Source organism: Streptomyces griseus subsp. griseus, assembly GCF_000720255.1.
GTDB lineage: Bacteria > Actinomycetota > Actinomycetes > Streptomycetales > Streptomycetaceae > Streptomyces > Streptomyces griseus_I.
Genome location: NZ_JOJE01000006.1, coordinates 112,078 through 167,876, shown reverse-complemented (window position 1 = coordinate 167,876; position 55,799 = coordinate 112,078). Strand labels below are relative to the sequence as shown.

At 70.8% G+C, this 55,799-nt stretch carries 55 protein-coding genes, 2 pseudogenes and 1 riboswitch (2 of these 58 only partly in view); of the genes and pseudogenes, 33 read left to right on the top strand and 24 right to left on the bottom strand.

All coding sequences use genetic code 11. The features are described 5' to 3' along the window. From IG99_RS11735 to IG99_RS11725, 3 genes are all read left to right on the top strand, one after another. Nucleotides 1-425: the 3' portion of an ester cyclase gene (locus tag IG99_RS11735; RefSeq protein ID WP_037672615.1), read on the top strand. The gene continues 16 nt to the left of window position 1, outside the view; only the last 425 of its 441 coding nucleotides appear in the window; its start codon lies off the left edge, out of view; the stop codon is at nt 423-425. Continuing rightward, on the top strand, nt 422-976 hold the full coding sequence (locus IG99_RS11730; RefSeq protein WP_234311814.1) for a TetR/AcrR family transcriptional regulator: 555 nt from the start codon (nt 422-424) through the stop codon (nt 974-976). Before IG99_RS11735 ends, IG99_RS11730 begins: the two co-directional genes overlap by 4 nt. Before the next feature lie 231 nt (nt 977-1,207). Continuing rightward, complete coding sequence (locus tag IG99_RS11725; protein ID WP_037672613.1) at nt 1,208-2,038, top strand: alpha/beta fold hydrolase; 831 nt, start codon at nt 1,208-1,210, stop codon at nt 2,036-2,038. A 152-nt stretch (nt 2,039-2,190) separates the two neighbouring features. On the opposite strand, the gene IG99_RS11720 is transcribed toward IG99_RS11725, so the two are convergent. The 3 genes from IG99_RS11720 to IG99_RS11710 form a co-directional block, all read right to left on the bottom strand. Next, complete coding sequence (locus IG99_RS11720; RefSeq protein ID WP_078947659.1) at nt 2,191-3,492, bottom strand: sensor histidine kinase; 1,302 nt, start codon at nt 3,490-3,492, stop codon at nt 2,191-2,193. Nucleotides 3,493-3,603: 111 nt separating this feature from the next. Beyond that, complete coding sequence (locus IG99_RS11715) at nt 3,604-5,661, bottom strand: RICIN domain-containing protein (protein ID WP_037672611.1); 2,058 nt, start codon at nt 5,659-5,661, stop codon at nt 3,604-3,606. A 225-nt stretch (nt 5,662-5,886) separates the two neighbouring features. Next, complete coding sequence (locus IG99_RS11710) at nt 5,887-6,951, bottom strand: LacI family DNA-binding transcriptional regulator (protein WP_051865214.1); 1,065 nt, start codon at nt 6,949-6,951, stop codon at nt 5,887-5,889. A gap of 496 nt (nt 6,952-7,447) precedes the next feature. Between IG99_RS11710 and IG99_RS11705 the strand changes: the two genes are divergently transcribed. From IG99_RS11705 to IG99_RS11685, 5 genes and pseudogenes are all read left to right on the top strand, one after another. After that, a complete protein-coding gene (locus IG99_RS11705) occupies nt 7,448-8,758 on the top strand; it encodes an ABC transporter substrate-binding protein (RefSeq protein ID WP_037672607.1) in 1,311 nt (436 codons plus the stop codon). Beyond that, complete coding sequence (locus IG99_RS11700; RefSeq protein ID WP_037672606.1) at nt 8,755-9,561, top strand: carbohydrate ABC transporter permease; 807 nt, start codon at nt 8,755-8,757, stop codon at nt 9,559-9,561. The genes IG99_RS11705 and IG99_RS11700 overlap by 4 nt, the downstream gene beginning before the upstream one ends. Beyond that, nucleotides 9,558-10,219, top strand: a pseudogene (locus IG99_RS11695) (carbohydrate ABC transporter permease). Before IG99_RS11700 ends, IG99_RS11695 begins: the two are co-directional and overlap by 4 nt. Nucleotides 10,220-10,263: 44 nt before the next feature. After that, nucleotides 10,264-12,300, top strand: coding sequence for a beta-galactosidase (locus tag IG99_RS11690; protein WP_037672604.1), 2,037 nt, complete (start codon nt 10,264-10,266; stop codon nt 12,298-12,300). Nucleotides 12,301-12,720: 420 nt separating this feature from the next. Further along, a complete protein-coding gene (locus tag IG99_RS11685) occupies nt 12,721-14,847 on the top strand; it encodes a glycoside hydrolase family 2 protein (protein ID WP_199815493.1) in 2,127 nt (708 codons plus the stop codon). A gap of 73 nt (nt 14,848-14,920) precedes the next feature. Here the strand turns inward: IG99_RS11685 and IG99_RS11680 are convergent, their stop codons facing one another. From IG99_RS11680 to IG99_RS11665, 4 genes are all read right to left on the bottom strand, one after another. Then, the gene (locus IG99_RS11680; RefSeq protein ID WP_037672602.1) at nt 14,921-16,000 is read right to left on the bottom strand and encodes an LLM class flavin-dependent oxidoreductase; all 1,080 of its coding nucleotides are present in this window, start codon (nt 15,998-16,000) and stop codon (nt 14,921-14,923) included. Then, nucleotides 16,000-16,524: an SRPBCC family protein gene (locus IG99_RS11675; protein WP_037672601.1), complete on the bottom strand. Its 525-nt coding sequence runs from the start codon at nt 16,522-16,524 to the stop codon at nt 16,000-16,002. Before IG99_RS11675 ends, IG99_RS11680 begins: the two co-directional genes overlap by 1 nt. A gap of 108 nt (nt 16,525-16,632) precedes the next feature. Beyond that, on the bottom strand, nt 16,633-17,130 hold the full coding sequence (locus tag IG99_RS11670; RefSeq protein WP_037672599.1) for a winged helix-turn-helix transcriptional regulator: 498 nt from the start codon (nt 17,128-17,130) through the stop codon (nt 16,633-16,635). Nucleotides 17,131-17,351: 221 nt separating this feature from the next. After that, the gene (locus IG99_RS11665; protein WP_037672598.1) at nt 17,352-17,684 is read right to left on the bottom strand and encodes a hypothetical protein; all 333 of its coding nucleotides are present in this window, start codon (nt 17,682-17,684) and stop codon (nt 17,352-17,354) included. Nucleotides 17,685-17,708: 24 nt separating this feature from the next. Here IG99_RS11665 and IG99_RS49560 point away from each other — a divergent pair, with 24 nt between their 5' ends. After that, nucleotides 17,709-18,017, top strand: coding sequence for an SDR family oxidoreductase (locus IG99_RS49560; protein ID WP_037672597.1), 309 nt, complete (start codon nt 17,709-17,711; stop codon nt 18,015-18,017). Between the two features lie 381 nt (nt 18,018-18,398). After that, nucleotides 18,399-19,121, top strand: coding sequence for a lysophospholipid acyltransferase family protein (locus tag IG99_RS11655; protein ID WP_037672596.1), 723 nt, complete (start codon nt 18,399-18,401; stop codon nt 19,119-19,121). A gap of 82 nt (nt 19,122-19,203) precedes the next feature. Here the strand turns inward: IG99_RS11655 and IG99_RS11650 are convergent, their stop codons facing one another. From IG99_RS11650 to IG99_RS11615, 8 genes are all read right to left on the bottom strand, one after another. Further along, on the bottom strand, nt 19,204-20,799 hold the full coding sequence (locus tag IG99_RS11650) for an alpha/beta hydrolase (protein ID WP_037672595.1): 1,596 nt from the start codon (nt 20,797-20,799) through the stop codon (nt 19,204-19,206). A gap of 141 nt (nt 20,800-20,940) precedes the next feature. Beyond that, nucleotides 20,941-21,708 carry an urease accessory protein UreD gene (locus IG99_RS11645; RefSeq protein WP_037672969.1) on the bottom strand — a complete coding sequence of 256 codons (768 nt, stop codon included), beginning with the start codon at nt 21,706-21,708 and terminating at the stop codon, nt 20,941-20,943. Next, nucleotides 21,696-22,373: an urease accessory protein UreG gene (gene ureG / locus IG99_RS11640; protein ID WP_037672594.1), complete on the bottom strand. Its 678-nt coding sequence runs from the start codon at nt 22,371-22,373 to the stop codon at nt 21,696-21,698. Before ureG ends, IG99_RS11645 begins: the two co-directional genes overlap by 13 nt. Before the next feature lie 52 nt (nt 22,374-22,425). Further along, a complete protein-coding gene (locus IG99_RS11635; protein ID WP_037672593.1) occupies nt 22,426-23,100 on the bottom strand; it encodes an urease accessory protein UreF in 675 nt (224 codons plus the stop codon). A gap of 83 nt (nt 23,101-23,183) precedes the next feature. After that, the gene (locus tag IG99_RS11630; protein ID WP_037672591.1) at nt 23,184-24,905 is read right to left on the bottom strand and encodes an urease subunit alpha; all 1,722 of its coding nucleotides are present in this window, start codon (nt 24,903-24,905) and stop codon (nt 23,184-23,186) included. Beyond that, nucleotides 24,898-25,209, bottom strand: a complete 312-nt coding sequence (locus tag IG99_RS11625) for an urease subunit beta (RefSeq protein WP_037672589.1) — start codon at nt 25,207-25,209, stop codon at nt 24,898-24,900. The genes IG99_RS11630 and IG99_RS11625 overlap by 8 nt, the downstream gene beginning before the upstream one ends. Before the next feature lie 13 nt (nt 25,210-25,222). Beyond that, complete coding sequence (locus IG99_RS11620) at nt 25,223-25,525, bottom strand: urease subunit gamma (protein ID WP_037672587.1); 303 nt, start codon at nt 25,523-25,525, stop codon at nt 25,223-25,225. Between the two features lie 112 nt (nt 25,526-25,637). After that, entirely contained in the window at nt 25,638-26,285 is a 648-nt protein-coding gene (locus IG99_RS11615; RefSeq protein WP_037672585.1) for a TetR/AcrR family transcriptional regulator, read from the bottom strand. A 177-nt stretch (nt 26,286-26,462) separates the two neighbouring features. Here IG99_RS11615 and IG99_RS11610 point away from each other — a divergent pair, with 177 nt between their 5' ends. Continuing rightward, nucleotides 26,463-27,485: a membrane protein gene (locus IG99_RS11610; RefSeq protein WP_037672583.1), complete on the top strand. Its 1,023-nt coding sequence runs from the start codon at nt 26,463-26,465 to the stop codon at nt 27,483-27,485. 127 nt (nt 27,486-27,612) lie between these two features. Here IG99_RS11610 and IG99_RS11605 read toward each other — a convergent pair whose 3' ends face one another. Then, nucleotides 27,613-27,900: a type II toxin-antitoxin system Phd/YefM family antitoxin gene (locus IG99_RS11605; RefSeq protein WP_037672581.1), complete on the bottom strand. Its 288-nt coding sequence runs from the start codon at nt 27,898-27,900 to the stop codon at nt 27,613-27,615. A 78-nt stretch (nt 27,901-27,978) separates the two neighbouring features. On the opposite strand from IG99_RS11605, the gene IG99_RS11600 reads away from it, so the two are divergent. From IG99_RS11600 to IG99_RS11590, 3 genes are all read left to right on the top strand, one after another. Next, nucleotides 27,979-28,614 carry an ATP-dependent Clp protease proteolytic subunit gene (locus IG99_RS11600; RefSeq protein ID WP_037672967.1) on the top strand — a complete coding sequence of 212 codons (636 nt, stop codon included), beginning with the start codon at nt 27,979-27,981 and terminating at the stop codon, nt 28,612-28,614. 7 nt (nt 28,615-28,621) lie between these two features. Next, complete coding sequence (locus tag IG99_RS11595; RefSeq protein ID WP_037672579.1) at nt 28,622-28,930, top strand: hypothetical protein; 309 nt, start codon at nt 28,622-28,624, stop codon at nt 28,928-28,930. Nucleotides 28,931-29,346: 416 nt separating this feature from the next. Beyond that, nucleotides 29,347-29,482, top strand: a riboswitch (cyclic di-AMP (ydaO/yuaA leader). Nucleotides 29,483-29,485: 3 nt separating this feature from the next. Further along, complete coding sequence (locus IG99_RS11590) at nt 29,486-29,968, top strand: C40 family peptidase (RefSeq protein WP_037672577.1); 483 nt, start codon at nt 29,486-29,488, stop codon at nt 29,966-29,968. Between the two features lie 100 nt (nt 29,969-30,068). Here IG99_RS11590 and IG99_RS11585 read toward each other — a convergent pair whose 3' ends face one another. Further along, entirely contained in the window at nt 30,069-30,539 is a 471-nt protein-coding gene (locus IG99_RS11585) for an ATP-binding protein (RefSeq protein WP_037672575.1), read from the bottom strand. A 213-nt stretch (nt 30,540-30,752) separates the two neighbouring features. Between IG99_RS11585 and IG99_RS11580 the strand changes: the two genes are divergently transcribed. After that, on the top strand, nt 30,753-31,610 hold the full coding sequence (locus IG99_RS11580) for a helix-turn-helix domain-containing protein (RefSeq protein ID WP_037672573.1): 858 nt from the start codon (nt 30,753-30,755) through the stop codon (nt 31,608-31,610). Nucleotides 31,611-31,619: 9 nt separating this feature from the next. Continuing rightward, complete coding sequence (locus IG99_RS11575) at nt 31,620-31,844, top strand: DUF397 domain-containing protein (protein WP_037672571.1); 225 nt, start codon at nt 31,620-31,622, stop codon at nt 31,842-31,844. A 48-nt stretch (nt 31,845-31,892) separates the two neighbouring features. Here IG99_RS11575 and IG99_RS11570 read toward each other — a convergent pair whose 3' ends face one another. Continuing rightward, nucleotides 31,893-33,020, bottom strand: coding sequence for an 8-amino-7-oxononanoate synthase (locus IG99_RS11570; protein ID WP_037672569.1), 1,128 nt, complete (start codon nt 33,018-33,020; stop codon nt 31,893-31,895). Between the two features lie 147 nt (nt 33,021-33,167). On the opposite strand from IG99_RS11570, the gene bioB reads away from it, so the two are divergent. From bioB to bioD, 3 genes are read left to right on the top strand one after another with little or no spacing between them, the layout of a single operon-like run. Continuing rightward, the gene (gene bioB / locus IG99_RS11565; RefSeq protein ID WP_037672567.1) at nt 33,168-34,418 is read left to right on the top strand and encodes a biotin synthase BioB; all 1,251 of its coding nucleotides are present in this window, start codon (nt 33,168-33,170) and stop codon (nt 34,416-34,418) included. Beyond that, nucleotides 34,411-35,691 (top strand): adenosylmethionine--8-amino-7-oxononanoate transaminase, encoded by a 1,281-nt coding sequence (locus IG99_RS11560; RefSeq protein WP_037672565.1) that lies wholly within the window; start codon nt 34,411-34,413, stop codon nt 35,689-35,691. Before bioB ends, IG99_RS11560 begins: the two co-directional genes overlap by 8 nt. 1 nt (nt 35,692) lies before the next feature. Further along, the gene (gene bioD / locus IG99_RS11555; RefSeq protein WP_037672563.1) at nt 35,693-36,409 is read left to right on the top strand and encodes a dethiobiotin synthase; all 717 of its coding nucleotides are present in this window, start codon (nt 35,693-35,695) and stop codon (nt 36,407-36,409) included. 41 nt (nt 36,410-36,450) lie between these two features. Here the strand turns inward: bioD and IG99_RS11550 are convergent, their stop codons facing one another. Beyond that, nucleotides 36,451-38,697, bottom strand: a complete 2,247-nt coding sequence (locus IG99_RS11550; RefSeq protein ID WP_234311828.1) for a helix-turn-helix domain-containing protein — start codon at nt 38,695-38,697, stop codon at nt 36,451-36,453. A 116-nt stretch (nt 38,698-38,813) separates the two neighbouring features. Between IG99_RS11550 and IG99_RS11545 the strand changes: the two genes are divergently transcribed. Together IG99_RS11545 and IG99_RS11540 are read left to right on the top strand one after the other, a co-directional pair. Beyond that, entirely contained in the window at nt 38,814-39,500 is a 687-nt protein-coding gene (locus IG99_RS11545; protein ID WP_037672561.1) for an esterase/lipase family protein, read from the top strand. A gap of 81 nt (nt 39,501-39,581) precedes the next feature. Then, nucleotides 39,582-40,265, top strand: a complete 684-nt coding sequence (locus tag IG99_RS11540) for a class I SAM-dependent methyltransferase (RefSeq protein ID WP_037672557.1) — start codon at nt 39,582-39,584, stop codon at nt 40,263-40,265. 1 nt (nt 40,266) lies between these two features. Here the strand turns inward: IG99_RS11540 and IG99_RS11535 are convergent, their stop codons facing one another. Together IG99_RS11535 and IG99_RS11530 are read right to left on the bottom strand one after the other, a co-directional pair. After that, nucleotides 40,267-40,641, bottom strand: coding sequence for a hypothetical protein (locus IG99_RS11535; protein WP_037672556.1), 375 nt, complete (start codon nt 40,639-40,641; stop codon nt 40,267-40,269). A gap of 4 nt (nt 40,642-40,645) precedes the next feature. Continuing rightward, the gene (locus IG99_RS11530; protein ID WP_037672554.1) at nt 40,646-40,873 is read right to left on the bottom strand and encodes a hypothetical protein; all 228 of its coding nucleotides are present in this window, start codon (nt 40,871-40,873) and stop codon (nt 40,646-40,648) included. A gap of 143 nt (nt 40,874-41,016) precedes the next feature. Between IG99_RS11530 and IG99_RS11525 the strand changes: the two genes are divergently transcribed. The 9 genes and pseudogenes from IG99_RS11525 (at nt 41,017) to mug (ending at nt 50,995) form a co-directional block, all read left to right on the top strand. Continuing rightward, nucleotides 41,017-41,883, top strand: coding sequence for an ABC transporter ATP-binding protein (locus tag IG99_RS11525; protein ID WP_234311812.1), 867 nt, complete (start codon nt 41,017-41,019; stop codon nt 41,881-41,883). Between the two features lie 4 nt (nt 41,884-41,887). Beyond that, nucleotides 41,888-44,464 carry an ABC transporter permease gene (locus IG99_RS11520; RefSeq protein ID WP_037672551.1) on the top strand — a complete coding sequence of 859 codons (2,577 nt, stop codon included), beginning with the start codon at nt 41,888-41,890 and terminating at the stop codon, nt 44,462-44,464. Nucleotides 44,465-44,558: 94 nt separating this feature from the next. Beyond that, nucleotides 44,559-44,984, top strand: coding sequence for a GNAT family N-acetyltransferase (locus IG99_RS11515; protein WP_037672959.1), 426 nt, complete (start codon nt 44,559-44,561; stop codon nt 44,982-44,984). Nucleotides 44,985-45,182: 198 nt separating this feature from the next. Beyond that, a complete protein-coding gene (locus IG99_RS11510) occupies nt 45,183-46,727 on the top strand; it encodes a hemolysin family protein (RefSeq protein ID WP_234311811.1) in 1,545 nt (514 codons plus the stop codon). Continuing rightward, nucleotides 46,724-47,737 (top strand): hemolysin family protein, encoded by a 1,014-nt coding sequence (locus IG99_RS11505; RefSeq protein ID WP_037672549.1) that lies wholly within the window; start codon nt 46,724-46,726, stop codon nt 47,735-47,737. Before IG99_RS11510 ends, IG99_RS11505 begins: the two co-directional genes overlap by 4 nt. A gap of 85 nt (nt 47,738-47,822) precedes the next feature. Next, complete coding sequence (locus IG99_RS11500; protein ID WP_037672547.1) at nt 47,823-48,605, top strand: SGNH/GDSL hydrolase family protein; 783 nt, start codon at nt 47,823-47,825, stop codon at nt 48,603-48,605. A gap of 6 nt (nt 48,606-48,611) precedes the next feature. Further along, nucleotides 48,612-48,952, top strand: a pseudogene (locus IG99_RS45265) (DUF4326 domain-containing protein). A gap of 58 nt (nt 48,953-49,010) precedes the next feature. After that, a complete protein-coding gene (gene purB / locus IG99_RS11495; protein ID WP_037672545.1) occupies nt 49,011-50,453 on the top strand; it encodes an adenylosuccinate lyase in 1,443 nt (480 codons plus the stop codon). After that, nucleotides 50,450-50,995: a G/U mismatch-specific DNA glycosylase gene (gene mug / locus IG99_RS11490; RefSeq protein WP_078947656.1), complete on the top strand. Its 546-nt coding sequence runs from the start codon at nt 50,450-50,452 to the stop codon at nt 50,993-50,995. The genes purB and mug overlap by 4 nt, the downstream gene beginning before the upstream one ends. A 7-nt stretch (nt 50,996-51,002) precedes the next feature. Here the strand turns inward: mug and IG99_RS11485 are convergent, their stop codons facing one another. Genes IG99_RS11485 through IG99_RS11475 form a run of 3 tightly spaced genes read right to left on the bottom strand, consistent with a single transcriptional unit; the run spans nt 51,003 to nt 53,119 of the window. Beyond that, a complete protein-coding gene (locus IG99_RS11485; RefSeq protein WP_037672537.1) occupies nt 51,003-51,413 on the bottom strand; it encodes a hypothetical protein in 411 nt (136 codons plus the stop codon). 57 nt (nt 51,414-51,470) lie between these two features. Continuing rightward, nucleotides 51,471-52,196, bottom strand: coding sequence for an ABC transporter permease (locus tag IG99_RS11480; RefSeq protein ID WP_037672534.1), 726 nt, complete (start codon nt 52,194-52,196; stop codon nt 51,471-51,473). Next, complete coding sequence (locus IG99_RS11475; protein WP_037672531.1) at nt 52,193-53,119, bottom strand: ABC transporter ATP-binding protein; 927 nt, start codon at nt 53,117-53,119, stop codon at nt 52,193-52,195. The genes IG99_RS11480 and IG99_RS11475 overlap by 4 nt, the downstream gene beginning before the upstream one ends. A 108-nt stretch (nt 53,120-53,227) precedes the next feature. Here IG99_RS11475 and IG99_RS11470 point away from each other — a divergent pair, with 108 nt between their 5' ends. The 3 genes from IG99_RS11470 to IG99_RS11460 form a co-directional block, all read left to right on the top strand. Beyond that, nucleotides 53,228-54,391, top strand: coding sequence for a sensor histidine kinase (locus IG99_RS11470; RefSeq protein WP_037672528.1), 1,164 nt, complete (start codon nt 53,228-53,230; stop codon nt 54,389-54,391). A 14-nt stretch (nt 54,392-54,405) separates the two neighbouring features. Next, nucleotides 54,406-55,068: a response regulator transcription factor gene (locus tag IG99_RS11465; RefSeq protein WP_037672526.1), complete on the top strand. Its 663-nt coding sequence runs from the start codon at nt 54,406-54,408 to the stop codon at nt 55,066-55,068. A gap of 139 nt (nt 55,069-55,207) precedes the next feature. Further along, nucleotides 55,208-55,799: the 5' portion of an ROK family transcriptional regulator gene (locus IG99_RS11460; RefSeq protein ID WP_037672524.1), read on the top strand. Its footprint extends 566 nt past the window's final position; only the first 592 of its 1,158 coding nucleotides appear in the window; it begins with the start codon at nt 55,208-55,210; its stop codon lies off the right edge, out of view.

Sequence of the window (55,799 nt, the reverse complement as noted above, 5' to 3'; positions counted from 1 at the left end):
CCGAAGCGGCCGCAACAGACATCGACGCCCTCGAGGCGTTCTGCGATCGATGGGAGAGTGCCTGGAACGAGCACGACGGCGACGCCGTGGCGGCGCTGTGCGCCGAGGGCCTGGTGTATGACGAGCCGGCACTGGGTGAGACAGCGCACGGCCGTGACAGCATCCGCGGCTTCGTTAGGCAGATGGCACACGCCTTTCCCGACTACTCGTTCACGCGTATGGGGTTGTACGGGGAGGTGAGTCGGCGGGCCGTACTGGTGGCGTGGCACTTCTCGGGGACCCTCGCCGGCACGGATCAGCGCGTGGAGTTCCACGGTGACGACCGCCTGGAGCTGGGCGAGGACGGACTGATCCACGCCTACCGATGCCTGTACGACTACCGTTCGGTGCTGAGCCAGCTCAACCGCGCGGAAACCGGGCAGTGACCGAGCCGGGCCGCACGCGTAAACCCGCGGCGGTGCGGCGGGCCGAGATCATGGAAGCGGCTGACGCGGAGTTCGCCCTGAAGGGGCTGTCGGGGGCGGGCATCGAGGCGATCGCCGCCCGTGTCGGGATCTCACACCCCCGCATCGTGCAGATGTTCGGCTCGAAGCGTGATCTGTTCCTTCAGGTCGTACATGCGGCCTACGACAGGATCGAGGCCACGTTCGAGAGTGCCGAACCGTCGCTGAGCGCGCTCGGTGACGCCTATCGGCAGCTGCTGCAGAGCCGGCCCACCGTCGGCCTCGTCCTGTTGCAGGCTTACGCCGCGGCAGGCGACGTGGTGGTCCAGAAGTCGGTACGGCGACGCCAGCTCGACCTCCAGCAGACCATCATCCGCCTGACGGACGCCGACTCCAAGCAGGTGCGATCGTTCTTCGCAACCGGTCTCGTCCTGACGGTCTCCACGGTGCTGGACCTTCCTGGACGGCGCGCCGACGCGGAGTGGTGCGCCTGGATCATCGGCCACACGGATCCACCCGCCGACGAGCCGTGAGCGGCAAGCGGCGACAGCCCCCCTTCGCCCCTCGGAGCGGGCACCCGCAGCGTCGCCACACCGGCGATCGGCGGAACGGCAACGTCGGGTGGGCAGTCGTCGCCGCATCGCCACCCGTTGCCTCGTCCTGACGGGCATTTCCGGCGCGGCGAGGCGCGGGCCCAGGCCGTTCGAACAGCTCGTGGGCATGACGCCCCCCATAGGCGCCCGCCTTCCCGAAAAGGATGCATCATGACAGAACATCTTGAGATCCCGTCGGCTTCAGGCACCTTCGACGCGATCACAGCAGGACCCGCCGACGGCCGCCCGGTCCTGCTCCTGCACGGCTTTCCCCAGACCGCCATCGTCTGGGAGGAGCAGGTGGCCGCGCTGGGTGACCAGGGCTTCCTCGCAGTAGCGCCCGACACCCGCGGCTATTCGCCAGGTGTGCGCCCCACGCAGGCCGAAGCGTACGGGGTGAGCGAACTGGTCGGGGACGTTCTGGCGGTGGCCGACGCACTCGCCTGGGATCGCTTCGACCTCGTCGGGCACGACTGGGGCGGTGCCATCGCCTGGTGGACCGCGGCCCGGCATGCCGAGCGACTGCGCACGCTCACCGCGGTGTCGACACCGCATCCCAGTGCGTTGGGCGAGGCGCACAGCACCGACGACGACCAGCGCCGTCGCTCCCAGTACCAGCGGGACTGGCGGAGCCCCGACACCGAGGCCCGCTTCCTGGCGGACGACGCCACGTTCCTGCGTTCGCTCTATCAGGGCAGAGTTCCCGCCCGTCACGTCGACGCGTACGTACGGCGTCTCTCCGAGCCCGGCGCCCTGAGCGCGGCCCTCAACTACTACCGCGCTGACCGGCCCGACGCCGCGGTCGGGAAGATCCAGGCACCCACGCTCTACGTCTGGGGGACCGAGGACGTCGCGCTCGGATCCACGGCCGCTCATGCCACAGAGAAATGGGTGAGCGGCCCCTACTCGTTCCACGCACTGCAAGGCATCAGCCACTGGGTGCCTGACGAGGCTCCCGAGGCCCTCACCGGCCTGATCATCGACCACCTCGACGACAACTAGCCTGCGCTCCGCCCCGGCGCCCAACTGTCCTTCACCCGACGCCGACGGCATGCGCCTGCCTGCTTCGCCACCCAACGAGGCACTCGCGCGGACGGCGGTCTCCCGGATCCCGGCCTGTCCCCTCGCACACAGCCACAGATCCGGCCGCCGACCTACCCTCCCGGGCGGAATCCCCGTTCGTAGGCCCCGCCTTCGCGATGAGGGTCGTCGGCCAGGCGGCGCGCGGTCGCAGCGCGTCTCACGGTGGGGAGGAGGGCCACGACCTCCCAGCCGTGGTCATTGCGTGGGCCGGTGTGAAGTGTGCCGTCGAGGGCGGTGACACGTTCGGTGAGGCCGACGATGCCGAAGCCTCCGCCGCGGGCGGCGTTCGGCATCGGGGCGCCTCCGCGGCCGTTGTCGCGCACTGTCACGCGCAGGGTGTCGTCGGTGTGCGCGAGGGCCACGGTGACTTCGGTGGCGTCGGCGGCGTGGCGCCGTACGTTCGTGAGGGCTTCCTGGACGACGCGGTAGGCGGCAGCCTGCACCTCGTGGGGCAGGTGCCGGGGCACTGAGGCGTCGCCGTGCAGTTCGGCGTTCGGACCGATCGGACCGCCGAACCCGTCCACCAGTTCCGCAAGGGCTTTCAGGTCCCCTACCGGGCGGTTCTCGCCTGGCTCGAGGCGGGCCGTCTCCTGCGGGCCACTGCGCAGGATGCCGACGGTCACGCGCATGGAGTCGAGCGCCTGGGTCGCGGCCTGTTCGATGCCCGCCAGGACCGGGTCCAGGCGGTCGGGTTCGGTGGCGGCCATCATGCGGGCCATCTGTGTCTGGACCAGGATGCCGGTGACATGGTGGGCGACGAAGTCGTGCAGGTCGGCCGCCATGGCAAGGCGTTCGGAGCGGCGCGTCTCGGCGACCGCGACGCCGCGTCTGTGGTCCAGGGAGCGCAGACAGGCGCCGAGGCCGGCGAATACGCCGGCCAGCAGCGCCAACGGCAGCGCGAACAGCAGCGCGTCTTCCTTGGCGATGACGTCGTGGAAGCGCAGCGGCACCACCACTGTCGCCCCGCCGGTGAGGACGGCACACAGCCACACCCACCGTGGTGAGCAGGTACGGACGGCGATCAACAACAGGCAGAGCAGGACCGTCACTTCACCGGGGCCGAGTGTCCGCACGCGCTCGGCCGTCGCGGCCACGGCGGTCAAGGCCAGGGACACACCTGCTGGCACGGCGGTCCGCAGTTGAGGGGTGAGCCACGCGGGTTGCCGGGCGGAGGGCCAGAGGACGGCCGCGAAGCCGAGCGACAGGAGCAGGAGCACCGGCAAGAGGGTCTTGCCGTTCACGACGGCGATGAGCACGTCCGCGGCGGCCAGCAGGACCAGCGTGGTGATGCCCACCGCACGCAGGCAGCCCTGTCGGCGGGTCCGCGTCATGGTGAGGTCGTCCGGCGCAGGCAGGAGGTTCACATCGGTCACTGTAGAGAGGAGCGGTCGGCTGTGCCCCGGCCGGTCGGCCGGGGCAGACGTCAGGCGCGGGAACCGCTTCGCCGGCGGTTCCCGCGCCTGGTCGTGGCACGGTGGAAGCTGTCAATTGATCCGGACGATCTTCCAGAGCTGGTCGTCGAGGCTGGCGCTGCCCCACTGGATGACGGCTGCCCCGTTCGCGGTGGAGGACTGGGCGACGCCGGCGACGAGGGTGCTGTTCACGTTCCGGAGTTTGTAGTAGCCGCCGCCCGCGTCGGTGAGGGTCCACCTCTGGGAGTCGGCGCTGGAGGCGGTGTTCTGGACGACGGCCGCTCCCGCTGTGGTGGAGGAGCCTTGGATGTCGAGGTTGAGGTTGCTCTTGACGTTCTTGATGGTCCAGGCGCCGCTGCCCGCGGACTGGAAGGTGAAGAGCTGGCAGGCGCAGGCCGTGTTCTGCCACTGCCCGACGGCGGTGCCGGCGGTGGTGGAGCCGTTCGGGATGTCGAGGTACTTGCCGCTGTTCTTGTTCACCAGGACGTACTGGCCGGTGCCCAGGGGCGGCAGGGCGGTCTGGGTGAGGTTCCAGCGCTGGCAGCCGCAGGTGGTGCTGCTCCACTGGACGGCGGTGGTGCCGACGGTGGTGGAGGCGCTGGGTATTTCGAGGAACTTGCCACTGATGCGGTTGGTGATGCTGTACCCGCCGGCCGGGTGGGGCGCGACGGCCCATTCGTGGTCGAGGGTGCCGTTGTCATCCCACTGCAGGACGGTTGCGCCGTCGGCGGTGGACTGGTTCTGGACGCCGAGGACCTTGCCGCTGGCGACGTTGAAGATCTTGAAGTAGCCCGAGGACTGCTGCTCCAAGCGCCACTGCTGGTTGGTGGAGGTGGTGGGGTTCTGCTGGGTGGCGGTGGTGCCGTTGGTGGTGGAGCCGCCGACGATGGTGAGGTTCAGGGCGCTGTTCGCGTTGGTCATGGTGTAAGTGGCGCCGTTGGAGATGCCGCCGCCCAGGTCGATCGTGCTGTATGTGACCGGGTTGGAGAGGTTGCTGCCTCCGCGTCCGGCGCTGAGGATCAGCAGGCTGTGCCCGTCGGGGAGGGCCGTCATGCCGCGGCTGTAGCCGCCGGCCACATTGGCGCTGATGCGCGTCCAGGTGTTCGCGGCGCCGTTCTGCGTGTTGATGAACAGGTCCTCGGCGCTGTTGGCGCTGACGGCGAGGGTTCCGTTGGGGCCTCCGGTGGGCAGCCAGGTCATGTAGGGAGCGCTCTGGGGCACCACGCCGTCCGTCGTCCGCAGCGGGATGCCGGTGACCGAGCCGAATGCCTCCGGGTCGGAGGAGATCTTGTAGTAGACGGAGAAGTTGCCCTCGGGAGCGCCGCCGTACTCGTACGACAGGACGTACTTGCCGTTCGGCAGCTTCGCGACGGTGGGCATGCCCGGCCGGTCGCCGGCGGTGGGCATGGCCACGTCGTCGACGGCGGGGCCCCAGGTGCGGGCGTCCGTGGAGACCTGGTGCACGATCTTCTGGCCGTGGTCGGGGTCGCGCTGGTCGGAGTAGTAGACGATCAGCTTGCCGTCGGAGACCAGGAAGAACGGCTCCCACACGGGAGTCTGGCCGTTGGTGTCGAACGCCGAGCCACCGGTGGCGATGTTGCTGACGAAGCTCCAAGTCTGACCGCGGTCGGTGCTGGCGTACAGGTCGATCTTGGTGGCCGACCGGTCGGAGGGCACCGAGTCACCCGCGGCCAGGATGGTCCCGGCCGGGAAGTCACCTATGGCGGTGGGCAGTTCGAAGAGCTCGGGCTGCCAGCGCATGCCCCAGCCGTTCTGGGTGTCGGCGACGTCGGAGAGCTTGCTCCAGGAGTTGCCGTTGTCGGTGGAGCGGTAGATCGGGAAGACCGGCGTGCCGCTGGTGTACTGCTCGAAGGTGGCGAGCAGGGTGCTGTTGGCTGATCCGTTGTGCTGGAGGCGCAGCACCCGTGGATACAGGGAGCCGGGCGAGGGTGCCCCCGCGGGCGGGGTGTACATCGTCTGCGAGGGACGCGAGAGGGCCTGCGCCCGTCCCGCGGCCGGCAGCATCATCGTCGCCGCGGCGACGATCAGCGCCAGGAACAGGAACAGCAGGGTGGTGGGACGGGAACGCTGAGCGGCGCCGGGTCTGGCGCCCAACAGTGCAGGGGACATGTGCGGCTCTCAGAACAGGGGAGGGATAGGAGGGTCCGGTGCCTGCCGCCCCGGGACCGAACAGGGCAGGAAGCGGCGAGCCCGGAGTGCGCGTCCACCGCGTACGAGGAACTGCGGCGTCGTGCGGCACGGGAGTCGGACCGGTCCGCCTCTCGGAGTGAGACGACCGGTGCGAGTGGCAGAGCTGTACCCGGGGCACGGTGTGTTCCCTGCTGCCGGGGGCTCTCAGGTGGTGCGCCGGCCCGTCTTGTCGGGGTGGGACGGCGGAGGCGCGGTCGAGCCGCGGACGACGAGTTCGACCGGTGGGTCGCTCGCCTGCGGCAGGTCGGTGTCGGGCTTCTCGATCGCGTGCACGAGAAGGCGGACGCCTTCTCGTGCCGCGGCCTCGAAGGGCTGGCGCACGGTGGTCAGGGGAGGGGAGACGTAGGCGAAGACCGGATTGCCGTCGAAGCCGACGACACTGATGTCCTCCGGCACCCGGCGCCCGGCTTCCCGCAGGGCGTGGATGAGGCCCATGGCCATCTCGTCGCCCGCCGCGAAGACAGCGGTCACGGAATGGTCCGGGGCCAGCGCCCGACCCACGGCATGGCCGGAGGCGGCCGACCAGTCACCGTTGAGCAGCGGCGGCTCGTGCGCGCCCCGCGCAGCGAGCGCCGCCTGCCATCCTTCGATGCGGTCCTTGGTGGCGTACCACCGGCGTGGTCCGGCGAGATGATGGACGGTCGGGTGTCCCAGGTCCAGCAGATGCTCGGTGGCCGCCCGCGCCAGCTCGTGTGCGCCCACACCCACGGTCACGGTACGGGTGGCGAGGAAAGCAGGCGGTGCCCCCAGGAAGAGGACGGGGACGTCGACGCGGACGCCGACATCACCCTCCACGATGGGTTCCGAGACGACGACGCCGTCCACCCCTTGCTCGAGCAGTATCTCCACCGCCCCCGCGATACCCGCGGGGGCGCCATCCGGCGTGTTGACCACACGGAGCGCGTAGCCCGCGTCGCGCACGGCCCGCTCGATGTGCACGAGCAGTGAAGCGGTCCCGTACCCGGCGGTGCCCAGGGCGACCACGCCGATGGAGCCGGTACGCCCGGAGGCCAGTGTTCTGGCCGCCTGGTTGAGCCGGTAGCCGAGTTCCTCGGCGGCCGCGAGGACCTTTGTGCGTGCCTCCTCGGAGACATAGGGCTCGTTGTTGAGGACCCGGGACACCGTCTTGCGCGACACCCCGGCCAGGCGGGCGACGTCCGCACTGCGCGGCACAAAGGAGCCCTCGCTCCGTCCCACCACTGCTGCCATGAGGTCTCCCGACGGCCGTGCGTCTGCATTGAAGGAGGTCACACTGTATGACCACGCGGTCTGACCGCGTGGTCATGTCTACGTAGCCGACGGCTGGACGTCAAGGCTTCTCGCAGTATCGATTCCGGTGGGCGGCGACGAATCCGATGGTGGGCGGCTGTCGGCGACGGGGTGCGCGGCCACCTTGAGGGGGTCGCCTCTGGCAGGTATACATGCTGGTCAAACGGTAGAAGTTCAGTCGCAAGTCCGCTCACGGCAAGAGGTTGTGGTTCCCGTCCGACCGTGGGCCGGCCGCCCTGCCGACAGGTTCGGCCGGCCCTGGACTCAGGGTGAAGAGGACTTGACATCACCTCCCCGGAGCATTCAGTCTTCCTCGCAACCGCCGGTCGTATTTGTTCGATCGTGTTGAGTCTTGGTCGCGTGGACGACCGCTTCCCCGTCACATCCCCTGGGTCGACGTGCCGCCTGGGCACGGCCGCCCTGTTCAGGAGCCGAAATGCACTCTTCCTCCCTCGGTCGGCCCGTGCCTGCTGCCAGTCGCCGCACCGTTCTGCGCGGTATTGGTGGCGCAGCCGTCCTCGGTGCCGGCATACCGCTGCTCAGCGCCTGTGGCGGCAGCGGTACGGCTGCCGACCCGAAGACCGTCAGCCTCGGGTCGAACGCGTCGGACGCGGTGCCGAAGAAGGCGTTCGCCGAGATCTACGCGGCGTTCACGAAGCAGTCCGGGATCACGGTCGACGTGAACACCAAGGACCACAACACGTTCCAGGAGCAGATCAACTCCTACCTCCAGGGCACCCCGGACGACGTGTTCAACTGGTTCGCCGGCTACCGCATGCAGTTCTTCGCCGCAAAGGGCCTGGCCTCCCCGATCGACGACGTGTGGCAGAAGATCGGTGGCAACTTCCCCGATGCGATGAAGGCGCTCAGCAAGGGCGCTGACGGCAAGTACTACTTCGTGCCGATCTCCACGTCTCTCTGGGGCGTCTTCTACCGCAAGAGCGTCTTCAAGAAGTACGGCTACGAGGTCCCCACCACGTGGGACCAACTCGTCGCGCTGTGCAAGCAGATGAAGAAGGACGGCCTGGTCCCGTTCGCCTTCGGCGACAAGGACGCCTGGCCCGCGCTCGGCACCTTCGACCAGATCAACTTCCGTACCAACGGCTACGACTTCCACGTCGAACTGATGGCCGGCAAGGCGTCCTGGACGGATGCCAAGGTCCGCACCGCCTTCGACCACTGGGCCGAGATCCTCCCCTACCACCAGGAGGGCGCCGTCGGCCGCACCTGGCAGGACGCGGCCCAGACGCTGATATCGAAGAAGGCGGGCATGTACCTGTTCGGCAGCTTCGTGGCACAGCAGTTCACGAACAAGGCGGACCTGGACGACCTCGACTTCTTCCCCTTCCCGGAGATCAACTCCGCGCACGGGCAGGACACCGTCGAGGCCCCCACCGACGGCTTCATGCTTTCCAAGGCCCCGAAGAACAAGACCGGCGCGCTCAAGCTCCTGGAGTTCCTGGGTACCCCGGAGGCCGAGCAGATCTACCTGAAGTCCGACCCGAGCCTGGTCGCGGCGTCCGACAATGCCGACACCTCCTCGTACACCGCGCTGCAGAAGAAGGCGTACGCGACGATCGCCGGCGCCAAGCACCTCACCCAGTTCATGGACCGCGACAGCCGACCGGACTTCACCTCCACGGTGATGCAGCCCGCCCTGCAGAAATTCGTCCGTGACCCCAGGGGCGTCGACAGCCTGCTGGCGTCGATCGAGCGCCAGAAGAAGACGATCTTCGCGTCCGCATGACCGTCACCACGAACACCGGTACCGGGACCGGCACCACCAGCACCCCGGGGACGGCCGCAGCGCCGCCCCCGGGCACCCCGAAGAATGTGACCAAGAATCAGGCCAAGCGGCCGCGGGCGCCCTTGGGCCACCGACGGCTGCTGACCCGACGGGACCGCCTCACGCTCGGCCTGATGGCCGGCGTACCGACGATCCTGCACGTCATGCTCGTCTGGCTCACGGCGCTCGCCTCGATCGCGCTGGCCTTCACCACCTGGGACGGCATCGGCTTCGACTCCATCAAATGGGTCGGCCTGGACAACTTCCGTGAACTGCTCACCAACAACCCGCAGTTCTGGCCGGCCGTCGAGCACAACGTCGTCTGGTTCGTCGTGCTCATCCTGATACCGACGCCGCTGGGCCTGTTCCTAGCCGTGCAGCTCGACAAGAAGATCCGGTTCAGCAAGGTGTACCAGACCGCGTTCTTCCTGCCGGTCGTGCTGTCGATGGCGGTCATCGGCTTCGTCTGGCAGTTGGTCTACAACCCGGACACGGGCCTGATCAACAACCTGATCGGTGCGAACGAGCCCGGTCACTACATCGACTGGATCATCGAGGCGCTGCGCGCCTTCGACCTGGTCTTCGTCTTCAACAAGGGCGCCCAGGGCACCGAACTGCTGTCGATCCTGGTGACGAACAACATCATCGGTGAGTCGAGCCGGATCGGATACGGCTCCGCCATCGCCGTGGTCCTGCTGGTGATCTCCCTCGCCGTGATCATCCCGTACCTGATCGCGACCTTCCGGAAGGAGCGGCGCGCATGAGCACCGTGAGCGCCCTGGGCAAGCAGCGCACCCCCGTCCGCCCCGCCCGGATCCTGCTGCACGTCTTCCTCGCCGGTGCCGCGCTGGCCTGGTTGGCGCCGCTGCTGTGGGCCCTGTTCGCGGCGATGCGGCCGTACGCAACCTGCTCCCGCAGCAGGTCATCATCACCCCGCTGTACCGCCTCTACCTGCTCATCGACCTGCCCGGCATCACCATGAGCGGCAAGCTGTACGACTCGGCGCTGGGCCTGGTGCTGATCCACGTGGCGTTCCAGTCCGGGTTCTGCGCCTTCGTGCTGAGCAACTACATGCGCTCGCTGCCGCACGAGCTGACCGAGGCCGCGTTGGTCGACGGTGCCTCGGTGTGGCGGCTGTACTGGCAGATCGTGCTGCCGCTGTGCAAGCCGGCGATGGCCGCCCTGGCGACGTTGCTGTCCATCTGGATCTACAACGACTTCTTCTGGGCGATCGTGCTGATCTCCACCGGCGAGAACATGCCGATCACCTCGGCGCTGAACAACCTCTCCGGCCAGTACTTCACCGATCCCAACCTGGTCGCCGCCGGCGCCCTGCTCACCGCGATCCCCACCCTGATCGTCTACTTCGTGCTCCAGCGCCAGTTCGTCAGCGGTCTCACGCTGGGCGCCAACAAGGGCTGAAGCACGCCTCCCACTCGTTACCCACACCTCCCGGAGTACCACCAGTGACCACCGAACGCCGTCTCCGCCTGCCCGGCATCGCCTACGGCGGCGACTACAACCCCGAGCAGTGGCCCGAGGAGGTGTGGGCCGAGGACATGGCCCTGATGCGCGAGGCCGGGGTGACCTTGGTCAGCGTCGGCATCTTCTCGTGGGCTCTGTTGGAGCCCGCGGAGGGCGTCTACGACTTCTCCCGCATGGACAAGATCCTGGATCTCCTGCACGAGAACGGCATCGCCGCCGACCTCGCCACCCCGACGGCCTGCCCGCCCGCCTGGTTCTTCCGGGCCCACCCGGAGGCACTGCCGGTCGACCGCGACGGCCGCACGCTGTCGTACGGCAGCCGCCAGACGTTCTGCCCGTCCAGCCCGGCCTACCGCGCCGCCGCGCTGCGTATCGCGGGTGCGCTGGCCGAGCGGTACGCCGACCACCCGGCCGTCGCGATGTGGCACGTCCACAACGAGTACGGCTGCCACAACGCGGAATGCTTCTGCGACACCAGCGCGGCCGCCTTCCGCACCTGGCTGAAGGCGAAGTACGGCAACGACCTGAAGGCGCTCAACCACGCCTGGGGCACCACCTTCTGGAGCCAGTGGTACTACGACTGGGACGAGATCATCCCGCCCCGCGCCACCGGCGCCGACCCCAACCCGACCCACCGGCTGGACTGGCGCCGTTTCTGCTCGGACGAACTGCTGTCGCTGTTCACGGCCGAACGCGGCGTGCTCCGCCGAGCCGCCCGGGACATCCCCGCCACCACCAACTTCATGGTGATGCACAACTTCGATTCCGTGGACTACTGGCGCTGGGCTCCCGAGCTGGACATCGTCTCCAACGACCACTACCTGCTCGCCACCGACCCGGAGTCGGAGATCGACATCGCGCTCTGCGGCGACCTGGTCCGTTCCCTGGCCGGCGGGCAACCCTGGCTGCTGATGGAACACTCCACGGGAGCCATCAACTGGCAGCCCGTCAACCGGGCCAAGAGGCCCGGCGAGATGCGCCGTAACGCGCTCGCCCATGTCGCGCACGGCGCGGACGGCATCGCCTACTTCCAGTGGCGCGCCGCGAAGGCGGGGGCCGAGCAGTGGCACTCGGCGATGCTGCCGCACGCGGGCACCGACAGCCAGATCTGGCAGGACGTCGTGCAGCTCGGAGCCGATCTGCGGGCCCTCGCCGAAGTAGGCGGCAGCACCAGCCCCGCCAAGGTCGCCATCGTCTGGGACTGGAACGCCCGTTGGGCCATGGAGCTGCCCTCCCAGCCCAGCAGCGAACTCCGCTTCCAGGACCTGGTGAGGGACTGGTACACACCGCTGTGGAAGGCCGGCGTGGCGGTCGACTTCGTACGTCCCGACAGCCCGGAACTCGACCGCTACCAACTCGTCCTCGCCCCCAGTCTGTACCTGGTCGACGACGTGGGCGCGACCAACCTGGCGACGTTCGTCGAGCACGGCGGCACCCTCGCAGTGGGCTTCCACAGCGGTGCGGTGGACGAGAACTGCCATGTCCGCCTGGGCGGTTACCCGGGCGCCTTCCGGAAGGTCCTCGGGGTCCACGGCGACGAGCCGTTCCCCCTGCTGCCCGGACAGTCGGTCGGCCTGCGCGGCCAGGTCCCGCAGGACGCGACCGCCGACCTGTGGACCGAGCGCCTCCGGCTCACCGGAGCGGAAGCCGTCGCCGCGTACGCCGACGGACCGCTGGCCGGCGTCCCGGCCATCACCCGCCACGCGTACGGCAGCGGCACCGCCTGGTACCTCGCCACCCACCCGGACACCACCACCCTGGACGCCGTCCTGGAGCGCATCTGCCTCGAGGCGGGCGTGCGTCCGGAGCGTGAGGTGCCGGCCGGCATCGAGGTGGTCCGGCGGCGGGGCACCGAGGCCGACTACCTCTTCCTGATCGACCACGCCGGCCACGGCGCCGAGATCCCCGCCGAAGGGGTCGAACTCCTCACCGGCAAACCGGTGATGGGCTTTGTCACCGTTTCCGAAGGAGGCGTCGCGGTCGTCCGCGAGGCCACCCCCGGACCGAGTGGCGGGTGAGGTGGACGGGACGGCGCTCTCACCGCGCCGCCCCGCGCGGTACGGACGCGGCCCGTCTCCGGCGGGGACCGGCCGCCACGTGCGCGGTGACTGAAACGACGCGACGGACTCGGGGCCACTCGGCTGTGCCGACGTGCGGGCCCCGCTTTCCCGATGCGACCTCACCCGGCTTCCACATGACCGACGGCGGCACCTGCCGGCGCGCGGCGGGCATGTCCGAGAACCACACATCGCTCGACCGCGGCGCCGAGCCCCAGGAGACCCGCCGGCTGGACGCGAGGTGGGACCGAGGCACTTCTCTCGGTTGCTTGAGGCGGGCCGTCAGCCCGATCCCGGGTTCCGCCCGGCCCGCCGTGGGCGTAGGCACAACGCCGCGCCATGGGAATTTCCTGCTCCGACTCCACGGAAGTGAGTTCTGACATGACAGGTTTGCCCAGCCGCCGACAGGTGCTCGGCGGGGCGGCCGCGGGAGTACTGGCCTCGCTGGCCGGGATTCCGCTCGCCGATTCCGCGTCCGCCGCCACGACGTACACCGCACCTGATCCGCGTGTGTGGATCCACCTCAACAGCGGGTGGCGGTTCATCAGATCGGACGTGACAGGCGCGCAGGCGCCCGGGTTCAATGACTCCGGATGGACGTCGGTCAACACGCCCCACACCTGGAACGCCGTCGACGGTGCCGACGGCGGCAACAACTACTACCGCGGAGTGGGCTGGTACCGCCGCCATTACACCGTGCCGTCCGAACTGGCCGGGAAACGGCTGTACCTGCAGTTCGCCGGGGTCAACCAGGTCGCCGACGTCTGGGTCAACGGCACGTACCTCGGGCAGCACAAGGGCGGGTACTCCCGCTTCAGGTTCGACGCCACGGCCGCGCTCGTTCCGGGCGGTGACAACGTGATCGCGGTGAAGGTGACCAACGCCCGTGACACCGACGTCGCCCCGTTGAGCGCGGACTACACCTTCCAGGGCGGCATCTACCGCAACGTGAGCCTGTGGGCCGTCGACGACCTCCATGTGCGGATGACGGACTACGCGGGCCCCGGCGTGTATCTACGGCAGAGCAATGTCACCTCGGCCTCGGCCACGGTGACCGTCACGACGAAGCTGTGGAACGACAGCACCACCACCAGATCGGTGGTCGTCCGCACGGTCATCGCGGACAAGACCGGGACCATCGTCGCGGAGGCGGGCAGCACCGCGCAGACCGTCCCCGCGGCCACCGGCACGGAGGTTCAGCAGACTCTCCCCATCAGCAACCCGCACCTGTGGAACGGCCTGGCGGATCCCTACCTCCACAACGCCAGCGTCGAGATCCATGACGTCACCGGGGGCGGGGACAAGATCACGGACGTGGTGACAGAACGCCTGGGGCTCCGCTCCATCGCCGTCGACGCCGACACAGGTTTCCGCCTCAACGGCAGCCACGTGCACCTGCACGGCGTCAACCTGCACCAGGACCGGGCCGGCAGGGGCTGGGCGATATCCGACGCCGATCACACCCAGGACTTCGACCTCATCGGCGAGGTCGGCGCCAACGCCATCCGGATGGCGCACTACCAGCACGACCAGAAGGACTACAACCTCGCCGACGAACGCGGAATGATCGTCTGGGCGGAGATCCCCCTGGTCGACCTCGTCACCGACTCGGCCGCCTTCACCACCAGCACCCAGAACCAGCTGCGGGAACTGATCCGGCAGAACTGCAACCACCCCTCGATCGCCTTCTGGGGCATCGGAAACGAGCAGATCGACTACAACGGCACCGCCACGAACAAGCTGCTCGAGTCACTGGCCGACATCGTCGAAGCCGAGGACCCGGACCGCCTCTCCACCTATGCGGTGCGCGGCGAGGACCCCGACAACGCGCAGGCGGGGCTGCACACGCAGACCACGGGGTTCAACAAGTACTACGGCTGGTACTACGGGTCCAAGGACGGTGACCTTGGCGCGTGGGCCGACAATGTGCACGCGAGCTCCCCGTCCCGCAGGATCGCCATGTCGGAGTACGGCGTCGGCGCGAGCACCACCCAGCACGAACTCGACCCGCCGAAGCCGGCTCCGGGCGGATCCTGGCACCCCGAGGAGTACCAGTCGCTGTTCCACGAGGCGGCCTGGAAGCAGCTCGCCGAACGTCCCTTCATCTGGGGCACGTTCGTCTGGGCCATGTTCGACTTCCCCTCCGACGGCCGCAACGAAGGGGGCCAGCCCGGAATCAACGACAAGGGCCTGGTCACCCGCGACCGGCAGACCCGTAAGGACGCCTTCTACTGGTACAAGGCCAACTGGGCCGCCACGCCCACCCTCTACATCACCAGCCGTCGCTGGACCCAGCGCACCGATGCCACGACCGAGCTCAAGGTCTATTCCAACGCGGAGAGAGTCACCGCCACCCTCAACGGCACCTCCCTGGGAACCGTGACCAGCAACGACCACATCTTCCGGTGGACCGGTGTCACCCTGCAGCCGGGGCGGAACACGGTGGTGGTGAGCGCGACCATCAACGGCTCCGCCTACACTGACACCGTCGACTGGACTCTCGGCTGAGGACGGGGGATCCCGCAGGCCCACACTCGCACCGCATCGTCCGCCTGTCCGCTGTACGGAACCTACGCTCGACTCAACGCCGATGCGCGGGCTGCGACCGTGCCGTCTCGTCCTCGATTCCACGGACCAGGTCGATTGCTCTGCCGAGGTTGGTGAGGCGGGCGTCCAGCGTCTCCCCGGCGGGATAGAAGCGGACGATGTCGACCCCGGCGTCGCGCCACACCCTCAGCCGCTCCCGCACCATGTCCTCGGTGCCGATCAGCGTGGTGGCCAGCACCATGTCGTCGGTGACCAGACCGGCCGCGCCGTCGCGGTCCCCTGCCTGCCAGCGCTCCCGGACCTCGGCCGCGACCTCGGCCCAACCCTGGCGGCTGTAGGCGTTGTTGTAGAAGTTCGTCGTCGCGGAGCCCATGCCGCCGAGGCTGAACGCCAGCTCCTTCCTGCGGCCGGCCACCATCGCGCGCAGGGCGTCCTCGTCTTCGGCGAACGCCACCTCGGCGCCCTGGCAGATGCCGAAGTCGGCGCGCGTGCGGCCGGCTGCGGCGAGTCCGGCGTCCAGGTGGTCGAAGTACGCCTCCTTGGCGCCCTCGGGCACGAAGCTGGTGCCCAGCCAGCCGTCGGCGATCTCCCCGGTCAGGTGCAGCATCTTCGGCGAGAGGGTCGCCAGGTAGATCGGGAGGTCGTGCTCCGCACGCATCGACAGCCGCATGGGCTTGGCCTCCCCGCCCGGCAGCGGGAGCTGGAACTCCCTCCCGGAGTAGGAGACTTTGCCGCCCTTGACCGCCTGCCGCACGATGTCGACCGTCTCGCGCATCCGGGACAGCGGCCGGGCGAACGGCACGCCGTGCAGGCCCTCGATCACCTGGGGCCCGGACGGACCCAGTCCCAGCAGAAAGCGTCCCTCGGAGAGGTTCGACAAGGTGATCGCGGCCCGTGCGATGGCCATCGGTGTACGGGTGGCGAGCTGAATGATCGCCGAACCGAGCAGCAGGCGCTCAGTCTTCGCGGCGAGGTAGCCCAGCGGCGACGGCGCTTCGGCGCCCCAGGCTTCCGCGACCCAGCAGATGTTCATGCCGAGTTTCTCCGCCTCCACGACGAAGTCGACTGTCTCCGGCCAGTTGGTGGAGGCCTCGATCGTGGTCGCCGTACGCATCAGACACGCGCCTTTCCGGGCTCTTCGGCCAGCTTCTTGATCGCCTCAAGGGTGGTGGCCATGTTGCTTTCGAACTCCCGCATTCGCACGAAGACGATCTTCTGCTCCTTCTCCGGCATACGGTCGATGGCGAAGGAGAGGCCCGAGCGGCCCGGCCCCATCTGCATCCACTGCCGCAGCAACGTGCCGCCGTTCTGCGGTTCGAGTCTGAACCGCCAGATCGCTGACGGGTACTGCGGATCCCCGACCGCCCAGGCGAATACCCTCAGGGGCTCGTACTCGACGATGTGGGACGTGGTGGCCCAATCGCCGAACGCCTCATGCTCGCTCCGGCCCACGAAGCGTGCCCCCAGCGCGGGTCCCGTGCCTCCGTCCAGCCACTCCACCGCCTGCAACTCGGAGCTCAGGCGCGGCATCAGTTCGATGTCGGACACCAGCTCCCACACCCGATCGGGCAGGGCAGCGATCCAGATCGGCACCTCCACCGTCGGCTTGTCGGCATAGCACGCGCCCGTCCACTCCACGCCCGGCCTCCTCATCAGTACGGCAGACCTAGAACCCAGCCTGACCATTAAAGTTGTGTAGGTAGACTCACTTGTCAAGCGTGTGCGGCGCATCGCCGGGTCCCTCGGTCAGCCGGCGAACCGCTCCTTCACGTCCGGTCGCTCGGCCAGGCGCGGCGGATAGCCCGGCCCCATCCTCGGATGGGTGTTTTCGGCGGTCATCGGCTCGCCGCAGGCGGCGCACACCACCTCGGCGTGACTCTCCCGGCCGCAGACGTCGTGGTAGTTCGTCACGGGCGGACCCGCCTCACCGGCCAGCCAGCGATCCCCCCACCGGTTCATCGCCAGCAGCACGCTGTAGAAGTCGCGCCCCTTCTCGGTGAGGACGTAGTCGTGGCGCACCGGGTCGGTCTGGTAGGGCTGCTTCTCCAGCAGCCCCTCGTCGACGAGCCTCCGCAAGCGGTCGGTCAGTGTGTTGCGTGCGACGCCGAGGGATTCCTGGAACGCGTCGAACCGCGTGATCCCGTAGAAGGCCTCTCGCAGCACCAGCGGTGTCCACCAGTCCCCCAGCAGGTCCATGGTGCGCGCGATCGAGCAGGGCCAGTGTGCGAAGGATGTGCGCCTCATGACGGCAGCATAAGGTTGGTCTCGCAAAGAAACCCAGCAGGCCGCAAGGGGTTCGACAGGACGGCGAAGGCTGGGCATCACCCGCATTGACGCGCCCTCGCGGACCACGCCGAGGATCTCTGCTCGGGAGCGGCGTCCTCGATGGCGTACGCGGGCGTATGGCGTCGCCGTCTTCCCATTCAGGTCCGGCATGGGCTCCCGGTCGGCCGGGCCGGGGCTTCTCACTGCGGACAGTCGCCGGCACCACCTCCCTGAGAGGGATTCCGCTCTCTCGGGGCCTCGATCCCGCATTTCTGGAACAGGTCCGCACGGTAGGCGGTGAACAGCGGCGCCGACCCCATCGGGATGCCGGAGGTGGTGCCACCGGGGCTGACCGCTTTCCACGCGGCGACCGTGTACGCGCCCTTGTACTCGGCCGCGACCTTGCTGATATCGGTCAGCAGTCCATCGGCGGCGAAGTTCGCCAGGTTCATCCCGTCCGTCTTGGACAGACAGAGCGCGTGCCCGCGTTCACCGCGGCCCGCAGCTTCCAAGCGGATACCGGACTTGGACATCGGTCCTCCACGGAGGAATGGGACGTGACGGCGGTGCGCGGCGACCGCTCCCGGGCCGTGGCGCGGGCCGCCCTGGAGTCCGGCCAGGTGCACGTGCCGGCGAGGAACCTGGCCACCGGCAACCCCGGGGAGGCGCTGATGGGGCATCTGGAGCAACTCGGCGTGCACGTCACCAGCGTGATCAACAACGCCGGTTTCGCCGGCTTCGGCCCCTTCCACGGACTCCCGGGGATTCAAGGGTGTGGAAAACCTGTTCCGCGGTTGCCGACACAGTACCCAGTGACTGCCGAGCCAACGGATGTCCGAAGGCGATTTCGCGACCCTTGCTCGTAGCGGCAAGCCAGCCGGTCAGAGGGGGCGGGGAGTACAGACGAGCCAGTACGCTGGTGCTGCACACGGTGAGTCCTGTAGAGGACGCCGAGCCTCGTTGCGTCTGAGCGCGTCAGAACCACTGAGGACGTCCCACGATCGATGGTCATCATGACGAGAAACGAAACACTCTTCTGGTGCACCAGCGCCTGTCGGACTCGACCCACTCGACCACGCACGCCAGGTCCTGACCACCCATCGGCCAACTGGGCAAAGGGTCAGCATGAGACCGCCCGAAGATGGCTACAGATGACGACAGGTGCACATCATCCTATGCCCGCGATACCTGGGTTGCACTGCGAAAATGCCGCTTCCTGGGGGAGCCGGTGGAGTGAGGAGCGAGCCGTGTTCTACTACCTGCTCAAGTACGTCTTTCTGGGCCCGCTGTTGAGACTGGTCTTCCGGCCCCGGATAGAAGGCTTGGAGCACGTGCCGGAGTCGGGTGCGGCCATCGTCGCGGGCAACCACCTGTCGTTCTCCGACCACTTCCTGATGCCCGCGATCCTGAAGCGGCGCATCACCTTCCTGGCGAAGGCGGAGTACTTCACCGGCCCGGGCATCAAGGGCCGGCTGACCGCGACGTTCTTCCGCAGCGCCGGGCAGATCCCGGTCGACCGTTCCGGCAAGGACGCGGGCCAGGCGGCGATCCGGGAGGGACTGGGCGTGCTGAGCAAGGACGAGTTGCTCGGCATCTACCCGGAGGGCACCCGCTCGCACGACGGCCGCCTCTACAAGGGCAAGGTCGGGGTCGCGGTGATGGCCCTCAAGGCGGGGGTTCCGGTGATCCCCTGCGCGATGATCGGCACCTTCGAGGCGCAGCCGCCGGGCAAGGTCATCCCCAACGTCCACCCGGTGGCGATCCGCTTCGGCAAGCCCCTGGACTTCTCCCGCTACGAGGGCATGGAGAACGAGAAGGCCATCCTGCGCGCGGTCACCGACGAGATCATGTACGCGATCCTGTCCCTCTCGGAGCAGGAGTACGTCGACCAGTACGCGGCCGTGGTCAAGGCGGAGGAGGCCGCGGCCAAGGAGAAGGCCCGCAAGTTCCCCCGGATGCCGCTGAGTTGAGGATCGCTCGGGCACAGGGAAGTGAGGGGCGGCCGGTGCGACCGGCCGCCCCTCACTGTCGTCGCTGTCGACCCGGCGTGGGTTACGGCTTCGGCGTGGCGTGCGGTGCGCAGGTCACGTCGGCGGTGTCCAGCTTGCCGGTGAGCAGGTAGGTGTCCACCCGGTCGTTGACGCAGGGGTTGACCAGGCCGGTGACGCCGTGGGAGCCCGCGTTCTTCTCGGTGATCAGACGAGAGCCCTTGAAGCGCTTGTGCAGTTCCACGGCACCCTCGTACGGGGTGGCCGCGTCACGCTCGGACTGCACGATCAGCACGGGCGGCAGGCCCTTGTGCGTCTTGACGTTCAGCGGCGTCTGCTGCTTGGCGGACCAGGTCGCGCACGGCAGGTTCATCCATGCGTTGGCCCAGGTCATGAAGGGGTGGTCCTTGTGGAGCCGCGTGTTGTCGCGGTCCCACTTCCGCCAGCTGGTGGGCCACTTGGCGTCCACGCACTCGACGGCGGTGTAGACGGCGTTGCCGTTCTCCGAGGACGCGTTGCCCGCGGTGTCGCTGAGGTCCGGTGCGGCCGCGTCGACGAGCGCCTGGGTGTCACCGGCGACGTACTTGCTGAAGACCGACGCGACGGAGGCCCACGAGGAGTCGTAGTAGGGGGCGCTCTGGAAGAAGGAGATCAGCTCGGCCGGGCCGATGAGCCCGCCGATCGGGTTCTTCTTCGCGGTGGCGCGCAGCTCGAGCCACTTCGCCTGGACGGCGGCGCGAGTGGTGCCGAGGTGGTAGGTGGCGTCGTTCGCGGCGACCCAGTCCTGCCAGTCCTTCCAGCGGCCCTCGAACGCGACGTCCTGGTCGAGGTTGGCCTGGTACCAGACCTTCTCCCGGGACGGGTTGACCACGCTGTCCACGATCATGCGGCGGACGTGACCGGGGAAGAGCGTGCCGTAGACGGCGCCGAAGTAGGTGCCGTAGGAGACGCCGAGGAAGTTCAGCTTCTTCTCGCCCAGGGCGGCCCGGATGACGTCCAGGTCGCGCGCGCTGTTCGGCGTGGTCATGTGCGGCAGCATCGCGCCGCTGCGCTCCTGGCAGCCCTCGGCGTACTCGCGGGCCAGCTTGCGCTGGGCGCGTTTGTCGGCCTCGCTGTCCGGGACCGGGTCGGCCTTGGGCGCCTTGACGAACTCCTGCGGGTCGACGCAGGAGATGGGCGCCGAGTGACCGACACCGCGCGGGTCGAAGCCCACGAAGTCGTAGGCCTTGGCCACCTTCGCCCACACGGGGGCCTTGGTGGTGACCCGGCGCGGGAAGCGCATCCCGGAGGCGCCGGGGCCGCCGGGGTTGTAGACGAGCGCGCCCTGACGCTCCTGCTTCGTCCCGGTGTTGCCGACGCGGTCGACCGCGATCTTGATCTGCTTGCCGTTGGGCTTGGCGTAGTCGAGCGGAACGGAGACCCAGCCGCACTGGATCGGCTTCTCCAGGCCCCAGTCGGCGGGACAGTCCTGCCAGTCGATGCCCGCCTTCGCGGCCCGTGCCGCGGCGATGGCGGCGCCCCGGGCCTCGCGGTCCTGCCCGGGCTTGCTCTGCGCGTTCGCCGTGGGCGCGGCGAACGCGCCGGCTATGAGCGTCGCCGCGACGATCGCTCCGGCCGAACCGAGCGCGGTCGTACGCCTGTTCGCGCTGATGTCCCTCAAGTGGGCCCCTCCCCATACCTCGTGTTGACAGGTACGGGGATCCTCTCGACTGTGAGGACCCTGAGAACAGGGTTTGTTGACCTTCTTTGCCAATCCGATAACCGGAGCGTCAAGCACCGCGCATCGGATACTGATGTGCTGTCAGCCGAGTTCCGCCAACGCCTCGTCCAGTACCCGTCGCAGCAGCAGCCCGTCCGGCGCGACGGCGCTCACCAGCGCGGCCGGCCCCGCGAGCGGCATCACGGCGGCGTACTCGCCGACGATCCGCGCCGTCACCGGATGCGTGGTGAACTTTGACCGTACGACTACGAGTTGTCCGACGGCGCGCCGTCCCGCCAGCACCGCGGGCCCGTCCCAGCCGGCCGGTGCGCCCGGCCCGCAGGCCAGCTCCTGGTCCAGGACCGTGCGCCCGGCCACCCGCACGGTGAGCCTGCTGCCGAGCCGCCCCGGTTCCTCGCCGACCCGGCCGAGCACCTGCTCCTCGCGCAGCACGAGCCGCGCCGTGGCGGCGAGCTCGACGCGCGTGGTGACGTACAGCTCGCTGCCCCCGGCCGAGATCAACGGCTCGGGCAGCCAGAGCAGTTCACCCCCGTCGGCGACGGTGAGCCGCACGTCGTAGCGTGCCTCACTCTTCGCCTGGCCCGGCAGCGCGATGGTGGCGGCGGCCGACCCGACCCGCAGCCTGGCCCCCTCCTCCACCTCCGCTTCCACCGCGAAGTGGTCCCCGCCGAGCGGCCCGCTCATCGCGCCGACCAGCACGACCCGCGCCTCGGCACCGCTCCCCCGCGTGCGCCGCAGCGCCAGCGGCCCCTCCCCCTCCAGCACGGGCAGCGACGTACCGCCCCGCCCGTCGCCGCGTGCGCGGATCCGTGCGGTGGCCCGGACCCCGCTCACCGTCACGCCGTCCACGCGGCGAGCCGCGCCCGCACCCACGCGGAGACGTCCGCCACCCCGGCCTCGCTCCGCAAGGACTGGAAGACGACCGGCAGTTCGGCCCGCTGTGCCTTGGCGTCGGCCGCCATCCGGGCCAGGTCCGAGCCGACGTACGGGGCGAGGTCGGTCTTGTTCACCACGAGCAGGTCGGCCGTGGTGACCCCCGGCCCGCCCTTGCGCGGGATGTCGTCGCCGCCCGCCACGTCGATCACGAAGATCTGTGCGTCGACCAGCCCCTTGGAGAAGGTCGCGGTGAGGTTGTCACCACCGGACTCGACGAGTACGAGGTCCAGCGGCCCCACCTCGTCCTCCAGATCCTCCACGGCCTCCAGGTTCGCCGAGATGTCGTCCCGGATCGCGGTGTGCGGGCACGCCCCCGTCTCCACCGCCGCGATCCGCTCGGGCGGCAGCACCGCCTCCCGGAGCAGGAACTCGGCGTCCTCGCGCGTGTAGATGTCATTGGTGACGACGGCGAGCGAGAACTGGTCGCGCAGGGCCCGGCAGAGCGCGGCCACGGTGGCCGTCTTACCGGACCCCACCGGCCCACCGAGCCCGATCCGCAGGGCACGGCGCGTGCCATCGGGGCGCTGTGCGTCGGCACTGACTGCGGACGGCGCGGAGTGGGCGTGGTCGAGATGCATGATTACGGCTCCTGATTCAGCCAAGCTCTGTGAACGTCAGCTTTGACGAGGTCTACGACGCGAACAACCGCACAGGCCACCCCGCGTGCGCCTCTGCCCCGATCTCCAGCAGCGGCCCGGAAGCCGCCGGCAACACATCGACCCCCTCCCCCGGCACGGCCCTCCCCGCCGCCACCGCCCGGTCGACCATCAGATCCAGCTCCGGCGCCAGCCGGGCCAACACCCCTGTCGCCTCGAAGGGATCCAGACTCAGCAACCGCACCACCGCCGTCGCCGGCCCGCTCACGCTCTCGTACGCCGCGCAGTACGCCGCGTCCTGCGCCCCCAGCCCGGCCGCCCGCGCGGTCACCCCCAGCACCACCGGCTGATGGGCCCCCTTGGGGAACTCCCCCGCCAGAGCGTCCAGTTCATCGCTCGGCCAGGCCGCCCGAGCGGCCCGCATCAGCTGTCGGCCCAGCCTGCGCGCGGCGCCCCGCAGCGCCGGCGACGGCGTCCGGGCGTCCGCGGCCGCGTCCAGTTCCACCGGATCCGCTCCGGCCGCGGCGGCCGCGGCGAGCGCCGCCCCGACCAGCCCCACCGTGTGCAGCCGCCCACGGCAGAACGCCTCCAGGCTCGCCGCACCGGTGATCCGCCCCGCCTTGACGGCCTCCTCCGCCCCGCCGGAGTGCGCGTGCCCCCCGGCGGGAAAGCGGCCGTCGGCCAGAACGAGGAGCGCTGCCCTGCTCATCGGAACTCGCCCATCAGACCTCACCCATCAGAACTCGCCCATCACAACTCGCCCATCACAACTCGCCCATCAGAACTCGCCCATCAGAACAGGAAGTAGCGCTGAGCCATGGGCAGTTCGGCAGCCGGTGTCGCCTCTACCAGCTCCCCGTCGATGTGCACGGCGAAGCTGTCGGGATCGACCCGCACAGACGGGCGCGCGTCGTTCTCCCGCATGTCGGCCTTGGTGACCCCACGCGTCGAGTCGATCGCCACGAACCGCTTGCCGAGCTGCAGCCGCTCCGGCAGGCCGTCCTCGATCGCCAACGGCGCGACGAAGTTGAGGGAGTTGGCGGCCGGCGCCCGCCCGATCGCGCCGTACATGGGACGCGGCAGGATCGGCTGCGGCGTGGGGATGGAGGCGTTCGCGTCGCCCATCTGCGCGTACGCGATCTGCCCGCCCTTGATGACGAGCTGCGGCTTGACGCCGAAGAAGGCGGGCTCCCACAGCACGAGGTCGGCGAGCTTCCCCGTCTCCACCGACCCGATCTCCCGGGCCAGTCCCTGCGCGAGCGCCGGGTTGATCGTGTACTTGGCCACGTACCGCCGCACCCGCCGGTTGTCCGCGCGCCCGTCCCCGGGCAGCGCGCCCCGCCGCCGCTTCATCACGTGCGCGGTCTGCCAGGTCCGCAGGACGACCTCGCCGACGCGACCCATGGCCTGGGAGTCGGACGAGATGATCGAGATGGCGCCCAGGTCGTGGAGTATGTCCTCGGCACCGATGGTCGACGGCCGGATCCGGGACTCGGCGAACGCCAGGTCCTCCGGCACCGCCGGGTTGAGGTGGTGGCACACCATCAGCATGTCGAGGTGTTCCTCGGCGGTGTTGACGGTGAACGGCCGGGTCGGGTTGGTCGAGCTGGGCAGGACATACGACTCGGACACCACGGTCATGATGTCGGGCGCGTGCCCGCCGCCCGCGCCCTCGGTGTGGTACGCGTGGATGCCGCGCCCGGCGATCGCGGCGAGCGTGTCGCCCACGAACCCGGCCTCGTTCAGGGTGTCGGTGTGGATGGCGACCTGGATGCCGGTCTGTTCGGCGACGGTCAGCGAGGCGTCGATGACGGCCGGGGTCGACCCCCAGTCCTCGTGCAGCTTCAGGCCCAGCGCGCCGCCCCGGATCTGCGACAGCATCGCCTCGTGGGAGACGGTGTTGCCCTTGCCGAGGAAGCCGATGTTGAGCGGGTACTGCTCCATCGCCTCCAGCATCCGCGCCAGGTGCCACGGGCCGGGCGTCACCGTCGTCGCCTTCGAGCCCTCGGCCGGGCCGGTGCCGCCGCCGACCAGGGTCGTGATGCCGGCGGACAGCGCCTCGTCGGCGATCTGGGGGCAGATGAAGTGGACGTGCGCGTCGATGGCGCCCGCCGTGAGGATCCGCCCGTTGCCCGCGATGACCTCGGTCTCGGGACCGATGACCAGGTCGGGGTGGACCCCGTCCATCGTGTCGGGGTTGCCCGCCTTGCCGATGCCGGTGATACGGCCGTCGCGGATGCCGACGTCGGCCTTGACGATCCCCCAGTGGTCGACGATGACGACACCGGTGATGACGGTGTCCGGGGTGCCGTCCGCGCGCGTGGCGCGGGCCTGGCCCATGGACTCCCGGATGACCTTGCCGCCGCCGAAGACCGCCTCGTCACCGGCGAGTCCGGGCCCGCCGCTGCGGTCCTCCTCGATCTCGATCAGCAGATCGGTGTCGGCGAGCCGGATGCGGTCGCCGGTGGTCGGGCCGAACAGGTCGGCGTACGCCCCGCGTGAGATCTCAGGCATCGAGGGCACCTCCGGTCTCCCCGCGCAGTCCGGGCACGACTCGGGCCCCGGCGAGCGGTACGAGTTCAACGTCCACGGGGATCCCGGGTTCGAAGCGCACGGCGGTGCCGGCGGCGACGTTCAGCCGCTTGCCGCGCGCTGCGGCGCGGTCGAACTCCAGGCCGGGGTTGGCCTCGGCGAAGTGGTAGTGGGAGCCGACCTGGACGGGCCGGTCGGCGGCGTTGAGGACGGTGAGCCGGGTGACCTCGCGGCCAGCGTTGTACACGATCGGGCCCTCGGCGAACAGGATCTCTCCGGGGATCATGGCGGCCTCCCCGTCAGACGATCGGGTCGTGGACGGTGACGAGCTTGGTGCCGTCCGGGAAGGTCGCCTCGACCTGCACGTCGTGAATCATCTCGGGGATGCCCTCCATGACGTCGTCCCGGGTGAGCAGTTTGCGTCCGGAGGCCATGAGTTCGGCGACGGTACGGCCGTCACGCGCGCCTTCGAGGATGTGCGAGGTGATGAGGGCGATCGCCTCGGGGTGGTTGAGCCTGAGCCCGCGGGCCCGGCGCTTCTCGGCGACGTCGGCCGCGACGTGGATCAGCAGCCTCTCTTGCTCGTGCGGGGTCAGTTGCACGTCCCACCTCACATCCTCGCTCCGGACCGTGCGGGGTCCGGCTGCCGCGGCCCCGGGGCAAAATCCCTGGTGGCATGGATCGGCAGGCTAGTTGGAACGGGTTTCAGGCACGTTAACCGAGCTGTGATCCTTCGGACGCGCGATCCGGGCCCGGCACGCTCATCAGGGCGCGCAGTCCGTCCCGCAGGACCTCGACCGGGGCGGGCCCGAAGAGGGACTGCTGGGCGATGAAGCCCAGGACGGCGGCGATCATCGTCCGGGCCACATGGTCCGGGGCGATGTCCGGGCGCATCGTCCCCTCCTCCTGGTAGGCCTCGACGATCCGTGTCCAGGCCGCGCGGACGGCGGCGTACCCCTTCCCCAGGACGGCCGCCAGCTCGTCGTTGCGCGGGACCTCCGTCCATACCTGGACGACCAGGCGCGGGAAGGCGGGCACACCGTCGAGGGTCAGAGACTCGCGCAGGCCGAGGGTGCGCCCGAGGACGGAGGCCACGAGCTGGTCGGGCCGCGGGGGCGGGCTCTGCCGGGCAGCCGCCTCGAAAGCCGTCTGGACCTCGCCGAGCACCTCGCCGACGATCGCGGCGATCAACTCCTCCTTGCCGCTGAAGTAGCGGTAGACCGCCCCCGCGGAGAGGTCGGCCTCCTTCAGCACGTCCTGCATCGAGGTGGCGTGGAAGCCGTTGCGGGCGAAGCAGAGCGCTGCGGCGTCGAGGATCTGCCGGCGGCGGGCGTCGAGGTGTTCCTGGGATACGCGGGCCATGACCCAAAAGTAAAACGAACATTCATTCTTGACAAGCGACGACCAGGGCGCAATGGTGGTGGCGGACGTAAAACGAACGATCCTTCTCTTTAAAACCCACTCGACCCCGCCGTCGTACCTCGCCTCACCCCGCCTCGCCCCGCCTCGCCCCGCCTCGCCCCGCCGCAGGGAGAACCCATGCCCACACCGTCCACCACCCCGGCCCGTCGCCGTCTCGTCGCGGTCGTCGTACTCGTCCCGCTGCTCGCGGCGCTGGCACTGTGGGCCTTCGCCTGGCCCGCCGCGCGCACCGCGCCGCGCGACCTCCCGCTCGGGGTGGCCGGCCCCGCCACCGCGACGGCCCAGGTGACGAAGGCGCTTGCGCAGCACAAGGGCGCATTCGAGATCCACCACTACGCCGACGAGACCGGCGCTCGAGCCGCCATCGAGGACCGGACCGTGTACGGCGTCGTGGTCGTCACGGCGCAGGGTCCCGAGCTGCTGACCGCGTCGGCCGCGAGCCCGGTCGTCGCCCAGTTGCTCCAGCAGGCCGTCGGGCATCAGGCGGCCGCCGAGAACAGGCAGGTGCGGACCGTGGACGTGGTGCCCGCTCCCGCGAAGGACCCGCGCGGGGCGGCTCTGATCGCCGGCGTGCTGCCCCTGGCGCTGGCCGGTATCGCGGCGGGCGCGGTCGTCACCCTGGTCGGACTGCGCGGCGCCCGTGCCGTGGCAGCGCTGGTCGGGGCCGCCGCACTGGTGGGCCCGGCGGGCGCGGCGATCCTGCACAGCTGGCTCGGCACCCTCACCGGCGACTGGTGGGCGGAGGCCGGGGTGCTGGGACTGGCGACCCTGGCGGTGAGCGCGGGTGTCGCGGGACTCGCCGCGCTCCTCGGGCCCGCCGGGATCGGGGTCGCCTCGAGCCTGATCATGCTGATCGGCAACCCGTTCTCCGGGGCCGCCTCGGCGCCGCAGATGCTGCCCGCGCCGGCCGGGGCGATCGGCCAGTGGCTGCCCCCGGGCGCGGGGGCGACCCTGCTGCGCTCGGTCTCGTACTTCGACGGCGCGGCCGCCACCGGGCCCGCCCTGACGCTGAGCTGGTGGGCGGCCCTGGGCCTGGGCGCGGTGCTGTTGGGCGGCGCCCTGAAGACCATGAGGAGCCGCCCGGCCCGGACGGCGGAGGACGAGCCTGCCGAGGGCCGCGAACCGGCGCTCGCGGGCTGAGCCGCCGGCCACCGCGAACGCCCTCCCGGGCCGAGCCACGACCGCCCCGAAAGGCCGCGCACCCCATCACCAGTGGGCGCGCGGTCTTTCACATACGCCCGCACCGGCAATGAAGCGACTTCCGCCGCTACGACGGATTCGGCCCCCGGTGCTCCGCAGCGATCCCGAACCGCTGCCGTTCGCGGGGAGCGGAACCGACCTCACGGACGGCCGAGACGGAGCTGATCACCTGCTCGTCCGCCGAGTCGTCGAGTCCATCGAGTGCGTCGAGTCGTTCCAGGTCAGCGGCGGAGACCAGGGCAACGAGGGGCTTGCCGTGCCGGGTCACGACGACACGCTCATTGCCGTACACCACGCGGTTGATCAGGTCGGCGAGTTCAGCCCTGGCTTGCGTCACCGGAATCTCGTAGGCCATGACCCCATTCTAACGTCAGGTACGTCCTGTACATTTTGTACAGACAGCGCTCTGCGAGGAGGGGTCATCACCATGGCCATGCACCGACCGTCCGCCCGTTACGTCCTGCCCGAGTTCACCGAACGCACGGCCTCGGGGCACCGGACGATGGATCCGTACTCGAAGCTCCTGGAGGAGCGGATCGTCTTCCTGGGGGCGCCGATCGACGACATCTCGGCGAACGACGTGATGGCGCAGTTCATGTACCTCGAGTACCAGGACCCGGACCGGGACATCTCGCTGTACATCAACTCCCCCGGCGGCTCGTTCAGCGCGATGTCGGCCGTCTACGACACGCTGCGGTACGTCACCTGTGACGTGGAGACGATCTGCCTGGGCCAGGCCGGCGCGTCCGCCGCGGTACTGCTGGCCGCGGGTACGCCGGGCAAGCGGTTCACGCTGCCCGGCGCGCGCATTGTGATCCACCAGCCGGCGCTGACCGAGCCGGTCCAGGGGCAGGCCAGCGACCTCGCCATCCAGGCCGCCGAGTTGCTCCGCACCCGCGACCGGCTGGAGGAGATGCTCGTGGAGCACACGGGGCGCACACGGGAACAGGTGACCGCGGACATCGAGCGGGACAAGATCCTCAGCGCACCGGAGGCCGTGGAGTACGGCCTGGTGGACCGGCTCATCCCCAGCCGCAGGGACTCGCGCACCACGCCCGGCGCGAGGTGAGGCGGCGATGCTTCCACCGGAGTTGCCGCCGCTGCCCGCGCTCACTCGTGCCGAGGGCGAATTGATCGACCGTTACCTGGACGTCGCCGACCTTCTCGGCAGAATCAACCCGGCGCATCACGGGGACACGTACCGTGGTCTACGCGCCGCACAGGCGCTCGTCGCCAAGGCGGCGGCGCTCAGGGACGCACTGGCGCTCATGCATCAGCGGGGTGAGACCGAGCTGCACGCTCCGACGCTGGCGCGTGCGCTGCGTGTCCTCGACGGGGAGCGTCGTACGGCGCGCGTCACGTTGCCGCCGCTCTCCGACAGTTGACTCACCGGTGTCCGGTCCGGACGCGCGGCCTCCTCGGCGGGACGTCCGGAACGGGACCCAAACGCACCGAACGAAGTACCCCTGTTCGGAGTAGCTGAAGGCCCTTTTCCGGGACCTCCCGACTTGCGCAACGCGCGTAGCGTCAGACGGGGCTGAAACCCTTTCATGCTGGTCCGAGCCCCCGTCATGACCTGGACACTCACTCGAACACCGCACTGTCCACCCGAACGGGTGAGTGGTGAGTAACGCCACAAACCCCCGATTCCGTTGGGTATTTCGGACACTCGTGAGTGAAGATCCGTGACTGACGACAAGCCCCCGCCACAACGGCGGGGCGATCCGGACGGACGCCGAGTCCTGCCGCCGCCCGGATGACTGGTCGACAGGAGTGCATCGGCAGGAGTGGAGGACCCAAGCAAGACGGGTCGCCGGAACGGTCACGCCATGACCGGGTCGAGCAGCCCTTGGGGTGAAGCCGCGGCAACGCGGCCGGGCAACTTCGCCAGCCCGAATCCGACAGGTCATCCTTCACAGGCGGCTGACGAAGGGTTGCGCATGACTGCGCTCAATCGTGTCCCGTCGCTGATGGCCCGGGCCGGCACGGCCTCTGCCCTGACCATCGCCGCCGTTGGCGGCTCGATCGTGGTACCCGGCTTCGCCTCCGACGCCGCGGCCGCGACACCTGCGACGAAGGCGCTGCAGATCGCCGCGTCCAAAAAGGGCTCACCGTACAAGTACGGGGCCACGGGCCCCAAGAGGTTCGACTGTTCAGGGCTCACGCTGTACGCGTTCAAGAAGGCGGGCAAGAAGCTCCCCCGGACGGCGGCCCAGCAGTACAACAAGACCCGACACGTCTCCGTGAAGAGCCGCAAGGCCGGGGACCTTGTGTTCTTCCACTCGGGTTCCTCCAGCTCCAGCGTCTACCACGTGGGCATCTACGCCGGGAAGGGGAAGATCTGGCACGCCCCGAAGACCGGGGACGTCGTGAAGCTTCAGAAGCTCTGGACGAAGAGCGTCTGGTACGGCCGGGTCAAGTAACCCGCGCAGGGGCGGTGCCGGCGTCCTGAACGCTCCGGCACCGGCTCCGGGCTCGATCTGACGGTCCTGAGGGCGTCACGAGGCGTCCTGGGCCGTCCGGTCACTGCTCCTGCTGCCCCACCGCTGTCACCGGCTCGACCGGCGCGGTCCACGAAGCGGTCCACGGCAGTTCGATGAAGATCCTCTTGCCGCCCTCCCGGGTGGGGCGGACTCTCAGCCTGCCGCCGCACTCCGCGGTGAGCCAGCGGATGATCACCATCCCGCGGCCATTGTCCTGCTGAACGGCGGCGGGCAGCCGCTTGGGGAACCGGGGATGGCTGTCGGTGACTCCCACGCACACGTGTTCGTCACGGTCGAGCCGGACGTCCACCGTGAAGGTGGGGGACTGCCCGAAGGTGTGCTGTACGGCGTTGGTGGCGAGCTCGGAGACGATGAGCCGGATGGTGTCGGACGCCTCCGTGCCCTCCGGCAGGCCCCACTCCATGAGGGTGCCGACCACGAAGGCGCGGGCCGCGGAGACCGAGGCGGGATCGCTCGGCAGAGTGACGGATGCTTCCAGGTGGTCTGCCATGGCGACGTCGTCCCTTTCCCCCGGGACCGCGAGTCCGACACGGAGCGGATGATTCGAGTACGGTCCCGGACTGGTGCTTCGCCGTCAGAGTGCCACTACCGCACCTCTCCCGGGTGGCGATCCACCGAGATGTGCATATATCTGTCGCTCGAAGCGGTGAACTCTGCGACGGCAGAGCGGATTCGGGTGGCTCACATGGAGTAAGGAATACCCATGCAGCACGGTCCCGCGGTGCGCCGCCGAAAGCTGGGTGCGGAACTGCGAGCACTGCGCGCCCAATCCGGACTCACGAGTGGGGAGGCGGCCCGGCTGGTGGGCTGGCACCAGTCGAAGGTGAGCCGCGTCGAGACGGGCACCAGCGGGGTGAAACCAGCCGATGTGCGCTTGCTTCTCGACGCCTATGGCGTGACCGACCGCCAACTCCGCGAGCTGATGCTCGCGTTGGCCGGCTCCGACGGTGTCGGCGGGCACCACTGGTGGCACGCCTACCGAGGGGTGCTGCCGCCCACCTACCGGGACTTCATCAGCCTGGAGTCGCAGGCCGGCGCGATGCGCACCCTGGAGACGTCGGTGGTTCCCGGTCTGCTGCAGACGGCCGAGTACGCCCGCGCGGTGACTCGGGCCGCCGTGGAGGGCGTGGACGACGACCGGCTCGACACCCTGGTGGAGGTACGGCTGGCCCGGCAGGTCGTATTGAGTGCCGATCCCCCGCTGGAGTTGAGCGCGGTACTGGACGAAGGGGTACTGCGACGTGAGGTCGGCGGGCCCGGGGTGATGGCGCGACAGCTGGAACACCTGGTGGAGGCGGCGCGGTCGCCGCAGGTACGGCTCCAGGTCCTGCCGTTCACGGCCGGGGCGCACATCGGCATCACCGGCCCTTTCGTTATTTTCTCATTCCCGAGCACTTCTGACCTGGATGTGGTTGTTCTCGACCACTTGACGAGTAGCCTCTACCTCGAACGGAAAGAAGACCTCCGGGCCTACAGCGAGGCCTTCAACACCCTTCAGGTCCACGCCCTTTCGCCCGAGGAATCGTTGGATTACATCGCCGGGATAGGTGACGGCGCGTAAGGAGGCACTATGTCCGCACTGCCTCGGAACGTTCCATCCAGTACCGATCTGCACGACGTGCGGTGGCTGCGCAGCAGCTACAGCACGGGAGCCAACAACTGTGTCGAGACGGCCCGGCCGCGATCCGGCCCAGGGGCCGGACTGCTCGCCGTGCGCGACTCCAAGGACCCGGCCGGACCCGCCCTGCTCTTCTCCCCCGGGAGCTGGTCGGGATTCACCGCCGCGTTCCACTGATCACCCTCATCCGTCAGCAGGGGCGGACCGCGGCCGTGTCACGCCGACTCATGGTCGCGTCTCCCCGATCACCCGTACAGCGCGTTCCAGCTCGGCCCCGGAGAGGTCCGCGCGGGCAGTCAGCCTGAGGCGCGAGATGCCGTCGGGCACGGAGGGAGGACGGAAGCAGCCCACGGCCAGGCCTGCCGACCGGCAGTCCGCCGCCCACCGCACGGCCCCCTCCGGGGACGGCGCACGCACGGAGACCACCGCGGCGTCCGGACGTACCGCTTCCAGACCCGCGGCGGTCAGGCGTGCGTGCAGGTCGGCGGCCACCTCGCGGGCCCCGGCCGCGCGCTGCGGCTCGCGGCGCAGCAGCCTGAGGGCCGCGAGCGCGGCACCGGCCGCCGCGGGGGCCAGACCGGTGTCGAAGATGAACGTACGCGCCGCGTTGACCAGATGGTCGATCACCCGGGCCGGGCCGAGTACCGCTCCGCCCTGGCTGCCCAGCGACTTGGACAGCGTGACCGTCACGACGACGTCGTCCGCGCCCGCGAGTCCCGCCGCGTGCGGGGCACCCCGGCCGCCGTCGCCCAAGACGCCCAGGCCGTGGGCGTCGTCGACGACCAGTCCCGCGCCGTACTCCCGGCACGCCTCGGCGAGCCCGGTGAGCGGGGCCGCGTCCCCGTCGACCGAGAAGACCGTGTCGGAGACGGCGACGGCGGGCCCGTCATGCGTCTGGAGTGCCTTGCGCACCGCGTCCGGCTCGGCGTGCGCGACCACCTGTGTGGTGCCCCGGGCCAGCCGGCAGCCGTCGATGAGGGAGGCGTGGTTGCCCGCGTCGGAGACGATCAGGGAGCCGTGCGGGGCCAGCGCGGTGACGGCGGCGAGGTTGGCCGCGTAGCCGGAGGAGAAGACGAGGGCGGCCTCGAATCCGCAGAATTCGGCCAGCTCGCGTTCGAGCTCGGTGTGCAGCTCCGTGGTGCCGGTGACGAGCCGGGAGCCGGTGGAGCCGCCGCCCCAGGTGCGCGCCGCCCGTGCCGCGCCCTCGGTGACCTCCGGATGGTGGGCCAGACCGAGGTAGTCGTTGCTCGCGAGGTCCAGCAGCGGGGAGTCGGCGGGACGCGGGCGCAGGGTCCGTACGAGTCCGGCCCGGCGGCGCAGTTCCGCCTGTTCGTCGATCCAGCCGAACGCCATGGGTCCTCCGGGGGATTTGTAGGCAGTGGACAGACACTAGCCAACCCACTCGCCACCCATGGTGTGGCAATGCACACACGGCGAATGGCCTCTCTTGTACGAACTCTCCTTGGCCCGGAACGGGTCGGTAGGACAGGATCGGCTCTCATGGACCTGCTGAACACGCTGGTGGACAAGGGGCTTCGGCGCGAGCTGCCGACCCGCGAGGAGGCGCTGGCCGTACTGGCCACGTCCGACGACGACGTGCTCGACGTGGTGGCGGCGGCCGGAAAGGTGCGCCGGCACTGGTTCGGGCGACGGGTGAAACTCAACTATCTCGTCAACCTGAAGTCCGGGCTGTGTCCGGAGGACTGCTCCTACTGCTCCCAGCGGCTCGGCTCCAAGGCCGACATCCTGAAGTACACCTGGCTCAAGCCCGACCAGGCCTCCGAGGCCGCGGCGGCCGGTCTTGCGGGTGGCGCCAAGCGGGTCTGCCTGGTGGCGAGCGGGCGCGGGCCGACCGACCGTGACGTGGACCGGGTCTCCGAGACGATCAAGACGATCAAGGAGCAGAACGAGGGCGTCGAGGTGTGCGCCTGCCTCGGCCTGCTCACCGACGGCCAGGCGGAGCGACTGCGCGACGCGGGCGCGGACGCGTACAACCACAACCTCAACACCTCCGAGGGGACGTACACGGACATCACGACCACGCACACGTACGCCGACCGGGTGGACACCGTGCGGAAGGCGCACGCGGCGGGTCTGTCGGCGTGCTCGGGCCTGATCGCCGGTATGGGCGAGTCGGACGAGGACCTGGTGGACGTCGTCTACTCGCTGCGCGAGCTGGACCCCGACTCCGTTCCGGTGAACTTCCTGATCCCGTTCGAGGGCACCCCGCTGGCCAAGGAGTGGAACCTCACCCCGCAGCGCTGTCTGCGGATCCTGGCGATGGTCCGCTTCGTCTGCCCGGACGTGGAGGTGCGTATCGCGGGCGGCCGCGAGGTCCATCTGCGCACGATGCAGCCGCTCGCGCTGCACCTGGCCAACTCGATCTTCCTCGGCGACTACCTCACCAGCGAGGGCCAGGCCGGCAAGGCCGACCTGGACATGATCGCTGACGCCGGGTTCGAGGTGGAGGGCGCGGGCGAGGTGACGCTGCCGCAGCACCGGGGCGCGGCGGGCGGGGGCTGCGGGTCCCACGCGGGCGGCGCCGGGTGCGGGTCGCACGACGCGAGCGGTGGCGGCTGCGGCTCGCAGGAGGGCGCGGGTGCGAGCTGCGGGTCGCACGAGGGCGGTGGTGTGTGCGGTTCGGTTCCGGCTGTCGCGTCCGCGTCGCCGGAACCGGTCAGCGAGGCCCGTACGGACCTGGTCGCCGTACGCCGTCGTGGTGCCGGAACGGACCTCGCGCCCAATGCCTGAGCTGTCCGTCCCCGAACTCCTGGAGCTCGACCGGCGGCACGTCTGGCATCCGTACGGTCCGATGCCCGGCCGGGTGGACCCGCTCGTCGTGGAGTCGGCGAGCGGGGTCCGGCTGCGGCTCGCGGACGGCTCGGGCGAGCTGGTCGACGGCATGTCGTCCTGGTGGTCGGCGATCCACGGCTACAACCACCCGGTGCTGAACGAGGCCGCGTGCGGGCAGATCGGGCGGATGAGCCACGTGATGTTCGGCGGGCTGACCCACGAACCCGCCGTACGACTGGCGAAGCGACTTGTCGACATCTCTCCCGACGGTCTGGAGCACGTGTTCCTCGCGGACTCCGGTTCCGTGTCGGTCGAGGTCGCGGTCAAGATGTGCCTGCAGTACTGGCGTTCGCTCGGCCGCCCGGCCAAGCAGCGGCTGCTGACCTGGCGCGGCGGCTACCACGGGGACACCTGGCAGCCGATGTCGGTGTGCGACCCCGAGGGCGGGATGCACGAGCTGTGGTCCGGGGTGCTGCCCCGGCAGGTGTTCGTGGGCCCCCCGCCGGCCGCGTACGAGGAGTCGTACGCCGAGGAGCTGCGTGCGGCGATCGCGCGCCACGCCGACGAGCTGGCCGCGGTGATCGTCGAGCCGGTGGTGCAGGGCGCCGGCGGGATGCGGTTCCACTCCCCCGCGTATCTGAGGGTGCTGCGGGAGGCCTGCGACGCGCACGACGTGCTGCTGGTCTTCGACGAGATCGCGACCGGGTTCGGCCGTACGGGCGCCCTGTTCGCGGCGGAGCACGCGGCGGTGACACCGGACGTGATGTGCGTCGGCAAGGCGCTGACCGGCGGCTGTCTGACGATGGCGGCGACGCTGTGCACCGCGCGGGTCGCCGACGGGATCTCCCGGGGCGAGGTGCCGGTACTGGCGCACGGCCCGACGTTCATGGGCAACCCGCTGGCCGCGTCGGTGGCGTGCGCGTCGATCGACCTGCTGCTGGGCCAGGACTGGCTGTCCGAGGTCAAGCGGATCGAGACGGGCCTGAGGGAGGGTCTCGCGCCCGCACTCGAGGTGCCGGGAGTGAAGGACGTACGGGTGCTCGGTGCCATCGGCGTCGTGCAGCTCGACCACGACGTCGACATGAGGGCCGCCACCGACGCCGCCGTGCGCGAGGGCGTGTGGCTCCGGCCGTTCCGCGACCTGATCTACACGATGCCGCCCTACGTCACCGGTGACGAGGACGTGGCCCGGATCGCGCGGGCCGTGTGCGCGGCGGCACGGGAGGGATGACATGGCGATTCTGCTGATCACGGGGACCGGCACGGAGGTCGGCAAGACGGTCACGACCGCCGCGGTCGCGGCCACCGCGCTCGCGGCGGGCCGGTCGGTGGCCGTCCTGAAGGCCGCGCAGACGGGCGTACGGCCCGACGAGCGCGGTGACGCCGACGAGGTCGCGCGGCTGGCGGGCGACGTGACGGCGGCGGAGGTCGCCCGCTTCCCCGAGCCGCTGGCGCCGGGAACGGCGGCGCGGCGGGCCGGCCTTCCTCCGGTCGGCCCCGGCGATGTCGCCGAGGCCGCGGCCAAGCTCGCCACCGATCACGACCTGGTGCTCGTGGAGGGAGCGGGCGGACTGCTCGTACGGTTCGACGAGGCGGGCGGGACGCTGGCGGACGTGGCGGAGCTGCTGAGCGCGCCGGTGCTCGTCGTGGCCTCCGCCGGCCTGGGCACCCTCAACACGACGGAACTGACGGCACGTGAACTGCGCTCCCGTCGGCTGGACTTCCCCGGCGTGGTGATCGGCAGCTGGCCCGACTCCCCCGACCTGGCGTCCCGCTGCAATCTGGCGGACCTGCCGGAGGTGGCCGGGGCTCCCCTGCTCGGTGCGCTGCCCGCCGGTGCCGGCGCTCTCCCCCCGCCCGCCTTCCGGGCGTCGGCACCGGGGTGGCTGGCGCCGGGTCTGGACGGAACGTGGGACGTGGAGGCGTTCGGGGCCCGGGAGGCGCCCTGAGGGTCGCACCGCACCGCTGACCTGGGCTCGCGTCCCCGGCGCTATCCGTCGGACACCGCGAGGAGCCGGACCAGATCGATCCGGGAGCGGATGCCCAGGCGGCTGAAGACCCCGCGCAGATGGTGGTCGATGGTGCGGGGGCTGAGGGCGAGGCGGTCGGCGATCTCGCGGTTGGTTGCTCCGTCGGCCGCCATGCGGGCGATGAGCAGTTGCTGGGCGGTGAGACGGGCGGCGGGATCACCGGGGCCGGGCGCGGGAGACGCGGGCGCGCCGAGGGCGCGGAGTTCGGCGCGGGCCTGGTCGGCGCAGTGCGGGGCGCCGAAGGACGCGAAGGCCTCCAGGGCGCTGTGCAGGCGGTCGAGGGCCTCGCCGCGGTGCCGCAGCCGGCGCAGGGCTGCGCCGAACAGCAACTCCGTGCGGGCGCGTTCGAAGTCTCGGGTGCCGTGGGCGTGCAGGTCGAGGGCCGCACGGTAGTGGTCGACGGCCTCGGCGCCGGGTGTCAGCAGGGCTCGGCAGCGGGCGCTGAGGGCGAGGTCGTCGGGGCTGCGGACGGCGCGGGCCCAGCGGTCGTAGTCGGCGTGCGCGGCCCGGGCGGTACGGGTGTCGCCGGTGCGGGCGGCGGCCTCGACGTAGTGCGGGGTGGCCAGATGGCGGATGGCGCGGTGACCGTGGCCGGGGCCGAACGCGGCGAGGGCACGCAGTCGGGCGGCGGCCGCGGCGAACCGGCCGGCACCGAGGTCGAGGACGGCGAGCGCCCACTGGGCGAGCGCGGCGGGCAGGCCCAGGCCGCGGGTGAGGGCGTACGAGCGGGCGGCCGCGGCGCGTTCCCGGCACAGGTCGGCGTCGCCGGTGATCGCGGCGAACATGGCTAGGGCGGCCTGGAGGTGGCAGGCGCCGTTGTCCTGGCCCGTGGCGTACGCCAGGCGCAGGGCGTCCGTCGCGGCGGCCTCGCCGACCCGGGGGCGGCCGCTGAAGAAGTCGGCGTAGGCGCGGAACTCCATGGCCTGGGCGACCGTGCCCGGGGCGCCGAGGGTACGGGCGGAAGTGGCCGCGCGCAGCGTGGCGGTGACGGCACGGGTGTGGTCGCCGAGCATCAGCGCGGCGATGCCGGCGTGGATGAGCAGGGTGGGGTCACCGCCCGGCCCGCACCGACCGGCCGTCGCCTCCAACACGTCCCGCGCGTCCTCGTACCGCCCCTCCACGGCGGCCACCAGCCCGCCCAACGTCCCCGGCACGACGATCCCCGCCCGCCGGGCCACGCCCACCGCCTCCCGGCAGCGCCGCAGATCCCCGGTGTAGACGGCGGCTTCGGTGACCCGGGCGAGGAGATGAACACCGGGGTCGGGGGCATGGGCGGAGTCCTCCGCCTGGAGCCACCCGGAGTCGGCCGTGTCCGGGCCCGGGGCCTCGACCGGGCGGCGTGGTGTCCCGGTCGCCGCCGTCAGGAGGGTGTCGAAGGCCTCCGACGCGTTGCCTGTGCGCAGGGCGAGGAGGCCGGTCAGGGTGTCGTCGTCGGCTGTGGCGAGCCGGCGGGCGCGGTCGGCGTCGCCGGAGGTCCAGGCGTCGGTGGCGGCGTGGGCGAGGAGACGGCACCGGTCGCGGGGGTCGGGGGTCAGCGCGGCGGCGCGTTCGGCGAGGACGCCGGCCAGGGCGGGACGACCGGTGCGGCGGGCTGCGTCGGCGGACGTGCTCAGCTGCGTGGCGAGGCGGGCGCTCGGGCCGAGGGCGGTGGCGGCCCGGTGCCAGGTGCGTTGCGGGGTCTCCGTGGCGCCGCTCAGTACGCGGGCCAGCAGCCGGTGGACCTCGTGCCGGTCCGCCGCGGACGCCGTCTCGTACGCGGCGATCCTCGTCCAGGGGTCCCGGAAGCGGACCCCGCCCGTGGTCGCGTACGCGAGGCCGGCGGTCTCGGCCGCGTCGAGGGGGCGGGTGTCGAGGCCCCCGGCCGCGACGGCGCGCAGGAAGGCGTGCGTGGCGACCGGGTACTGGTCGGCCGCGGCGAGCAGGAGCAGCAGCCGGGTGTCGTCCGGCAACGCCCGCACTTCCGCCCGGTGCGCGCGCAGCAGCTCCGGGGCGAGTTCGGCCGGCTGGATCGGGAGCGGGTCGAGGCCGGACGCCTGCCGGTCGGTGAGGAGCGCGGCGAGTTCGGCGGCCGCGCGCGGATCGCCGTGGACGCCGCGCAGGAGCCGTACCCGGACACCCTCGGCCAGCGTGGTGGCGAGGCGCTGCCAGGGGCCCGGCGGCTGCGGTGGCGAAGTGCGGTCCAGAGGTGGGGGGTTCACCGGAGTCACCACACCATCGACGTTACTCGCGGGTTATTTGACACGTAAAGACCGGCGATTCCACCGATGCGGCGCGCGTAGACCCGCTCCGACACTCCTGAGCACCCCACCTGTCAGGAGGCACCATGCAGCGCCCCAAGCGTCGTATCGCCATGGCCCTGTCCGCCATGGCCGCATCGCTCCTGCTGTCCCTCTCCCTGTCCGCGCCCTCCGCTCACGCGGCGAGCCGCAACCCCGTCGTCTTCATCCACGGCATCAGCAGTTCGTCGAGCAGCTGGGACGACTGGGTCGCCGACTTCGAGACGGACGGCTACACCTCCTCCGAGCTGTTCGCCTGGTCCTACGACTGGGGCCAGTCGAACGCGACCACGGCCCGCCAACTCGCCACCGAGGTGCGGAGCGTGCTGGCCCGGACCGGCGCGGCCAAGGTGGACATCGTGGTCCACTCCATGGGCACGCTCAGCGGGCGCTACTACCTCAAGAACCTCGGCGGGACGGCGTACGTCGACGATTTCGTCTCCGTCGCCGGGACGAACCACGGCACCTCCGTGGCCTCGCTGTGCGGCTGGCTCTACACGTCGTGCAGGGAGATGAACACGGGCAGCTCGTTCCTCACCGCGCTCAACTCCGGTGACGAGACACCCGGCAGCGTGTCGTACGCGGCCTACTGGTCCAACTGCGACGCGGCGATCGACCCGGACTCCTCGGCCCTGCTGAACGGCGCGACCAACGTCGGTGTCGGATGCGTGGCGCACCAGGACATGAACAACGACCACGGCATCTACGAACAGGTGCGCGACTTCGTGGCGTGAGCGGTGGCCGGGGGGTGCGGCGGGCCCGTACGGGGGACAATCCCGGAAGAAGGCCAGACCCGTCAGGTCCGGGAGGTCGCCATGCCGCTGTTTCCAGGTGCCCGAAAGGCGTCCCGGGATTCCGTCCGGCACCCGCTGTTCGCCCGCTGCTACGCCCGGGTCAGTGTGACCGCCGAGACCCGGGCCGGGCTGGGCTCGGTCCGGGAGCGGATGCTGGCCGGGCTCTCCGGCCGGGTGCTGGAGATCGGCGCGGGCAACGGTCTGAACTTCGGCCACTATCCGGGGGCCGTCTCGGAGGTCGTCGCGATCGAACCGGAGCGACTGCTGCGGAAGCTGGCCCTGGACGCGGCCCGGCGCGCCGAGGTGCCGGTCGACGTGGTGCCGGGGGAGGCGGAGGCGCTGCCGGTCAAGAGCGAGGCGTTCGACGCGGTGGTGGTCTCACTGGTGCTGTGCAGCGTGCGGGACCTGCCACGGGCCCTCGGTGAGGTGCGCCGGGTGCTGCGTCCCGGCGGCGGTGTCCGGTTCTTCGAGCACGGCAGGGGTGGCGGCCGGGCGATGACGTTCACCCAGCGCGCCCTGGACCGTACGGTCTGGCCGCCGCTGAGCGGTGGCTGCCATCTGGGCCGGGACCCGGTCGCCGCGTTCCGGGACGCCGGCTTCGAACTCGGTCCCTACCGGCGGCTGCTGGTGCCGGAGAAGGGGCCGCGGACGCCGGCCTCGTACTGCGTACTGGGCACGGCGTGGCGGCCGGACGAGGGGGAGTGACTCACACGGTCCACTGGCGCAGCTCGTGCGTGATGTCCTGGACGGACGCCTCGCCGCTCTTCACCAGCCGTGCCAGGTCACGCACCTGTTCCGGCGAGGTGGCCACCTTCAGGCCGCTGGCCACCAGGTAGGCGTACGCGACGGCGGAGGCGAAGAGAGCGTTGGAGCGCTCCAACGCCGGTACGTTGACCAGGAGTTGGAGAAGGGCGGCGGCGCGGGCGTGCGGAGAGTCGTAGACGGGGACGTCGAAGATCTCGGCCTGGTGACGTGCGACGGCGGCGACCAGGGCTCCCCAGTCGGTGACCTGGGGGTCTCCGGGCGTCATCCGTTCCGCGAGCATCAACAGCCAGGCGAGGTCGATTCGGAGGCTGCTCAAGGGATCAGCCGCGACCCTCACGCTCGGCGCCCAGCTCTTGGGCGAACACCGCCTCGTACTGCTTCATGAAGTCGGCGGCGGCCTCCACGAAGGTGTGGCCGACCTCGCCGGTGTCCTGTCTGACCAGCTCTTCGATGTAGCGGTTGACGCTCATGCCGCGCGCGAGGGCGCGTTCGCGGGCGACGCGGGCGGTGCCCTCGTCGACGCGCACGTTCAGCTGGGTCTTGGCCATACCTCGACGCTAGCGCCGAAGCGCTAGCAGCGGCAAGAGGGGGTGGGCGGTGTGCGGTATTCCGGGGGCGACTGTGCCCGGGGTCACACTACGCTCGGCTGGAACGGAGAAGTCGGCACGTCCACGCGAGCTAGGAGGCAGTCTTGTCCACACCTGCTGCGGAGCACGCCCCCGGCCTGGCCTCGGCCGACGGGATCTCGGCCCGTGCCCGAGGCCTGACCAAGGCGTACGGCTCGGGCGAGACGACGGTTCTCGCCCTGGACTCGGTGGACGTGGACGTGGCCCGCGGCCGCTTCACCGCGGTCATGGGACCGTCGGGTTCCGGAAAGTCCACCTTGATGCACTGCCTGGCCGGGCTCGACACCGTCTCGGCCGGACAGGTGTGGCTGGGCGACACCGAGATCACGGGACTGAAGGACCGGGAGCTGACCCGGCTGCGACGGGACCGGATCGGGTTCATGTTCCAGTCGTTCAACCTGATCCCGACACTGAACGCGGTCGAGAACATCACCCTGCCGATGGACATCGCGGGCCAGAAGCCCGACCAGAAGTGGCTGGACGAGGTCGTGGACACGCTCGGGCTGCGCGACCGGCTCAAGCACCGGCCCTCCCAGCTCTCCGGAGGCCAGCAACAGCGTGTCGCCTGCGCACGGGCCCTCGCTTCCCGCCCGGAGCTGATCTTCGCGGACGAGCCGACCGGCAACCTCGACTCGCGCGCCGGCCTGGAAGTGCTGGCCTTCCTGCGGGAGGCCGTCGACCAACTCGGACAGACGGTCGTCATGGTCACCCACGACCCGGGCGCGGCCGCCCACTCCGACCTGGTGCTCTTCCTGGCGGACGGGCGGATCGTCGACGAGATGGAACGGCCGACGGCGGAGGCGGTGCTGGAACGCATGCGCCTCTTCCCCGGGGGACGCCCCCAGACCCCCGGTTCCGATCCGGTCCGCGGTACAGCTCAATCCTCGTCGGGCGCGACTTCCCGGCTCAGCGAGACCACCGAGAAGGACTGACCCCGTGCTGAAGGCGACGCTACGGAGTTTCCTCGCCCACAAGGGGCGCCTGATGCTGTCGGCGCTGGCCGTCGTGCTGTCCGTGGCCTTCGTCGCGGGCAGCCTGATCTTCTCCGACACGGTGACCCGCACGTTCGACCGGCTCTTCGCCTCCACCTCGGCCGACGTGACGGTCGAGCCGAGGCAGGACCTGAAGTCGTCCGTGCCGACCGGCGCGGTGCAGACCCTGCCCGCCTCCCTCGCCGGCCGCCTGGCGCGGGTCGACGGGGTGGCGGCGGCCCACCCGGACGTGGGCGTCGAGAACATCACGGTGGTCGACACCAAGAACAAGTCGGTCGGGCCGACCACGGGCGCGCCCACCATCGCCACCGACTGGAACCCCACCGACCGCAGCCCCGTGAGCCTGACCTCCGGCCACGCCCCGCGCGGCGCGGGCGAGGCCCTGCTGGACGCGGACACCGCCGACAAGAAGCACGTCGGTATCGGCGACACGCTCACGGTGCTGGCCCAGCCCGGTTCCTTCAAGGTCGAGGTCGTCGGCATCGCCACCTTCCGGACGACCAACCCGGGCGCCGCCCTGGTCTTCCTCGACGCGCGCACGGCGGCGAAGCAGCTGCTGGGCTCGGCCGCGCGGGCCACGAGCATCTCCGTGGACGCGGCACGGGGCGTGAGTGACGCCGAGCTCAAGGGCCGTGTGGACGCCGCGCTCGACGGCGGCGGCGGCGGCCCCTACGACGTGAAGACCGCCGACGAGCAGGCCAAGTCGGCCGCCGCGGACCTCGGCGGGTTCCTCGACGTCATCAAGTACGTGATGCTGGGATTCGCCGGGATCGCCGTCCTGGTGGGTGTCTTCCTGATCGTCAACACCTTCTCGATGCTGATCGCGCAGCGCACCCGTGAACTCGGGCTGCTCCGGGCGCTCGGCGCCGACCGGCGTCAGGTGCGGCGTTCCGTGCTCACCGAGGCGGTGCTGCTCGGGCTGGTCGGCTCGACGCTGGGCCTGCTGGCCGGCATCGGGCTCGCGGCCGGGCTGATCGAGCTCATGGGCGTCTTCGGCATGAACCTGAACGCCGCCGAGATGGTCATCGGCTGGGTGACTCCGGTGTCGGCGTACGTCGTCGGCGTGGGCGTCACCTTCGTGGCGGCGTACCTGCCGGCCCGGCGCGCGGCGGGCGTGTCGCCGATGGCGGCCCTCTCGGACGCCGAGGTCGCCGGGGTGGGCCGGCCGCTGAAGGCGCGCGCGGTCGTCGGGGCGGTCGTCGGGGCTGCCGGGGTGGCCTCGCTCGCGGGCTGCGCCGCCGCGACGAAGACGTCGTCGGCGGCCTCCCTGCTGGGGCTCGGCGTCGTCCTCACCCTGATCGCGACCGTCGTCGCGGGCCCGCTGCTGGTGCGTCCGGTGATCCGGGTGCTCGGCGCGGGCTTCCCCGCGCTGTTCGGCTCGATCGGGCGGATGAGCCAGCGCAACGCCCTGCGCAATCCCCGCCGTACCGGCGCCACCGCCGCCGCGCTGATGGTGGGTCTCGCGCTGGTGGGCGGCATGTCGGTGGCGAGCGCCTCGATGTCCAGGTCCTTCGACCAGCAGATCGACAAGACGCTGGGCGCCGACTACGTCGTCCAGAACACCAACTTCACCCCCTTCTCCCGGGAGGTCACGGACGCCGTGCGCGACACCGACGGTGTCGGCCTCGTCGTACGGCAGCGGTTCGCGCCGCTCGCCGTGCGCCTGCCGGACGGCAAGCGCGTCGAGACGACCGCCTCCGGATACGACGACCGGGTCGACGACGTCGCGCATGTCACGTACGCCGAGGGCGACGCGGCGGCGGCCCTCGCGGACGGCGCGATCGGCATGGACGTGGACTTCGCCCGGGACCACGGGGTGCGGCGCGGCAGTGTGCTCCCGGTCGAGTTCCCCGGCGACCGCAGGACCTCGCTGAAGGTGGGCGCGCTCACCGACCAGGACGCCGCCGACGGGTTCGGCATGCAGGGCGGGCTGTTCCTCGGGATCGAGACCGTGGAGAAGTACGTGCCGGGCGGCCAGGACTCCGCGCTGTACGTGAACGCGGCCCCCGGCACCGACGCCGACCAGTTGCGTTCCCGGCTGGAGCAGACCCTCACCCCGTATCCGCAGGTCCAGGTGCGCGACCAGGCCGACTACAAGGACCTGGTCCACAACCAGATCGCCGTGCTGCTCTACCTCGTGTACGCGCTGCTCGGGCTGGCGATCGTCATCGCCGTGCTCGGTGTCGTCAACACCCTCGCCCTGTCGGTCGTGGAACGGACCCGGGAGATCGGGCTGCTGCGGGCCATCGGGCTGGCCCGGCGGCAGCTGCGGCGGATGATCCGGCTGGAGTCGGTGGTGATCGCGGTGTTCGGCGCGGTCCTGGGCCTGGCCCTGGGACTGGTGTGGGGCGTGTGCACCCAGCAGGTGCTGGCGTTGCAGGGCATGAAGGCGCTGGCGGTCCCGTGGGGCACGATTGTCGCGGTGGTGATCGGCTCGGCGGTGGTCGGCGTGGTGGCGGCGCTGCTGCCGGCGTTGCGTGCGTCCCGCATGAACGTCCTGGCGGCGATCGCGCACGACTGAGGGGCAAGCGGCGACTCGGATCGACGGGTGGCGACGTCCGTCCGGATGGTGGAATTCCATGTCCGGGCCCGGCACACGTGATGTGCTCGTCCGCATGTCTGATCTGCGGATACGGGCCGCGACGCCCGACGACCTCGACACCGTGCTGGCCTTCTGGAAGACCGCCGCCGAAGGCACGAGCATCAGCGACGACCGGGACGGCGTGGAGCGGCTGGTCGCCCGCGACCCCGAGGCGCTGATCCTCGCCGAGAGCGGCGGCGAACTGGTCGGCACGGTGATCGCGGGCTTCGACGGATGGCGCTGCCACCTCTACCGGCTCGCCGTCCGTCCGGGGCGCCGCCGACAGGGGATCGGGTCGGCCCTGCTCGCCGCCGCGGAGGAGCGGTTCGTGGGGCTGGGCGGGCGGCGCGGGGACGCGATGGTGCTCACACACAATGAGACCGCGCATCATGCCTGGCGCGCTGCGGGGTACGCGGCGGAGGAGAAGTGGCGGCGCTGGGTCAAGCCCCTCACCGACTGACGGCACCCACCGACCGACGGTACCCGCCGACTGTCTTTGCCGGTCCTTTACTATTGGGGGGCGGCATCCAGTCACCGGGTCCGCTGCCCCGACGAAGACCGACGAAAGGTGTGAGCGTCCGCCCATGGGCGAGCCTCCCAGTACGCGACATCGCGCGATCCTTCCTGCCCTGTCCGATCCTGGGACGGAGGTGACCCGATGACCGAAGTGCTGCTGCTCCTGGTGGCGATTCTGCTGTCGCTCGCCTGCGGTGCCTTCGTCGCGGCCGAGTTCTCGCTGACCACCGTCGAACGCAGCGAACTCGAACGGGCCGTGCAGCGCGGCGAGCGCGGTGCGCCGGGTGCCCTCAAAGCCGTACGGAACCTGACCTTCCAGCTCTCCGGGGCCCAGCTCGGCATCACGGTCACCAACCTGGTCGTCGGTATGCTCGCCGAGCCGTCGATCGCCAAGCTGATCGCGGGCCCGCTGGAGTCCCTCGGCGTCTCGTCGACGGCAGCTTCCTCGATCGCCCTGGTGCTCGGTACGGCACTGTCGACCGTCTTCCTGATGGTCGTCGGCGAGCTCGTGCCCAAGAACTGGGCGATCTCCTCGCCGCTGGCCATGGCCAAGCGGGTGGGCAACGCGCAGCGCTGGTTCAGCGCCGCGTTCCGCCCGTTCATCACCCACCTCAACAACACGGCGAACCGCGTGGTGCGCCGTCTCGGCATCGAACCCGCCGAGGAGCTGGCCTCCGCGCGCGGGCCGCAGGAGCTGGCGGCGCTGGCCCGGCACTCCGCCAAACAGGGCGCCCTGGAGGCGGACACCGCCGAACTGTTCGTGCGCACCCTGAACCTGGCCGACCTGACCGCCGAGAACGTGATGACACCGCGCGTGCAGGTCATCGCCCTCGACGCCCAGGCGACCTGCGCGGACGTGGCGAACGCGACCCGGGCGACGGGCCTGTCCCGCTTCCCCGTCTACCGGGGCAATCTCGACTCGGTCGTCGGCACCGCCCACATCAAGGACGTACTGGCGGTACCCGCGGAACGCCGCCAGCAGGTGTCCGTCGCCGAGCTGATGCGCGAACCGCTGCTGGTGCCGCAGTCACTGACCGTGGACCGGCTCCTCGACCGGCTGTCCGGCAAGCGCACGATGGCCGTCGTCATCGACGAGTACGGCGGCACCGCGGGCGTGGCGACGCTGGAGGACATCGTCGAGGAGGTCGTCGGCGAGGTCCGCGACGAGCACGATCCGCACGAGCTCTCCGACCTGGCCCCGGCCGGCACGGACGAGGACGGCCGGGCCGCCTACTCGGCGGACGGCGCCGCGCGCATGGACCAGCTCGCGCGCGTGGGACTGCGGCCGCCCGAGGGGCCGTACGAGACGCTGGCCGGTCTCGTCGCGACGGAGCTCGGCCGCATACCGGCCTCCGGTGACGTCCTGGAGGTCACCGGGTGGCACATGGAGGTCGTGGACGCCTCCGGCCACCGCGCCGCGCGTGTGCTGCTGCACGCGCCCCTCGACGACGCCCCCGATACGGAGGACGTCTCCAGGACGAACGGCTCCAGAACAAACGGGTCCGGGACGGACGACTCTAGGTCTGACGGCTCCCGATCGGGCGGCTCCCAGTCGGGTGGCTACCGATCGGGCGGCTACCGATCGGGCGGCTCCAAGTCGGGTGGCTACCGATCGGGCGGCTCCAAGAAGATCAGCTTCCGGAAGAACAGCGCCCGGAAGAACGACGACAAGGAGGTCGGGCGGTGACCGCCGTACAGCTGCTGGTCGGCCTGGCGACCCTCGTCGTCAACGCCTTCTTCGTCGGCGCGGAGTTCGCGCTGATCTCCGTGCGACGCTCCCAGATCGAGCCGTACGCCGAGGAGGGCGACCGGCGCGCCAAGAGCGTGCTGTGGGGTCTTGAGCACGTGTCCGCGCTGATGGCGGCCGCGCAGCTCGGCATCACGCTGTGCACCCTGGTCCTCGGTGTGGTCGCGGAGCCCGCGATCGCGCATCTGCTGGAACCGGTGTTCCACGCGGTGGGCGTGCCCGAGAGCGCCGGTCACGTGGTGTCCTTCGTGATCGCGCTGACCTTGGCGACCTATCTGCACATGCTGCTCGGCGAGATGGTGCCGAAGAACATCGCGCTCGCCGAGCCGGTGCGCAGCGCGCTGATGCTGGGACCGCCGCTGGTCGCGCTGTCCCGTGCCCTGCGCCCGGTGATCTTCGCGGTCAACGCCTTCGCCAACGCCCTGCTGAAGCTGATGCGGATCGAGACGAAGGACGAGGTCACGGCGACCTTCTCGGACGCCGAGCTCGCCCAGATCGTGAAGGACGCGGGCGAGGCCGGTCTGATCGACGGCCGTGCGCAGGAGCGGCTGCACGACGCGCTGGAGCTGGGCCGACGCCCCGTGCGCGACGTGGTGGTCCCGCTGGAACGCGTGGTCTACGCGCGCGTGGGAGTCACCCCGGAGCAACTGGAGGGGTTGTCGGCCGAGTCCGGGTTCTCCCGCTTCCCCGTGGTGGACGAGGGGCGCCGGATCGTGGGCTACCTGCATGTGAAGGACGCGCTGGACGCCATGCCCCGGGACATGCCGTTCCGGCTGCGGGAGATGCGGCCCATCCCGCGCGTGCGGGAGACCACCCCCCTGGACGACGTCCTCACGGCCATGCGGGGCAGCCGTACCCACCTGGCGGCCGTGCTGGGCTCCGACGGCCGACTGGCCGGGCTCGTGACCATGGAGGACGTGCTGCGGGAGCTGTTCGGGCAGCCGGCCTGAGCCGCCGGGTGCCCGCAGGACCGGGAGGGGCAGGGCAGGGTGACCGACCGCTGGGTATGAGCCTCGGGATACCATCTGTGACGCCATGCAGACGAACCCCACTCACACCAGCCTGGTCGCGGTCGGCGACTCCTTCACCGAGGGCATGTCGGACCTGCTCCCCGACGGCACCTACCGGGGCTGGGCAGACCTCCTGGCGGGCCGGATGGCCGCCCGCACCCCCGGCTTCCGGTACGCCAACCTCGCGGTACGGGGCAAGCTGATCGGGCAGATCGTCGACGAGCAGGTACCGGTGGCGGCCGCGATGGGCGCCGACGTGATCACCCTGGTCGGCGGTCTGAACGACACGCTGCGCCCCAAATGCGACATGGTCCGGGTACGGGACCTGCTGACGGAGGCCGTGGAGCGGCTCGCCCCATTCTGCAAGCAGTTGGTGCTGATGCGCAGTCCCGGCCGGCAGGGCCCGGTCCTGCAGCGGTTCCGGCCGCGCATGGAGGAGCTGTTCGCGGTCGTCGACGAGCTCGCCGCCCGGCACGGCGCCCTGGTCGTCGACCTGTACGGGGCGCCCTCGCTCAGCGACCCGCGCATGTGGGACATGGACCGGCTGCACCTGACGGCCGAGGGCCACCGACGGGTCGCCGAGGCGGTGTGGCAGGGGCTGGGTTACGACCCGGAGGACGCCGACTGGCACACGCCGATGCCGGCCACCCTGCCGCCGGGCTGGGTCATGCGGCGCGTGGCGGACGCGCGGTTCGCCCGGCAGCACCTGCTGCCGTGGATCGGCCGCCGCCTCACGGGCCGCTCCTCCGGCGACGGGCTGCCGCCCAAGCGGCCCGACCTGCTGCCCTACGAGGATCCTGCGGAGTAACCCGCCATGACCACGCGGGTGATGAACGTCAGGGGCCGCCTCCACGAGTACGGCCCCCGGCTGGAGCACGCCCCCGCGGAGGTCGTCCACGTGGGCCGCCGCCGGACCATGGGCGGCTGGGACCTGCCCCGGCATCCGCTGTACAACCCGTTCGCCTACGACACCCCGAAGAGGAAGCGGGACGGGACGCGGGCGGAGGCCATGGCGAAGTACCGGGCGATCTGCTGGGGCGGCCGGATCTGCTCGCGCTGGTGCCCGAGCTGCGCGGGAGGACGCCGGCCTGCTGGTGCGCACCGGAGCAGTGCCACGCGGAGGTACCGGCCGAACGCGCCGAGCGGCTCTCGTAGGTTCCGACGAAAAGGCCGGTGCGCTGGCCTGCACGAATCGCCAGTAGAATCCGTACACGTGACTTCTGCGCCCGCCAAGCCCCGCATCCCGAACGTCCTCGCCGGACGCTACGCCTCCACCGAGCTCGCCACGCTCTGGTCGCCCGAGTACAAGGTGAAGCTGGAGCGGCGGCTCTGGCTCGCCGTGCTGAGGGCCCAGAAGGACCTCGGGATCGAGGTGCCCGAGCAGGCGCTCGCCGACTACGAACGCGTCCTCGAGCAGGTCGACCTCGCCTCCATCTCCGAGCGCGAGAAGGTCACCCGCCACGACGTGAAGGCACGGATCGAGGAGTTCAACGACCTCGCCGGGCACGAGCAGGTCCACAAGGGCATGACGTCCCGCGACCTCACCGAGAACGTCGAGCAGCTCCAGATCCGCCTCTCCCTGGAGCTGATCCGCGACCGTACCGTGTCCGTGCTCGCCCGGCTGGGCAAGCTGGCCGGTGAGTACGGCGAGCTGGTCATGGCCGGCCGCTCCCACAACGTCGCCGCGCAGGCCACCACCCTCGGCAAGCGGTTCGCGACCGCCGCCGACGAGCTGCTCGTGGCGTACGGACGGGTCGAGGAGCTGCTGGGCCGTTACCCGTTGCGCGGCATCAAGGGCCCGGTGGGCACCGCGCAGGACATGCTGGACCTGCTCGGCGGGGACGCCTCCAAGCTGGCCGAGCTGGAGCAGCGGATCGCCGACCACCTGGGTTTCTCGCAGGCGTTCACCTCGGTCGGCCAGGTCTACCCGCGCTCGCTGGACTACGAGGTGGTGACCGCGCTGGTGCAGCTGGCGGCGGCGCCGTCGTCGCTGGCGAAGACGATCCGCCTGATGGCCGGGCACGAGCTGGTCACCGAGGGCTTCAAGCCGGGCCAGGTCGGCTCGTCCGCCATGCCGCACAAGATGAACACCCGTTCCTGCGAGCGCGTCAACGGCCTGATGGTGATCCTGCGCGGCTACGCCTCGATGACGGGCGAGCTGGCCGGTGACCAGTGGAACGAGGGCGACGTGTCCTGCTCGGTGGTGCGCCGGGTCGCGCTGCCGGACGCGTTCTTCGCGCTCGACGGTCTGCTGGAGACGTTCCTGACGGTGCTCGACGAGTTCGGCGCCTTCCCCGCGGTCGTCGCCCGGGAGCTGGACCGTTACCTGCCGTTCCTCGCCACCACCAAGGTGCTCATGGGCGCGGTGCGCGCGGGGGTGGGCCGTGAGCTCGCCCACGAGGCCATCAAGGAGAACGCCGTCGCCTCCGCGCTGGCGATGCGTGAGCAGGGCGCCGAGCGCAACGAGCTTCTCGACAAGCTCGCCGCCGACGAGCGCATCCCGCTCGACCGCGCGCAGCTGGACGCCCTGATGGCCGACAAGCTGTCCTTCACGGGCGCGGCCGCCGACCAGGTCGGCCTCGTCGTCGGCCGGATCGAGGAGATCGTCAAGCGGCACCCGGAGGCCGCGGGCTACACCCCCGGAGCGATCCTCTGACGCGCTTCACCCCGGCGGAGCTGGAGGCCGCCCGCGACCGTCTCGTACCCGACGTCGTCGCGGACGGCCTGCGCGTGCTGTTCTGCGGGATCAACCCCGGTCTGATGACGGCGGCGACGGGGCACCACTTCGCCCGCCCCGGCAACCGCTTCTGGCCGGTGCTGCACCTGTCCGGCTTCACACCGAGGCTCATGAAGCCGTCGGAGCAGCGGGAGTTGCTCTCGTACGGGCTCGGCATCACCAACGTGGTCGAGCGGGCCACCGCCCGGGCCGACGAACTGAGCGCGGAGGAGTACCTGGAAGGCGGGCGCCGGCTCACGGCGAAGGTGACGCTGCTGCGGCCCCGTTGGCTGGCGGTCGTGGGTGTCACGGCCTATCGGGCCGCTTTCGACGACCGGAAGGCCCGGGTGGGGCCGCAGGAACGGGTCATCGGGGACACCCGCGTGTGGGTGCTGCCGAATCCCAGCGGTCTGAACGCGCACTGGACGGCGGCGACGATGGCCGAGGAGTTCGCCCGGTTGCGGGAGGCGGCGCAGGGTTAGCCGGTCGTCAGGGCGGGTCCGTGTCGGTGACGACGAGGAGGAGTTGTATCTCGTCGTCCGGATCGAGATCGGCCACACCGAGCGCCGCCCATCGGCCGTGCTCCGTCAGCTCCCAGAGGTAGACGTCGCCCATGGTGAGGCTGAGCCGGGCCCAGGGTTCTGGTATCTCCTCCGTCGCCGTCCGCAGCCGTATCGTCTGCAGGCCGATCCGTTCCGGCTCTCCCCAGGACTCGGTCAGGACGTGGGCCGCGTCCTCCTTGTCGTCGTGGAACCGCTCCGCCGCCGTGATCCGCTCCGCGGGGTCCTTGGCCACGAGACCTGTGCTCGTGGCCAACTCGGCCGTGATGTACCTCTGCTGTGCCGGGAACGCCTGGGTGCCCAGCAGGTCGATCCCGGCGAGGTGCTGATCGGGGCTCATGCCTCCAGTAAACCGGTCACCTCTGACAATTGGTGAGGCGTCAGAAGGGCATGGCCGTCAGGCGTCCCGGCGGCGCACGCTCCAGCCGCCGGCCAGCAGGGCGAGCGCCGACCACAGCGCGGTCACGGCGAGACCGGTCCACGGTCCCAGCGGTCCGTCGTGCGTCTCGTACAGGACGACCTGACCCGCCTTGTCGGGCAGGAAGTCGGCGGCGGTGCCGGTCTTGTCCCCGATCACGAACGAGACGACGAGGATGAACGGGATCAACAGGGAGAGCGTGCCCACCCCGCTGCGCAGCAGGGCGGCGAGGCCGGCCGCGAACAGGGACATGAGCATGAGGTACACCCCGCAGCCGACGACGGCGCGCGTCTGCTCGTCGGCGGTCAGTCCGTCCGCCGCCCCGCCGAGACCGGCCCGTGCCGCGAGGAGGGCCGCCAGAGCGGTGGCCAGTCCCACGACGAGGGACGGTACGGCGATGGCGGTCGCCTTGGCGGCGAACCACCGTCCGCGCCGGGGCGTGGCGGCGAGGGTCACTCGGAGCGCACCGCCGTGGAACTCCGACGCCACGGCCATGGCACCGAACGAAATGGCGGCGATCTGGCCGGGGATGACCCCGGACAGCGCCGTGAACAGCGGGTCCAAGCCTGGGTCGGAGGTGTCCGAGGCACCGGCGAGCGCGGAGAACGCCGTGGTCGCGACGAACACCGCCAGCAGCGCGCCGCACAGCGACCGCAGCGTACGGATCTTGATCCACTCGGCGTGCAGAGCGGGGGCGAACGTCATCGTCGGGCCTCCTGGGGACGTGCGGTGAACTCGGTCTCGGTCGCCGTCAGATCGAAGTAGGCCTGCTCCAGGGTGCCCTCCTCGGAGGCCAGTTCGAGCAGGGGAAGGCCGGCGCCCGACGCCAGGCGGCCGATGTCGTCCACGCGCGCGTGGTGCACGGTCCAGTGGCCGTCCTGGTGCCGTTCGGCGTCCAGGCCCCGCTGGGCGAGGAGCGTTTCGAGAGCGGGGTCGTCCGTCGTGCGGACCCGCACGCGTGGCTGCACGCGCGCGTCGATGAAGTCCCGCATCGGCATGTCGGTGAGCAGCCGGCCGCGTCCGAGGACGACCAGGTGGTCGGCGAAGGACGCGGTCTCGTTCATCAGATGGCTGGAGACCAGGACCGTACGCCCCTCCCCCGCCAGTCGGCGCACGAGTTCGCGGACCCACACGATGCCCTCCGGGTCGAGGCCGTTGGACGGTTCGTCGAGCAGGACGACCTCGGGGTCGCCGAGCAGGGCGGCGGCGATGCCCAGCCGTTGGCGCATGCCCAGGGAGTACGTCTTCACCCGGCGCCGCGCGACCGACGCCAGGCCGGTCTCCTCCAGCACCTCCTCGACCCGGCGTGCCGGGAGGCGGTTGCTCGCCGCGAGGGCCCGCAAGTGGTCGCGGCCGGTGCGGGATCCGTGCGCGGCCTGGGCGTCGAGCAACGCCCCGACGTGGCGCAGGGGTTCGTCCAGGGTGGGGTAGGGGCGGCCGCCGATCGTGGCGGTGCCGGAGGTGGGGCGGTCGAGGCCGAGGAGGAGACGCATGGTGGTGGACTTGCCGGCGCCGTTCGGGCCGAGGAAGCCGGTGACGCGGCCGGGCAGGACCCGGAAGGTGAGGTCGTCCACGGCGCGTCGGGTGCCGTACTCCTTGGTCAGGTTGCGGACGTCGATGCTGGTCATGGCAGCAGCGTGGCCGTCGACGCGGGGTCGGCGCCTCCCCCGGTGGTGGAGATCGTCTCCCCCGTGCGGGGGAAGCCGGTTGTCAGTGGCGGCTGGCACGATGACGAAATGGTCCGCTTGTTGCGCCCGTTCACCCGGGCGGTCACGTACACACGATGGCTGCATCTGTTCATCGCCGTCGTGTGGCCGACCATGTGGTGGTTCCTCGACAACACGCGGATGTACCTGGCGGCGGTGCCGCTCGCGTTCGCCGGACTCGTGCCGGCGATGCGGACCGTGGAGGGGCTGCAGGCCGGCCCCCTGCTGCTCGGCCAACGGCACGACGCGAAAGACCCGGACATCGTCGCGGCGCCCTCCGTCACCTGGGGCGACCGTTGGCGGACGGTTCTGTGGCTGGAGTGCCGACTGATCCTCGGCTCTGCCGTCGCCTTCCTCACCATCCAACTGCCCATGCTGACCGGGGACTTGGCGGGTGCGGCCAGAGGCGGTACGCCGGACCCCGCCACGTTCGTCCAGGTACCGGGACACCACTGGTGGTACGCGCTCCTCGTGCCGCTTCCCGTGATCGCGCTCGGCGCCGCCGTCGTGCTCGCCGGCTCGCTCGTCACCCTGGTGGCGCGGCGTCTCCTCGGCCCCTCCCCCTCGCAGCGGCTCGCCGCCCTGGAGGAACGCACCGAGCAGCTGCTCGAACGCACCCGTATCGCGCGCGAGCTGCACGACTCGATCGGGCACGCGCTGACCATCGCCGTCGTGCAGGCGGGCGCGGCCCGGGCGGCGGGCGACGCGGAGTTCACCGACCGTGCGCTCGTCGCCATCGAGGAGACGGGGCGGGCCGCGCTGGAGGACCTGGAGCGGGTGCTCGGCGTACTGCGCGAGTCGGGTCGTCCGGTGAGCAGCCGCCCCACCCTCACGGACGCCGACCGTCTCCTGGAGTCCGCTCGGGCCTCGGGCGCCAAGGTGGACGCCGAACTGTCCGGCCCCGTGGAGAAGGTCCCGGGGCCTGTCTCCCGCGAGGGCTACCGCATCCTCCAGGAGTCGCTGACCAATGTGGTGCGGCACGCGGGGGCCGTGCCCGTCACGGTGCGCATCGAGGTGGCCGACGACACCCTCGCCCTGGAGGTCCGCAACCCGCTCACCGCCGAGATACCGGGGCCCGGCCGGGGCAGCGGTCTGCGCGGGATACGCGAGCGCGCGGCCCTGCTCGGCGGCCGGGCGCGCACCGGCCCCTCCGAGGGTGACTGGCAGGTGCATGTCGAGCTGCCGTTGAGTTGATCTAGGCTGGCCGGATGCCGGTCACCGTTCTCCTCGTCGACGACGAACCCCTGGTCCGCGCGGGTCTGCGGGCCGTGCTGGAGGCGCAGCCCGACATCGAGGTCGTCGGGGAGGCGGCCGACGGGGCCGCGGTGCTCCCGTTGGTGCGGCAGCTGCGGCCCGACGTGGTCGCCATGGACGTCCGCATGCCGCTCCTCGACGGCATCGAGGCCACGCGCACCGTGCTGCGGACGGTGCCCGAGCCGCCGAAGATCCTCGTGGTGACGACCTTCGAGAACGACGAGTACGTGTACGAGGCGCTGCGCGCGGGGGCCGACGGTTTCCTGCTGAAGCGGGCCCGGCCCGCCGAGATCGTGCACGCGGTGCGGCTGGTCGCCGAGGGCGAGTCGCTGCTGTTCCCCGCCTCGGTGCGGCGCCTGGCCGCCGAGTACGGCGACGACGGGGGCAACCGCGCGGCCCGGGACGTCCTGGAGCGGGCCCGGCTGACCGAGCGCGAGGCGGAGGTGCTGCGGCTGATGGCCCGCGGCCTTTCGAACGCGGAGATCGCGGCGCGGCTGGTCGTCGGGACCGAGACGGTGAAGTCGCATGTGAGCGGGGTGCTGGCCAAGCTGGGCGCCCGGGACCGCACCCAGGCGGTGATCACGGCGTACGAGTCGGGGTTCGTGGCGCCGGGCTGAGTGGCGGTGGGCCGAGTGGCGGCGGGCCGAGACGACGGCGGCCCGAGTGGCGGTGGGGAGGTGACCGATCGCACTCGCGGGGAGTTCACCGCGCCGAGTACGATCCGCCCCACACGCGCACGAGCTGGGAGGACGGACCTTGGGACGGCTGACCGGCGGGGACCCCTCGCTGCTGCGCAGAATCAACTCCGCGGTGGTGCTGCACGCGCTGCGTGCCACCGACTGCGCGACGCTGACGGAGGTCACCCGGGTCACCGGGCTGTCCCGGCCGACCGTCGAGGGGGTCGTCGAGGGGCTCATCGAAGCCGGCCTGGTGGTCGAGCAGGCGGCCGAGGAGGGCGCCGCCCGGCGTCAGGGGCGGCCCGCGCGCCGGTTCCGGTTCCGCGCGGAGGCGGGGCATCTGCTGGGGCTGGAGATCGGGGCGCACCGCGTGGCCGCGCTCCTCGCCGACCTGGACGGCCGGGTGCTGGGCGCGCAGGTCAAGGACGTCGACGAGACGGCTCCGGCGGACGAGCGCCTGGAGCGGCTGCGCACCGTGGTCGCCGAACTGCTGCGCCGGGCCGGGGTGCCACGCAGCTCGCTGCGGGCGGTGGGCGTCGGCACCCCGGGGATAGTCGAGACGGACGGCACGATACGGCTGGGCGCCGCGCTGCCCGAGTGGACGGGGCTGCGGCTGGGCGAGCGGCTGAGCCGCTCCTTCAAGTGCCCGGTGCTGGTGGAGAACGACGCCA

What these genes read in the sequence shown, in the direction of transcription:
- IG99_RS11725 (WP_037672613.1), top strand. Translation starts at nt 1,208, where the DNA reads ATGACAGAACATCTTGAGATCCCGTCGGCTTCAGGCACCTTCGACGCG.
- IG99_RS11715 (WP_037672611.1), bottom strand. Translation starts at nt 5,661, where the DNA reads ATGTCCCCTGCACTGTTGGGCGCCAGACCCGGCGCCGCTCAGCGTTCC.
- IG99_RS11710 (WP_051865214.1), bottom strand. Translation starts at nt 6,951, where the DNA reads ATGGCAGCAGTGGTGGGACGGAGCGAGGGCTCCTTTGTGCCGCGCAGT.
- IG99_RS11705 (WP_037672607.1), top strand. Translation starts at nt 7,448, where the DNA reads ATGCACTCTTCCTCCCTCGGTCGGCCCGTGCCTGCTGCCAGTCGCCGC.
- IG99_RS11700 (WP_037672606.1), top strand. Translation starts at nt 8,755, where the DNA reads ATGACCGTCACCACGAACACCGGTACCGGGACCGGCACCACCAGCACC.
- IG99_RS11685 (WP_199815493.1), top strand. Translation starts at nt 12,721, where the DNA reads ATGACAGGTTTGCCCAGCCGCCGACAGGTGCTCGGCGGGGCGGCCGCG.
- IG99_RS11680 (WP_037672602.1), bottom strand. Translation starts at nt 16,000, where the DNA reads ATGCGTACGGCGACCACGATCGAGGCCTCCACCAACTGGCCGGAGACA.
- IG99_RS11670 (WP_037672599.1), bottom strand. Translation starts at nt 17,130, where the DNA reads ATGAGGCGCACATCCTTCGCACACTGGCCCTGCTCGATCGCGCGCACC.
- IG99_RS11665 (WP_037672598.1), bottom strand. Translation starts at nt 17,684, where the DNA reads ATGTCCAAGTCCGGTATCCGCTTGGAAGCTGCGGGCCGCGGTGAACGC.
- ureG (WP_037672594.1), bottom strand. Translation starts at nt 22,373, where the DNA reads ATGCATCTCGACCACGCCCACTCCGCGCCGTCCGCAGTCAGTGCCGAC.
- IG99_RS11635 (WP_037672593.1), bottom strand. Translation starts at nt 23,100, where the DNA reads ATGAGCAGGGCAGCGCTCCTCGTTCTGGCCGACGGCCGCTTTCCCGCC.
- IG99_RS11630 (WP_037672591.1), bottom strand. Translation starts at nt 24,905, where the DNA reads ATGCCTGAGATCTCACGCGGGGCGTACGCCGACCTGTTCGGCCCGACC.
- IG99_RS11625 (WP_037672589.1), bottom strand. Translation starts at nt 25,209, where the DNA reads ATGATCCCCGGAGAGATCCTGTTCGCCGAGGGCCCGATCGTGTACAAC.
- IG99_RS11615 (WP_037672585.1), bottom strand. Translation starts at nt 26,285, where the DNA reads ATGGCCCGCGTATCCCAGGAACACCTCGACGCCCGCCGCCGGCAGATC.
- IG99_RS11610 (WP_037672583.1), top strand. Translation starts at nt 26,463, where the DNA reads ATGCCCACACCGTCCACCACCCCGGCCCGTCGCCGTCTCGTCGCGGTC.
- IG99_RS11605 (WP_037672581.1), bottom strand. Translation starts at nt 27,900, where the DNA reads ATGGCCTACGAGATTCCGGTGACGCAAGCCAGGGCTGAACTCGCCGAC.
- IG99_RS11600 (WP_037672967.1), top strand. Translation starts at nt 27,979, where the DNA reads ATGCACCGACCGTCCGCCCGTTACGTCCTGCCCGAGTTCACCGAACGC.
- IG99_RS11595 (WP_037672579.1), top strand. Translation starts at nt 28,622, where the DNA reads ATGCTTCCACCGGAGTTGCCGCCGCTGCCCGCGCTCACTCGTGCCGAG.
- IG99_RS11590 (WP_037672577.1), top strand. Translation starts at nt 29,486, where the DNA reads ATGACTGCGCTCAATCGTGTCCCGTCGCTGATGGCCCGGGCCGGCACG.
- IG99_RS11585 (WP_037672575.1), bottom strand. Translation starts at nt 30,539, where the DNA reads ATGGCAGACCACCTGGAAGCATCCGTCACTCTGCCGAGCGATCCCGCC.
- IG99_RS11580 (WP_037672573.1), top strand. Translation starts at nt 30,753, where the DNA reads ATGCAGCACGGTCCCGCGGTGCGCCGCCGAAAGCTGGGTGCGGAACTG.
- IG99_RS11575 (WP_037672571.1), top strand. Translation starts at nt 31,620, where the DNA reads ATGTCCGCACTGCCTCGGAACGTTCCATCCAGTACCGATCTGCACGAC.
- IG99_RS11570 (WP_037672569.1), bottom strand. Translation starts at nt 33,020, where the DNA reads ATGGCGTTCGGCTGGATCGACGAACAGGCGGAACTGCGCCGCCGGGCC.
- bioB (WP_037672567.1), top strand. Translation starts at nt 33,168, where the DNA reads ATGGACCTGCTGAACACGCTGGTGGACAAGGGGCTTCGGCGCGAGCTG.
- IG99_RS11560 (WP_037672565.1), top strand. Translation starts at nt 34,411, where the DNA reads ATGCCTGAGCTGTCCGTCCCCGAACTCCTGGAGCTCGACCGGCGGCAC.
- bioD (WP_037672563.1), top strand. Translation starts at nt 35,693, where the DNA reads ATGGCGATTCTGCTGATCACGGGGACCGGCACGGAGGTCGGCAAGACG.
- IG99_RS11545 (WP_037672561.1), top strand. Translation starts at nt 38,814, where the DNA reads ATGCAGCGCCCCAAGCGTCGTATCGCCATGGCCCTGTCCGCCATGGCC.
- IG99_RS11540 (WP_037672557.1), top strand. Translation starts at nt 39,582, where the DNA reads ATGCCGCTGTTTCCAGGTGCCCGAAAGGCGTCCCGGGATTCCGTCCGG.
- IG99_RS11530 (WP_037672554.1), bottom strand. Translation starts at nt 40,873, where the DNA reads ATGGCCAAGACCCAGCTGAACGTGCGCGTCGACGAGGGCACCGCCCGC.
- IG99_RS11515 (WP_037672959.1), top strand. Translation starts at nt 44,559, where the DNA reads ATGTCTGATCTGCGGATACGGGCCGCGACGCCCGACGACCTCGACACC.
- IG99_RS11510 (WP_234311811.1), top strand. Translation starts at nt 45,183, where the DNA reads ATGACCGAAGTGCTGCTGCTCCTGGTGGCGATTCTGCTGTCGCTCGCC.
- IG99_RS11500 (WP_037672547.1), top strand. Translation starts at nt 47,823, where the DNA reads ATGCAGACGAACCCCACTCACACCAGCCTGGTCGCGGTCGGCGACTCC.
- IG99_RS11485 (WP_037672537.1), bottom strand. Translation starts at nt 51,413, where the DNA reads ATGAGCCCCGATCAGCACCTCGCCGGGATCGACCTGCTGGGCACCCAG.
- IG99_RS11480 (WP_037672534.1), bottom strand. Translation starts at nt 52,196, where the DNA reads ATGACGTTCGCCCCCGCTCTGCACGCCGAGTGGATCAAGATCCGTACG.
- IG99_RS11475 (WP_037672531.1), bottom strand. Translation starts at nt 53,119, where the DNA reads ATGACCAGCATCGACGTCCGCAACCTGACCAAGGAGTACGGCACCCGA.
- IG99_RS11470 (WP_037672528.1), top strand. Translation starts at nt 53,228, where the DNA reads ATGGTCCGCTTGTTGCGCCCGTTCACCCGGGCGGTCACGTACACACGA.
- IG99_RS11465 (WP_037672526.1), top strand. Translation starts at nt 54,406, where the DNA reads ATGCCGGTCACCGTTCTCCTCGTCGACGACGAACCCCTGGTCCGCGCG.